This is a genomic window from Erythrobacter sp. SG61-1L, assembly GCF_001305965.1.
In the GTDB taxonomy this organism is placed as follows: domain Bacteria; phylum Pseudomonadota; class Alphaproteobacteria; order Sphingomonadales; family Sphingomonadaceae; genus Andeanibacterium.
Genome location: NZ_JXQC01000003.1, coordinates 3,385,168 through 3,439,645 on the forward strand (window position 1 = coordinate 3,385,168; position 54,478 = coordinate 3,439,645).

The 54,478-nt window shown below is 63.9% G+C and carries 56 protein-coding genes, 1 tRNA gene and 1 other RNA gene (2 of these 58 running past the window's edge); 30 read left to right on the top strand and 28 right to left on the bottom strand.

Annotated features, from left to right (window positions below; all coding sequences use genetic code 11):
- The 3 genes in view from SZ64_RS16560 to SZ64_RS16570 are tightly spaced (at most 20 nt apart) and all read right to left on the bottom strand, a layout consistent with a single transcriptional unit that may run on beyond the window.
- Positions 1–903, bottom strand: partial view of an SPOR domain-containing protein gene (locus SZ64_RS16560; protein WP_162225128.1) — the 5' portion only. Its footprint begins 471 nt before the window's first position; only the first 903 of its 1,374 coding nucleotides appear in the window; its start codon is at positions 901–903; its stop codon lies beyond the left edge, outside the window.
- A 20-nt stretch (positions 904–923) separates the two neighbouring features.
- Positions 924–1,535, bottom strand: a complete 612-nt coding sequence (locus SZ64_RS16565; RefSeq protein ID WP_054531828.1) for a hypothetical protein — start codon at positions 1,533–1,535, stop codon at positions 924–926.
- Positions 1,536–1,546: 11 nt separating this feature from the next.
- A complete protein-coding gene (locus tag SZ64_RS16570) occupies positions 1,547–2,263 on the bottom strand; it encodes a ParA family protein (RefSeq protein WP_082384650.1) in 717 nt (238 codons plus the stop codon).
- A 258-nt stretch (positions 2,264–2,521) separates the two neighbouring features.
- Between SZ64_RS16570 and SZ64_RS16575 the strand changes: the two genes are divergently transcribed.
- The 4 genes from SZ64_RS16575 (at position 2,522) to bfr (ending at position 6,036) form a co-directional block, all read left to right on the top strand.
- Positions 2,522–3,850, top strand: a complete 1,329-nt coding sequence (locus tag SZ64_RS16575; protein ID WP_241773070.1) for an SPOR domain-containing protein — start codon at positions 2,522–2,524, stop codon at positions 3,848–3,850.
- Positions 3,851–3,891: 41 nt separating this feature from the next.
- On the top strand, positions 3,892–5,169 hold the full coding sequence (locus tag SZ64_RS16580) for a DUF418 domain-containing protein (protein WP_054531831.1): 1,278 nt from the start codon (positions 3,892–3,894) through the stop codon (positions 5,167–5,169).
- Positions 5,170–5,216: 47 nt separating this feature from the next.
- On the top strand, positions 5,217–5,423 hold the full coding sequence (locus SZ64_RS16585) for a (2Fe-2S)-binding protein (protein WP_054531832.1): 207 nt from the start codon (positions 5,217–5,219) through the stop codon (positions 5,421–5,423).
- A gap of 136 nt (positions 5,424–5,559) precedes the next feature.
- On the top strand, positions 5,560–6,036 hold the full coding sequence (bfr, locus tag SZ64_RS16590; protein ID WP_054531833.1) for a bacterioferritin: 477 nt from the start codon (positions 5,560–5,562) through the stop codon (positions 6,034–6,036).
- Between the two features lie 12 nt (positions 6,037–6,048).
- Here bfr and SZ64_RS16595 read toward each other — a convergent pair whose 3' ends face one another.
- On the bottom strand, positions 6,049–6,945 hold the full coding sequence (locus SZ64_RS16595) for an AraC family transcriptional regulator (RefSeq protein WP_193391536.1): 897 nt from the start codon (positions 6,943–6,945) through the stop codon (positions 6,049–6,051).
- Positions 6,946–7,039: 94 nt separating this feature from the next.
- Between SZ64_RS16595 and SZ64_RS16600 the strand changes: the two genes are divergently transcribed.
- Positions 7,040–7,798, top strand: coding sequence for an SDR family oxidoreductase (locus SZ64_RS16600; protein WP_054531835.1), 759 nt, complete (start codon positions 7,040–7,042; stop codon positions 7,796–7,798).
- A gap of 90 nt (positions 7,799–7,888) precedes the next feature.
- On the top strand, positions 7,889–8,335 hold the full coding sequence (locus SZ64_RS16605) for a DMT family transporter (RefSeq protein ID WP_054531836.1): 447 nt from the start codon (positions 7,889–7,891) through the stop codon (positions 8,333–8,335).
- A 15-nt stretch (positions 8,336–8,350) separates the two neighbouring features.
- Here the strand turns inward: SZ64_RS16605 and der are convergent, their stop codons facing one another.
- Positions 8,351–9,745 (bottom strand): ribosome biogenesis GTPase Der, encoded by a 1,395-nt coding sequence (gene der / locus SZ64_RS16610; protein WP_054531837.1) that lies wholly within the window; start codon positions 9,743–9,745, stop codon positions 8,351–8,353.
- Between the two features lie 226 nt (positions 9,746–9,971).
- On the opposite strand from der, the gene SZ64_RS16615 reads away from it, so the two are divergent.
- The gene (locus tag SZ64_RS16615) at positions 9,972–10,601 is read left to right on the top strand and encodes a CHAP domain-containing protein (RefSeq protein ID WP_241773071.1); all 630 of its coding nucleotides are present in this window, start codon (positions 9,972–9,974) and stop codon (positions 10,599–10,601) included.
- 14 nt (positions 10,602–10,615) lie between these two features.
- Here SZ64_RS16615 and SZ64_RS16620 read toward each other — a convergent pair whose 3' ends face one another.
- Complete coding sequence (locus SZ64_RS16620; protein ID WP_054531838.1) at positions 10,616–10,912, bottom strand: DUF3297 family protein; 297 nt, start codon at positions 10,910–10,912, stop codon at positions 10,616–10,618.
- A gap of 177 nt (positions 10,913–11,089) precedes the next feature.
- Here SZ64_RS16620 and SZ64_RS16625 point away from each other — a divergent pair.
- Both SZ64_RS16625 and tig read left to right on the top strand, forming a co-directional pair.
- Positions 11,090–11,174, top strand: a tRNA-Leu gene (locus tag SZ64_RS16625).
- 57 nt (positions 11,175–11,231) lie between these two features.
- On the top strand, positions 11,232–12,794 hold the full coding sequence (gene tig, locus SZ64_RS16630; protein WP_054531839.1) for a trigger factor: 1,563 nt from the start codon (positions 11,232–11,234) through the stop codon (positions 12,792–12,794).
- Positions 12,795–12,885: 91 nt separating this feature from the next.
- On the opposite strand, the gene SZ64_RS16635 is transcribed toward tig, so the two are convergent.
- On the bottom strand, positions 12,886–13,863 hold the full coding sequence (locus SZ64_RS16635; protein WP_054531840.1) for a hypothetical protein: 978 nt from the start codon (positions 13,861–13,863) through the stop codon (positions 12,886–12,888).
- 246 nt (positions 13,864–14,109) lie between these two features.
- Here SZ64_RS16635 and SZ64_RS16640 point away from each other — a divergent pair, with 246 nt between their 5' ends.
- The 3 genes from SZ64_RS16640 to SZ64_RS16650 all read left to right on the top strand — a co-directional run bounded on the left by SZ64_RS16640 (position 14,110) and on the right by SZ64_RS16650 (position 16,521).
- Positions 14,110–14,814, top strand: a complete 705-nt coding sequence (locus SZ64_RS16640) for an ATP-dependent Clp protease proteolytic subunit (protein WP_054531841.1) — start codon at positions 14,110–14,112, stop codon at positions 14,812–14,814.
- 192 nt (positions 14,815–15,006) lie between these two features.
- Positions 15,007–16,275 (top strand): ATP-dependent Clp protease ATP-binding subunit ClpX, encoded by a 1,269-nt coding sequence (gene clpX / locus SZ64_RS16645; RefSeq protein ID WP_054531842.1) that lies wholly within the window; start codon positions 15,007–15,009, stop codon positions 16,273–16,275.
- Positions 16,276–16,521, top strand: coding sequence for a hypothetical protein (locus tag SZ64_RS16650; RefSeq protein ID WP_054531843.1), 246 nt, complete (start codon positions 16,276–16,278; stop codon positions 16,519–16,521). It begins immediately after the preceding gene.
- A gap of 12 nt (positions 16,522–16,533) precedes the next feature.
- On the opposite strand, the gene SZ64_RS16655 is transcribed toward SZ64_RS16650, so the two are convergent.
- Genes SZ64_RS16655 through mtgA form a run of 3 tightly spaced genes read right to left on the bottom strand, consistent with a single transcriptional unit; the run spans position 16,534 to position 18,652 of the window.
- On the bottom strand, positions 16,534–16,986 hold the full coding sequence (locus tag SZ64_RS16655) for a GFA family protein (RefSeq protein ID WP_241773072.1): 453 nt from the start codon (positions 16,984–16,986) through the stop codon (positions 16,534–16,536).
- A 32-nt stretch (positions 16,987–17,018) separates the two neighbouring features.
- Positions 17,019–17,975: a cation diffusion facilitator family transporter gene (locus SZ64_RS16660; protein ID WP_054531845.1), complete on the bottom strand. Its 957-nt coding sequence runs from the start codon at positions 17,973–17,975 to the stop codon at positions 17,019–17,021.
- A gap of 5 nt (positions 17,976–17,980) precedes the next feature.
- Positions 17,981–18,652, bottom strand: a complete 672-nt coding sequence (mtgA, locus tag SZ64_RS16665; protein ID WP_082384653.1) for a monofunctional biosynthetic peptidoglycan transglycosylase — start codon at positions 18,650–18,652, stop codon at positions 17,981–17,983.
- A gap of 83 nt (positions 18,653–18,735) precedes the next feature.
- On the opposite strand from mtgA, the gene SZ64_RS16670 reads away from it, so the two are divergent.
- The gene (locus SZ64_RS16670) at positions 18,736–19,182 is read left to right on the top strand and encodes a DUF559 domain-containing protein (protein WP_082384654.1); all 447 of its coding nucleotides are present in this window, start codon (positions 18,736–18,738) and stop codon (positions 19,180–19,182) included.
- 27 nt (positions 19,183–19,209) lie between these two features.
- Here SZ64_RS16670 and rpoH read toward each other — a convergent pair whose 3' ends face one another.
- Entirely contained in the window at positions 19,210–20,127 is a 918-nt protein-coding gene (gene rpoH, locus SZ64_RS16675) for an RNA polymerase sigma factor RpoH (protein WP_082384656.1), read from the bottom strand.
- A 135-nt stretch (positions 20,128–20,262) separates the two neighbouring features.
- On the bottom strand, positions 20,263–21,222 hold the full coding sequence (locus SZ64_RS16680; protein WP_054531846.1) for an RluA family pseudouridine synthase: 960 nt from the start codon (positions 21,220–21,222) through the stop codon (positions 20,263–20,265).
- Positions 21,223–21,310: 88 nt separating this feature from the next.
- Here SZ64_RS16680 and SZ64_RS16685 point away from each other — a divergent pair, with 88 nt between their 5' ends.
- From SZ64_RS16685 to rnpB, 6 genes are all read left to right on the top strand, one after another.
- Positions 21,311–21,538, top strand: coding sequence for a transcriptional regulator (locus SZ64_RS16685; protein WP_054531847.1), 228 nt, complete (start codon positions 21,311–21,313; stop codon positions 21,536–21,538).
- A gap of 5 nt (positions 21,539–21,543) precedes the next feature.
- A complete protein-coding gene (locus SZ64_RS16690) occupies positions 21,544–21,933 on the top strand; it encodes a type II toxin-antitoxin system death-on-curing family toxin (protein ID WP_054531848.1) in 390 nt (129 codons plus the stop codon).
- A complete protein-coding gene (locus tag SZ64_RS16695) occupies positions 21,917–22,348 on the top strand; it encodes a M67 family metallopeptidase (protein ID WP_054531849.1) in 432 nt (143 codons plus the stop codon). The genes SZ64_RS16690 and SZ64_RS16695 overlap by 17 nt, the downstream gene beginning before the upstream one ends.
- Before the next feature lie 155 nt (positions 22,349–22,503).
- Entirely contained in the window at positions 22,504–23,145 is a 642-nt protein-coding gene (locus tag SZ64_RS16700; RefSeq protein WP_054531850.1) for a histidine phosphotransferase family protein, read from the top strand.
- 87 nt (positions 23,146–23,232) lie between these two features.
- On the top strand, positions 23,233–23,868 hold the full coding sequence (locus tag SZ64_RS16705) for an N-acetylmuramoyl-L-alanine amidase (RefSeq protein ID WP_082384758.1): 636 nt from the start codon (positions 23,233–23,235) through the stop codon (positions 23,866–23,868).
- 40 nt (positions 23,869–23,908) lie between these two features.
- Positions 23,909–24,353, top strand: an RNA gene (gene rnpB, locus SZ64_RS18050) — RNase P RNA component class A.
- On the opposite strand, the gene SZ64_RS16710 is transcribed toward rnpB, so the two are convergent.
- The 5 genes from SZ64_RS16710 to SZ64_RS16730 all read right to left on the bottom strand — a co-directional run bounded on the left by SZ64_RS16710 (position 24,353) and on the right by SZ64_RS16730 (position 30,741).
- Complete coding sequence (locus SZ64_RS16710) at positions 24,353–25,183, bottom strand: hypothetical protein (RefSeq protein WP_054531852.1); 831 nt, start codon at positions 25,181–25,183, stop codon at positions 24,353–24,355. The genes rnpB and SZ64_RS16710 overlap by 1 nt on opposite strands.
- On the bottom strand, positions 25,180–26,301 hold the full coding sequence (locus SZ64_RS16715) for a GNAT family N-acetyltransferase (protein ID WP_054531853.1): 1,122 nt from the start codon (positions 26,299–26,301) through the stop codon (positions 25,180–25,182). The genes SZ64_RS16710 and SZ64_RS16715 overlap by 4 nt, the downstream gene beginning before the upstream one ends.
- A 79-nt stretch (positions 26,302–26,380) precedes the next feature.
- A complete protein-coding gene (locus SZ64_RS16720) occupies positions 26,381–28,564 on the bottom strand; it encodes a PQQ-binding-like beta-propeller repeat protein (protein WP_082384658.1) in 2,184 nt (727 codons plus the stop codon).
- A 66-nt stretch (positions 28,565–28,630) separates the two neighbouring features.
- The gene (locus SZ64_RS16725) at positions 28,631–29,935 is read right to left on the bottom strand and encodes a UDP-glucose/GDP-mannose dehydrogenase family protein (RefSeq protein WP_054531855.1); all 1,305 of its coding nucleotides are present in this window, start codon (positions 29,933–29,935) and stop codon (positions 28,631–28,633) included.
- Positions 29,932–30,741 carry a metallophosphoesterase family protein gene (locus SZ64_RS16730; protein ID WP_054531856.1) on the bottom strand — a complete coding sequence of 270 codons (810 nt, stop codon included), beginning with the start codon at positions 30,739–30,741 and terminating at the stop codon, positions 29,932–29,934. Before SZ64_RS16730 ends, SZ64_RS16725 begins: the two co-directional genes overlap by 4 nt.
- 264 nt (positions 30,742–31,005) lie before the next feature.
- On the opposite strand from SZ64_RS16730, the gene SZ64_RS16735 reads away from it, so the two are divergent.
- Positions 31,006–31,764, top strand: a complete 759-nt coding sequence (locus SZ64_RS16735) for a TorF family putative porin (RefSeq protein ID WP_054531857.1) — start codon at positions 31,006–31,008, stop codon at positions 31,762–31,764.
- Between the two features lie 124 nt (positions 31,765–31,888).
- Here SZ64_RS16735 and SZ64_RS16740 read toward each other — a convergent pair whose 3' ends face one another.
- Positions 31,889–32,539 (bottom strand): SIMPL domain-containing protein, encoded by a 651-nt coding sequence (locus tag SZ64_RS16740; protein ID WP_054532331.1) that lies wholly within the window; start codon positions 32,537–32,539, stop codon positions 31,889–31,891.
- Positions 32,540–32,737: 198 nt separating this feature from the next.
- Here SZ64_RS16740 and SZ64_RS16745 point away from each other — a divergent pair, with 198 nt between their 5' ends.
- Positions 32,738–33,166 (top strand): VOC family protein, encoded by a 429-nt coding sequence (locus tag SZ64_RS16745; protein WP_054532332.1) that lies wholly within the window; start codon positions 32,738–32,740, stop codon positions 33,164–33,166.
- A gap of 18 nt (positions 33,167–33,184) precedes the next feature.
- On the opposite strand, the gene nhaA is transcribed toward SZ64_RS16745, so the two are convergent.
- Positions 33,185–34,381 (bottom strand): Na+/H+ antiporter NhaA, encoded by a 1,197-nt coding sequence (gene nhaA, locus SZ64_RS16750; RefSeq protein ID WP_054531858.1) that lies wholly within the window; start codon positions 34,379–34,381, stop codon positions 33,185–33,187.
- 126 nt (positions 34,382–34,507) lie between these two features.
- Here nhaA and SZ64_RS16755 point away from each other — a divergent pair, with 126 nt between their 5' ends.
- The 5 genes from SZ64_RS16755 to SZ64_RS16775 all read left to right on the top strand — a co-directional run bounded on the left by SZ64_RS16755 (position 34,508) and on the right by SZ64_RS16775 (position 40,721).
- Entirely contained in the window at positions 34,508–35,908 is a 1,401-nt protein-coding gene (locus SZ64_RS16755; protein ID WP_241773073.1) for a glycosyl transferase family protein, read from the top strand.
- Positions 35,905–37,074: a hypothetical protein gene (locus tag SZ64_RS16760; RefSeq protein WP_054531859.1), complete on the top strand. Its 1,170-nt coding sequence runs from the start codon at positions 35,905–35,907 to the stop codon at positions 37,072–37,074. The genes SZ64_RS16755 and SZ64_RS16760 overlap by 4 nt, the downstream gene beginning before the upstream one ends.
- 78 nt (positions 37,075–37,152) lie before the next feature.
- Entirely contained in the window at positions 37,153–38,067 is a 915-nt protein-coding gene (locus SZ64_RS16765; protein WP_054531860.1) for a sulfite exporter TauE/SafE family protein, read from the top strand.
- Between the two features lie 23 nt (positions 38,068–38,090).
- On the top strand, positions 38,091–38,831 hold the full coding sequence (locus SZ64_RS16770) for a TIGR02186 family protein (RefSeq protein ID WP_241773074.1): 741 nt from the start codon (positions 38,091–38,093) through the stop codon (positions 38,829–38,831).
- A gap of 117 nt (positions 38,832–38,948) precedes the next feature.
- Positions 38,949–40,721, top strand: a complete 1,773-nt coding sequence (locus tag SZ64_RS16775) for a DUF87 domain-containing protein (protein WP_082384662.1) — start codon at positions 38,949–38,951, stop codon at positions 40,719–40,721.
- A 57-nt stretch (positions 40,722–40,778) separates the two neighbouring features.
- Here SZ64_RS16775 and SZ64_RS16780 read toward each other — a convergent pair whose 3' ends face one another.
- The 3 genes from SZ64_RS16780 to SZ64_RS16790 form a co-directional block, all read right to left on the bottom strand.
- Complete coding sequence (locus SZ64_RS16780; protein ID WP_347230270.1) at positions 40,779–42,290, bottom strand: MATE family efflux transporter; 1,512 nt, start codon at positions 42,288–42,290, stop codon at positions 40,779–40,781.
- Positions 42,287–43,033, bottom strand: coding sequence for a 7-carboxy-7-deazaguanine synthase QueE (locus SZ64_RS16785; protein ID WP_054531862.1), 747 nt, complete (start codon positions 43,031–43,033; stop codon positions 42,287–42,289). Before SZ64_RS16785 ends, SZ64_RS16780 begins: the two co-directional genes overlap by 4 nt.
- Before the next feature lie 162 nt (positions 43,034–43,195).
- Positions 43,196–45,880, bottom strand: coding sequence for a valine--tRNA ligase (locus SZ64_RS16790; RefSeq protein WP_054531863.1), 2,685 nt, complete (start codon positions 45,878–45,880; stop codon positions 43,196–43,198).
- A 120-nt stretch (positions 45,881–46,000) separates the two neighbouring features.
- Between SZ64_RS16790 and SZ64_RS16795 the strand changes: the two genes are divergently transcribed.
- From SZ64_RS16795 to SZ64_RS16810, 4 genes are read left to right on the top strand one after another with little or no spacing between them, the layout of a single operon-like run.
- On the top strand, positions 46,001–47,113 hold the full coding sequence (locus SZ64_RS16795) for an ABC transporter permease (RefSeq protein WP_054531864.1): 1,113 nt from the start codon (positions 46,001–46,003) through the stop codon (positions 47,111–47,113).
- Complete coding sequence (locus SZ64_RS16800) at positions 47,110–48,048, top strand: ATP-binding cassette domain-containing protein (protein ID WP_082384664.1); 939 nt, start codon at positions 47,110–47,112, stop codon at positions 48,046–48,048. Before SZ64_RS16795 ends, SZ64_RS16800 begins: the two co-directional genes overlap by 4 nt.
- A 7-nt stretch (positions 48,049–48,055) precedes the next feature.
- The gene (locus SZ64_RS16805; protein WP_054531865.1) at positions 48,056–49,003 is read left to right on the top strand and encodes an MlaD family protein; all 948 of its coding nucleotides are present in this window, start codon (positions 48,056–48,058) and stop codon (positions 49,001–49,003) included.
- Between the two features lie 11 nt (positions 49,004–49,014).
- Positions 49,015–49,620 carry an ABC-type transport auxiliary lipoprotein family protein gene (locus SZ64_RS16810; RefSeq protein ID WP_241773075.1) on the top strand — a complete coding sequence of 202 codons (606 nt, stop codon included), beginning with the start codon at positions 49,015–49,017 and terminating at the stop codon, positions 49,618–49,620.
- A 105-nt stretch (positions 49,621–49,725) separates the two neighbouring features.
- On the opposite strand, the gene SZ64_RS16815 is transcribed toward SZ64_RS16810, so the two are convergent.
- The 6 genes from SZ64_RS16815 to crcB all read right to left on the bottom strand — a co-directional run.
- Positions 49,726–51,336, bottom strand: coding sequence for a sulfatase-like hydrolase/transferase (locus SZ64_RS16815; protein ID WP_054531866.1), 1,611 nt, complete (start codon positions 51,334–51,336; stop codon positions 49,726–49,728).
- Between the two features lie 140 nt (positions 51,337–51,476).
- Positions 51,477–52,190 (bottom strand): ATP12 family protein, encoded by a 714-nt coding sequence (locus SZ64_RS16820; RefSeq protein WP_347230271.1) that lies wholly within the window; start codon positions 52,188–52,190, stop codon positions 51,477–51,479.
- Positions 52,172–52,381 carry a hypothetical protein gene (locus SZ64_RS16825; protein WP_054531868.1) on the bottom strand — a complete coding sequence of 70 codons (210 nt, stop codon included), beginning with the start codon at positions 52,379–52,381 and terminating at the stop codon, positions 52,172–52,174. The genes SZ64_RS16820 and SZ64_RS16825 overlap by 19 nt, the downstream gene beginning before the upstream one ends.
- Positions 52,378–53,031, bottom strand: coding sequence for an HAD-IA family hydrolase (locus tag SZ64_RS16830; RefSeq protein WP_193391537.1), 654 nt, complete (start codon positions 53,029–53,031; stop codon positions 52,378–52,380). Before SZ64_RS16830 ends, SZ64_RS16825 begins: the two co-directional genes overlap by 4 nt.
- A complete protein-coding gene (locus SZ64_RS16835; protein ID WP_054531869.1) occupies positions 53,028–54,251 on the bottom strand; it encodes an RluA family pseudouridine synthase in 1,224 nt (407 codons plus the stop codon). Before SZ64_RS16835 ends, SZ64_RS16830 begins: the two co-directional genes overlap by 4 nt.
- Positions 54,248–54,478, bottom strand: partial view of a fluoride efflux transporter CrcB gene (gene crcB / locus SZ64_RS16840; RefSeq protein WP_054531870.1) — the 3' portion only. The gene runs 177 nt beyond the window's last position; 231 of the gene's 408 nt are visible here — the last part of the coding sequence; its start codon lies off the right edge, out of view; its stop codon occupies positions 54,248–54,250. Before crcB ends, SZ64_RS16835 begins: the two co-directional genes overlap by 4 nt.

A 54,478-nucleotide genomic window follows, 5' to 3' on the forward strand; every position in this document is an offset into this window, starting at 1 on the left:
CGCCTTGTAGGCAGGGGCAGTGAAGGCCGGTTCCGGTGCATCGCCGATGGGCGGCAATTCGTAATTGCCCTGCACTTCATTGCCCAGCGCAACGGCGGACTGTTCCGGCTCCGCCACAGGGGCAGGCACGGCAATTGCTTCGCTGGCGAGCTGTTCCGTGGTCGGGAAATTGGCGAGGGCAAGCTGGACCGGCTGGCCGGGATCACTCATCGCCGGGGCCACCTGCAGCAGCATGGCGACCCGCTGGCGGTAGGCGTTGGGGTGAACGCTTGCGGCCCATTCGGCCATCCGGTCGCCCACTTTCTCCGTGCCGAGATCCTGCTGTGCCGTCAGGCGGGCCTCGCGCCAACGGCCAGCCAGCGCATAGGAATAGGCCAGGTTCTGGCGCACCTTGGCGGTGTTCTCGCCATTGCGCAGGGCATTGGACAGCACGTGGATGCCGCGTTCGGGCTGGCCGGCAAGCGAATAGGCAAGGCCCAGATCGCCTGCGGCAATATCGCCTTCATAGGATTTGAGCAGCGCGGATGCCTGCGCGCCCTTGCCGTCTGCCGCAAGGGCAAGGGCCAGGCTGAGCGCAGTGCGGGGCGAGTTGTCGCCCAGCTTCATCGCATCGTCGAAAGAGGTCGCTGCCGAAGCGAAGCGGCCGGTTTCGAGATAAGCGGAACCCAGCGTCGAGCGGAACTGCGCGTTGCGCGGTTCGGCCAGCACGGCGGCTTCCGCGTGCTGCACGGCGGTTTCATACTTGCCCTTGGCCAGCGCGGCCTCAGCCTTGGACGCCGAGAGATTGGCTGGCGGTGCGGAAGATGCGCAGCCCGTCAGCGTTACGCCGGCGAGCGCGGTGGTCAGGGCGAGGCCTAGCAGCCTTGCTTCCCTGGGTCCGATCGTCTTGGCGGTGCGGTTCATGGTCACATCCCCTTGGGTAGTCATTTCCGCTTCAACTGGGCGGCAAGCGAATCGAGTTCAGGAATGCCCGAGAGCAGCCGGTCGAGAGCTTCGGTCACGATCTGCTGGGCGCTGAGATTGCGAATGGTGCAGGCCAGACGCAGCTTGAGGTGGCGTTCCGCGTCCACGCGCAGGGTGAAGGCGGCGCGGCGGCCGTCATCCAGTGCACTGCGGCGATCCGCGGCGCTGCGAGCCGAAGTGCGTGCATCCTGTTCGGCAGGAATCTGCGCAGCCGGCTGGGCCACCTTGCGGGCAATTTCTTCCTGCTGGCGCAGCACTTCGGGCATTTGCGGCGTGGATTCCGCGGAATCATCGTCCGCAAGGCCTGCGTCGCTGTCCGATTCGCCGGCAAGCGTGTCTTGGGTGTCGTTTCCTGCCGGTGCGTGCGTCAGTGCTACGACTTCGGCGGGGCGGGGCGATTCGTCTTCGCTTTCATGGCCCATATCGTTCCAGCCGAGATCTTCGATCGGTACGATGCCCTGGCGTTCATAGATACCGAAAGGCTGGAATTGCGCGCGCATCGCCGGGCGCGCGGCACCCTTGCGTGCGAGCAGCGTGGGGCCAAGCGACGCGAATGGCTTGGGCTCGCTCATACCGGCGGGCCTCAATTCTGGGCCACCCGGCGGCCGAACCCGCCAGCAGGACGATACATTCCGGACACCTGAGCCACGCCGGGAGCGGCGAAGACGGTGCGGCGGAAGTTCTTTTCCAGGCGGTCGGAGATGTAATTCCACAGCGCGGCGATCTCGTGGGCGGATTTGCCCGAGGGATCGACTTCCATCACCGTGCGCCCGTCGATCATCGAGGCGGCGAAATCGGTGCGATGGTGCAGGGTGATCGGGGCGACCGTGCCGTGCTGCGACAGGGCAACGGCGGCTTCGGACGTGATCTTGGCCTTGGGCGTCGCGGCATTGACCACGAAGATCAGCGGCTTGCCCGCGCGCTCGCACAAATCCACTGTCGCGCCGACGGCCCGCAGATCGTGCGGGCTGGGGCGGGTGGGAACCACGATCAGTTCGGCGACCGAGATCACTGACTGGATCGCCATGGTGATTGCAGGCGGGGTGTCGATTACGGCCAGCTTGAAGCCCTGCTGGCGCAGAGTCGCCAGATCGTTCGCCAGGCGGGCGACAGTCGTCTGGGCAAAGGCGGGATATTCGGCCTCGCGCTCGTTCCACCAGTCGGCAAGCGAGCCTTGCGGGTCGATGTCGATAAGCACCACGGGGCCTGCGCCGGCACGCTGGGCCTGCACGGCGAGGTGTCCAGACAGGGTGGTCTTGCCAGAACCACCTTTCTGCGATGCCAATGCCAATACGCGCAAGGTCGATCCCCCTGGGTTCACTGGTTTACAAGCCGGACAAGTCCTCGAATTCCGGCATTTCAAGTTCCGGGATCGCAGATCACCCCTAATTTTCAGTTAATGGGGCCGGGAATAGCGGTAGGCCGGTTGCGCCGATTGGCGTTGGGGCCGAACCGGGCCAGTCGAGGTTTGCTAACCGGCTGTTCACCATGTCATTCTATGCGGTGCGGAAATGCCCGGCGGGCAAGGCGGGCGGCACAGCCAAAAGGGGCAAGCAAGGTGAGCGCAGCGACTATGGCGACAATTCGCCCGACAGGATTGATAGCCGGGCTGATCGCGCTGGCATTCGCGGCGCCCGCGCTGGCGGATGTGAAGGCTGGCGTCGATGCCTGGAGCAAGGGTGATTACGCCGCCGCCGTGGCCGAATGGCAGGGGCCTGCCAAAACGGGCGATGCCGATGCGATGTTCAACATGGCGCAGGCCTATCGCCTTGGCCGGGGGGTGGAGGAAGATTCCTCCATGGCGGAATATTACTATGCCCGTGCTGCGGAAAAGGGGCACATCCGCGCCGCCGATGTCTATGGCCTGATCCTGTTCCAGACCGGGCGCCAGCAGCAGGCATTGCCCTATGTGCAGGATGCCGCGCGCCGGGGCGATCCGCGCTCGCAATATTTGCTGGGCATTGCCCATTTCAACGGCGATCTGGTGCCCAAGGACTGGGTGCGGGCCTATGCCCTGCTTACTCTCGCCAATTCGCAAGGCCTGCCTCAGGCGGGGCCGGCACTGGCGGAAATGGACCAGTACGTGCCCTTCGCCCAACGCCAGCAGGCCGCGACCCTGGCAGTGGAAATGCAGCAGCAGGCCGATACCGCGCGCGCCAGTGAACTGGCGGCGTTCGATCTGGCGGCCGTGGATGGCGATCCGGCACTTGCCGCGCGGCCGGTGGTGAATACGGCGCCCAAGGCGGCGGGGGCCACGGCGCCGCTGGCCAGTGCCTCGCCCCGCGTGCCGCAGCCGGTGCAGTCCACTTTCGTGCCGCCTTCCACGGCCTCTGCCGAAGAGGCCGTGCGGCAGGCGATGACGGCCGATGGAACCGAAAGCCCGGCCACGGCCGGGGCAGATTTTGCCCGGCCCAATGCCCCCAAAACCGCGCCAACGCAGCCGCAGCCTTCGGGCGTGGTGCAGCGCCCGCTCAATGGATCGCCTGCCCCGGAGATTGCGATTGCACCCGCGCCGGCCTCGGCGGCACCCAAGGTCGATGCGCCGAGGCCCCCAGCGCCGAGGCCCGTAGCCAAACCTCCTGCTGCCAAACCTCCCGCGCCCAACCCTCCCGCGGCCAAGCCTCCCGCGACCAGGCCCGCACAGGCGGCGGCTCCTGCAAGCGGGCCGTGGAAGCTGCAGCTCGGTGCCTTCGGTGTGAAGGGCAATGCAGAGAAGCTGTGGGCGCAGCTTTCCTCCCGCCCGGAACTTTCCGGCAAGCAGCGGATTCTCGTTCCGTCGGGCAAAGTGACCAAACTGCTAGCAGGCGGCTTTGCCTCGCGCGCGGATGCGGATAGGGCCTGCGCGAAACTGAAGGCGGCCGGGCAGGAGTGCCTCGTTACCCAGTAAACCCGGCGGGCAAGTCTCCCGCCCTTGATTAAGGACGGGACATGCAGTCGATCGCGCGGGGCGTAGAGGGGGCTTCCGGCCCTGTCGCACCGGTTGCGCCGGAGCACAGGCTCGTCTCGCTGGACTTCATTCGCGGCATTGCGGTGCTGGGTATCCTGTTCGCCAATATCGTCGCCTTCGCTCAGCCCTATCTGGCCTATGGCTGGCCGCTGGGCTTCGGCCGCCAGCCTGATGTGGTGGAGACGGGGCTGTGGCTGGCGCAATTCCTGTTGATCGACGGCAAGATGCGCGGGCTGTTCACGCTGCTTTTCGGGGCGGGGATGGCCCTGTTCGCCACGCGGGCGGCCTTGCACGGGGGCGGGATCGGGCTGCAATTGCGGCGGCTGGGCTGGCTGATGCTGTTCGGCATCGCCCATTTCTTCCTGCTGTTCTGGGGCGACATATTGTTCCTCTATGGAATCGCCGGGCTGATCTCCTTGCCCTTTCTGGCCATGCCTGCACGGTTGCTGCTGCGCGTGGGGCTGCTGTGGTACGGTGCGGCGGCGATCTATCTGATCGTCTCCCTCACCGGTACGCTGGTGCTGGAACAGGACGTGCAGGCTCAGCAGGCCAACCCGGCGCTGCACGGCGCGCTTGTGGAGATGGAGAGCGACCGGCTGATCGACGCCGAGGCAGAGCGGGCCGCCTTCACCTCGGGCAGTTATGCGCAGGAATTCGCCTATGTCGTAGAGGCGCGGTCTCACCTGCTGGGCGAATATCCCACCTTTGCCCTGCTGGAGACCGTGCCGCTGATGCTGATCGGCATGGCACTCTATCGGCTGGGTTTCTTTGCCGGGGGGTGTGATCCCGGGCGGATGCGTCGCTGGGGCTGGGCAGGCGTACTGGGCGGCGGTGCGGTTTCATTGCTCATGGGACTGTGGGCAATAGATTGCGGCTTTCCCTATTGGCTCACTCGCTTCGTGTCGGACTTTGCGGGGCAATTGCCGCGCATTGCCATGGTGCTGGGGCTGGCCGCGTTGCTGATCCAATGGGCGCCGCATGCAGTGCAGGGCTGGCTGGGCCAGCGGCTGACGGCGGCCGGGCGCATGGCCTTCACCAACTATATCGCCACTTCGGCGGTGATGATGCTCGCGTTCCGCCACTGGGCGGGCGGGCTTTGGGGAGAACTGGGCCGCGGCGGGCTGTTGCCCTTTGCCATTGCCGGCTGCGCCCTGATCCTTGCCTGGTCTAAACCCTGGCTTGCCCGCTTCCGCTATGGCCCGCTGGAATGGCTGTGGCGCTGCCTGTCGTACTGGAGGCTGTTTCCGCTCCGCCGTTGACGCAGATTCTTCTTGCTACTGCAATCCATTCGCATTAACAGAAGCGCATGTATATCTGCATCTGCAACGCCATCCGTGAGTGCGATCTGCGCGCCGCCGCGCGCTGTCATGCAGGCGATCCCGACACGGTTTACGAAAAACTGGGCAAGCATCCGCAATGCGGCCAGTGCCTGGACGAAGCAGCCGAAATCCTGATCGAGGAACGCGGCGGCACGCCTGAAACCGCCCCCGATTTCACGCTCGTCCGCGCCTGAGGGCGGGCGCTTCCACTATCGCAAATCACTCGCAACACCGCAGAAATGCGGGGTTTTCTTCGCGCGGCCCTTGCCTTCCTTGCAGGTGGGGCGCATTCTGACACAATCCTGACTTCAGCAGCATAAGGGGCCGGCCATGAAGGGCGACGCCAAGGTCATCGAGTTCCTCAACAAGGCGCTCACCAACGAACTCACCGCGATCAACCAGTACTGGCTGCACTACCGCACGCTGAAACACTGGGGCGTTTCCAAGCTCGCCGAGAAGGAACGCGAAGAATCGATCGACGAAATGAAGCATGCCGACGTTCTGGCCGAACGCGTGCTGTTCCTCGACGGGCTGCCCAACTTCCAGGCGATCAACCGGCTCAAGGTGGGTGAGACGGTGGAGGAAATCCTCAAGGCCGATCTCGCGCTGGAGATGGAAGCCATCCCCATGCTGCGCGACGCAATCGAATATTGCGAAACCGTGCGTGACTATGTGAGCCGCGAAATCTTCGAGCGCATCCTCGAAAGCGAGGAAGAGCATGTCGATTTCCTCGAAACCCAGTTCGACATGATCGAACGGATGGGCCTGCAGAACTACGTCCAGTTGAACAGCGAAGCGGCGGAGTAACCGCCCGCCCCGTCAGGCCGCCTCCCTGGCGAAGCGGCCCGGCGGCACACCCGTGTGCCGGGTGAAGGCTGTGCTGAACGCGCTGGGCGAGCCATAGCCGGTTCGCTCGGCGATTTCGGCCAGCGGCACCTGCCGTTCGCGCAGCAGTTCTCTGGCCAGCGCCATGCGCCAGGCCAGCAGATATTCCATCGGCGGCACGCCGACGATTCGGGTGAACCGGTCAAAAAAGGCGGAGCGGGACAGGGCTGCCTCGCCGGCAAGCTCTGCCACCGTCCAGCCGCGCGCCGGATCGCCATGCATCAGCCGCAGCGCATCGGCGAGGCGCGGATCGGCAAGGCCGCGGAGCAGCCCTGCTGGAGTATCCTCGCGAACGGTGCGCAAAGCCTCCACCAGCAGCACTTCCACCAGCCTTGCGAGCACCAGATCCCGGCCGGGACGGCCTTCCAGTGCTTCTTCCCGCACCAGTTGCACTACGCGCCCCAGCCGGTCGGCATCGCGCAACAGCACCATCGGCGGCAACAGCGATACGAGCAGGTTCGCATCCGGCGAATCGAATAGGAAATAACCACCCAGCAAGCGCACATCCGGCGGCCCGTCCTTCCGGCCGTGGCGGACTTCGCCGCTGGCAGCCGCCGCTTCATGCGGGTCGATCGGGGTGGGGCGGGCCGGTTCGAAGCCAGACATGGTGAAGCCGGGTGTGGCCGGCAGCAGCACGAAATCTCCGGGAAGGAGCGTTACGGGATCGAGCCCGCCCACGGCCAGCCTGCAGCCGCCTTCCAGCACGGTGCAGAAACTCGGCTGTCCGAAATCGGAATAGTGCACTGCCCAACGCCCCGCGCCGCTGATCCCCTTGGTGAACACGGTGCGTGGGCGCAGCAGCGCCATGATCTGTGAAAGTGGATCGCTCACTCCTGGACTATAGCGAATAAAATCCAGATTTTGAATTATAGATCGTCCCGATTGTGTCTCCTACCGTCCGGGTAGTGAATTGAAGGAGACGCATATGAAAACCGTTCTGATCACTGGCTGCTCGTCAGGCTATGGGCTGGAGACAGCCCGTCACTTCCACGCAAATGGCTGGAACGTCATCGCCACCATGCGCCACCCGCGCGCGGACATCCTGCCTGCCGACGACCGGATGCGGATCGTGCCGCTGGATGTCACGCGGACAGAGAGCATCGCGGAAGCGATTGAGGCAGCAGGCCCGCTCGACGTTCTGGTCAACAATGCGGGCATCGGCCTTGCCGGCGCGCTGGAGGCGACTCCGCTGGCAAAGATCCGCGATGTTTTCGCAACGAATACACTGGGCACTATCGCCATGTGTCAGGCCGTGATCCCGCAAATGCGCGCGCGCCGTGCTGGACGGATCGTCAATGTCACGTCCAGCGTCACGCTTGCCCCCATGCCGCTGGTCGCCGCCTATACTGCCAGCAAGACGGCTGTGGCGGGGTTCACGGCCTCACTGGCGCTGGAACTGGCGGCATTCGGCATTGGCGCGAAACTGGTGGAGCCGGGCTATGGCCCGACCACGCGCTTTGCCCAGAATACCGACCTGCGGCTGGAAGATACGATCCCCGAGGCCTATGCCGATTTCGCACGGCCCTTCCTCGAAGCCTTTGCGCAGCCTGCGCTCGTCACCACGCCGCAGGATGTGGCGGAAACGGTGTGGCGCGCGGCAACCGATTCGGGCGAGCGACTGCACTATCCTGCCGGGCCGGATGCTGTGGCGCTGGCGGGCCTTGATGGCCGCGTTGCCGCATAAGCAGCTAAGCCATGCCGCCGGATAGTTACGCTTGCTTGTCCGGCGGCAGGTGCGTTCATAGCTAGGCTCTCCCTCCAGTGGGAGATCGCCATGAATGGTGCGAACAGCCTGACTTATGCTTCGATCATGCTGCTTGGCGGCATGGCAATTCCGGTAATGGCCGCAATGTCGGGCGGGATCGGGGTGAGGGTTGGCAACCCTTCCTTTGCGACCGCCACAGTGTTCGCGCTGGCCTTCCTGATTACGGCCATTGCCGCATTCGCAACCGGCATGCCGCGGTTCGCGCAGATCGCTTCTGTACCGCCCTGGCTCTATCTGGGCGGCGTCTGCGTGGCGTTCTACGGCCTGTCGATCACCTTTGTCGGCCCGCGCTTCGGGTTGGCGAATGCGATCTTCTGCGTGCTGGTGGGCCAGATTGTCGCGGCCGCGCTGATCGACCATTTCGGCCTGTTCGGCACCCCGCAGGCCAGCATCGACGGCAAGCGCCTGCTGGGCATGGCAGTGATGGTGCTGGGCCTGTTCCTGGCGAAGAAATAGCGGGCAAGTGCCCGCTCAATCCTTGGCGAAGGGGCTCTTGGAACTGCGCAGGGTCAGTCGCACCGGCACCGATCCGAAGCCCAGTTCGCGGCGGATGCCGTTCACCAGATAGCGGCGATAGCTCTCGGGCAGATTGTCCAGACGCGATCCGAAGATCACGAAGCTGGGCGGGCGCGTCTTGATCTGGGTGATGTAGCGCATCTTGATGCGCTTGCCGCCCGGCGCCGGGGGCGGGTTGGCCTCCAGCGCATCGTCGAACCAGCGGTTGAGCCCGGCAGTGGGCACTCGCTTGGACCATGTCTCGCGCAGTTCGAAGGCTGCGCCGATCAGCGTATCCAGCCCCTTGCCGGTGCGGGCCGAGACGGAGAACAGGGGCACGCCGCGCACCTGCGCCAGCCCTTCGTTCAGTGCCTCGCGAATGCCGTTGTAGAGGGCAGAGGCGTCTTCGGCCACGTCCCACTTGTTGATCGCAATCATCAGGGCGCGGCCTTCCTGCAGCACCATGTCGGCAATCTTGAGGTCCTGATGTTCCAGCCCCTTGGTGGCATCGAGCAGTAGCACGACCACTTCGGCAAAGTCGATTGCGCGGCGGGCATCGGCCACGGAAAGCCGTTCCAGCTTTTCGACCACGCGGGCCTTCTTGCGCATCCCCGCCGTGTCGATCAGCCGCACGTCGCGCGTCTCGCCCGTCTTGGGATCGGTCCACTGCCAGTCCACTGCAATCGAATCGCGGGTGATCCCGGCTTCCGGCCCGGTCAGCAGACGGTCTTCGCCCAGCATGCGGTTGATCAGGGTGGACTTGCCCGCATTGGGACGGCCCACGATGGCGAGCTTGAGCGGCCCGGTGGGCAGTTCGTCGCCATTCTCGTCAAGCTCGGGCCCTTCCGGCTCTTCCGCTTCGGCCCCTTCGAGCAGGGGCAGCAGGGCCTCGAACAGATCGCCCAGGCCTTCGCCATGTTCGGCAGAGAAGGGAATCGGATCGCCCAGCCCCAGCGCATAGCCTTCCATGATGCCCGGCTCGCTCGCGCGGCCTTCCGCCTTGTTGGCGACGACGATCACCGGCACATCCTGTTCCCGCAGCCAGCGGGCAACTTCCTCGTCCAGTGGGGTCACGCCCGCGCGGGCATCGAACACGAACAGCGCGACCGTGGCGCCCTGCACGGAAACCTCGGTCTGCGCGCGCATGCGGCCGGGCAGGCTGTCAGGGTCTTCATCTTCCCACCCGGCGGTATCGACGATTGTGAAGTCCAGCCCCAGCAGATGGGCCTCGCCAAAGCGCCGGTCGCGCGTGACGCCGGGCTGATCGTCCACGAGGGCGAGCTTCTTGCCCACCAGACGGTTGAACAGGGTCGATTTGCCCACATTGGGGCGGCCAATGATGATGACCTGAGGGAGTGCGGTTGATGCCATTGGCCTCGCAGGTGGCCTGTGGCGCGAAGAAACGCAAGGATTTCGGCTCTTGAGCAGCAGGGCGGCTACGGTCCCGAAGGGAGGTTTGCCGCACAGGTCTGTCACCAAGGGGCACAGAGGTGAGACCTGTACGGCAAATCCCGGTCGCCTGACGGCGAATCCCTACTTCACTGTTAACTATACATCGCAGGATCAAAATAACCCACATCAAACATTAACCGTGTTCATGTGGGGACAGATTTCAAAGCTCATGGCCGGTGCGGCGTTGGCTCTGGTGGCCACGCCGGCACTGGCCGAGCCGGCGATCAATCCGGCTGACACATCCGGCATTCAGGCGGGGCCTGTCCTGCCGTATCTGCAATGCGTGCCTTATGCGCGGCGGGTTTCCGGCATCCAGATCTATGGAGACGCCTGGACCTGGTGGGGGCAGGCGGACGGCCGTTACAAGCGCGGCAGCCGCCCGAGAGTGGGGGCTGTCATGGCTTTCCAGCCCCATGGCAACATGACGCTGGGCCATGTCGCGGCGGTGAGCCGGATCGTGGACAGCCGCACCGTGCTGCTGCGCCACGCCAATTGGTCACCCATCGACGGACGGCGCGGCCAGATCGAGGACGATGTCCGCGCAGTGGATGTTTCGGAGAATAATGACTGGAGCGCGGTGCGTGTCTGGTTCGATCCGATCCAGTCGCTCGGCAGCACCGCCTGGCCGGTTTCGGGCTTCATCTATAACGAAAAGCCGGGCGCGAAGGCCAAGGATTCAGTTCTGGCGGCAAAGCCCTCTGCTGCTCCTCGCCGCGACGTGATCGGCGAGATCATCACCGCGAGCGAGAACAGGGGATCGAAAAAGAAGGGCTGATCGGCCCTTCGCGATCAATCCTTCTTGGCGACGGGTGCCTCTTCGCCCAGATCTTCGTACCAGGCTTCAACCGGGCCGTTGAGCTTCACCAGCAGCGGGTTGCCCTTGCGGTCCACCGTGCGGCCAGCCTGCACCTTCACCCAGCCTTCGGAAATGCAATATTCGTCCACATTCGTGCGGACGGTGCCCTTGAAGCGGATGCCAATGCCGCGCTGAAGCTTTTCAGCATCGAAAAAGGGGCTGGTCGGGTTGATCGACAGGTGATCGGGCGGGACGTCGGGGCCCGCGGTGGGGGTGGTTTCTTCGCTCATGTCCGGCCTCCTAATCGCCCGAAACGGTGCGTGCAATGTCCGATTGGGAGACGTTCGGGCGCGATTGCGGGCGACTATGCCTCGCTTCCGCTTGCCCTTTGCATCGCTCCCTTATAAGGGCGCATGCCTGTTTCGCAGGTCCGCAGGCAATGCCGGGCCTGCAGGCTTCGTCGGGCCGCGGGCGTGGCGGAATTGGTAGACGCGCTGGATTTAGGTTCCAGTATCGCAAGATGTGGGGGTTCGAGTCCCTTCGCCCGCACCAGTTTCGCCCGAGCGAATCCCGGTTTGAGAGAGATTTTTTGGAAGGCTACAGTCTGAAATGCAGATCGTTGAAACCAGCAATGAAGGCCTGAAGCGCGCCTATACGCTCACCATCGCGGCGAAGGATATCGAAGCCCGGATCGAGCGCGAGGTGAAGAAGATCGCCCCGCAGGTGCGCATGCCCGGCTTCCGTCCCGGCAAGGTCCCCGCCAACCTCGTGAAGAAGATGCACGGCGAGGCGGTTCACGCCGACGTGCTGAACAACACGATTCGCGAATCGGTCGACGGGCTGATCGCCGACAAGAAGCTGCGCCCCGCGCTGCAGCCCCGCGTCGAGCTGAGCGAAGCCTATGTTCAGGGCAAGGATGCCGAACTGGCCATCGAACTGGAAGTGCTGCCTGAAATCCAGGCTCCTTCGATCGAAGGCCTGAAGCTCGAAAAGCTGGTCGTGCCGGTCACGGACGAGCAGGTTGACGAAGCGGTCGCCAAGATCGCCGAGAACCAGAAGAGCTACAAGGACGCCCCGAAGACAAAGAAGGCCGCCGATGGCGACCAGATCATCATCGACTTCGTTGGCAAGCTCGACGGCGTGGAATTCGATGGCGGCAAGGCCGAAGGCGCGCCGCTGGTGCTCGGTTCGGGCCAGTTCATCCCCGGCTTCGAAGACCAGCTGGTCGGCGTGAAGACCGGCGATGAAAAGACCATCACCGTCACTTTCCCGGAAGATTATCCGGCCGAGAACCTGAAGGGCCAGGAAGCGACCTTCGACATCACCGTGCAGCAGGTGAAGGTTGCCGCCGACACTGTGGTGGACGAAGATTTCGCCAAGTCGCTCGGCCTCGAAAGCCTCGAACAGCTCAAGGGCCTGCTGCGCGGCCAGCTGGAGCAGGAAACTGCCGGCCTGACCCGCACCGCCATGAAGCGCGCCCTGCTGGACGTGCTGGCCAAGGATCACGATTTTGCCGTTCCGCCGACCATGGTGGAAGCTGAATTCCAGCAGATCTGGAACCAGCTGCAGCAGGAAGCTGCTCGCGAAGCGGACCCGGAAGCTGCCCGCGCCGAAATCGAAGCCGAGAAGGAAGATTACCGCCGCATCGCCGAACGCCGCGTGCGTCTGGGCCTGCTGCTGTCGGAAATCGGCCAGGCCAATGGCGTGGAAGTCAGCCAGCAGGAAATGCGCATGCTGATGCAGCAGGCTGCCCAGCAGTATCGCCCGGAAGACCGCCAGCGCTTTGTCGACTATGTCGCAGGCGATGCCATGGCTCAGGCCCAGTTGCGCGCTCCGCTCTATGAAGACAAGGTCGTCGACTTCCTGTTCGACAAGGCCGAAGTCACCGAACGCGAAGTGACCCGCGAACAGCTGGAAGCCGCGATTGAGGCCGAGGAAGGCGAAGAAGCCGCTCCTGCCCCGAAGAAGGCTGCTGCCAAGAAGCCGGCCGCCAAGAAGGAAGCCAAGGCTGACGACGCGGCCGAAGAAGCTCCTGCTGAAAAGGCCCCGGCCAAGAAGGCTCCGGCAAAGAAGGCCGCTGCCAAGGCTGACGCTGCCGAGGAAAAGCCGGCTGCTGAAAAGAAGCCCGCGGCCAAGAAGCCTGCTGCAAAGAAGGCTCCGGCCAAGAAGTAATCGCCTTCACGGCGTAACGAAAAGGCCGCGGGGAGCAATCCTCGCGGCCTTTTTCGTCTTGGGTGCCGCATCACGGCCGCCTTCGTGCCGATCAGGGCGCGTCGCTGGCGGGCGCCTGATCCTCCGACGAATCCGCCGAGGCGAGCATTTGCTTCATCTTGCCCTGCACCGTGCCGAACTTGGAAACGGCCGCGATATTGGCCGGGCGGCTGTACAGCGCCTCCAGATAGGCGAGATCGAAATTGGTCAGTTCCAGCGGATGGCTCGCATCGGGATCGAACAGGTTCAGGATCGTGCCATAGGCGGCCTCTCCGCTCACCGGGCGGGTCTTGGCCAGGCCGCGCATCGTGGCGTAATCGGCCAGCTGGTTCACGGTCATCCCGTCAATCGTCAGCACGTCGATCAGCACCACCGACATTTCGATGTCCACCCGCGTGGGCAACAGGAACAGCGAATTGGCCGATTGCGTGTTGATCGTGGGGGTCAGGCCGTATTTCTGATCGCCCAGGATCGGCATGCCGTCGCGCGTGCGCTGCATCGTCACGGCAATGGCGCGCACGGGGCCGGTTTCCTTCAGCAATTCGCGCCGCTCGTCAGGCTTGATTTGCGACAGGAGCGAACCCTTCTGCCTGTTCATCTTCTCGATGTCGGCCTTGCCGCTGCCCACGAAGCCGAGAATGAAATTGGGCCGGCACGATCCGCCTTCGGCCATGGTCAGGCCCAGCCGCTCGGCATTGTAGCGCAGCCGGTCAACAATGCGTTCCGCCACTTCCAGCGGCAGGCCCATCACGCCCGGGCACATGCGCGCCTGAAAGCGGGCCAGCGGTTCGTTATAGACGCTGCCGGTGGATGTGCTGGTGATGGAGCGCACCTGCTGGCGCACATCTTCCTGCTCCGGTTCCGGGTCCAGCTTGTGGGCTACGACGATCTCGTTCTCGGGCGTGTCTTCCAGCCCGATCAGGTCATCAATGGTGAAATCCTGCGCCTGTGCAGATGCGGCCCCGAAAGAGGCAATCGCCGATCCCGCCAGCACGGCTGCGCAAAGAAGCCTGACGCGCTTCGTCTTCACCCGGTTACTCCCCCTGTATCGGCCCGCTTGCGCGCGATGCGGGGGCCATTTTTCCTGCCATAGAGACTTGCCGGGATTTTCTGCCCGCGCAAGCCCGGCTTTGTCGCGCTGCGTCGCAACAGGATTGTTCCGTAACCCGGATAACCCCACTGGACAGGGGCGATTGTGGGTTTAGGGGCTATGGCACTTGAACATCTTGCCGCCAGTCGCGACATAGGCGTTCAGTCACAGCTTGCGAGGCAATTCATGATCGACCTGTTCGGCAATATCGGCGAAACCTACGGCACCCAGGGCCAGTTCACCCGCGATCCGTTTACCGGCGCGCTGGTTCCCGTCGTCGTCGAACAGACGAGCCGTGGCGAACGCAGCTTTGACATCTTCAGCCGCCTGCTGCGCGAACGCATCGTGTTCGTGACCGGCCAGGTGGAAGACAACATGGCCTCGCTGATCGTGGCCCAGTTGCTGTTCCTTGAGAGCGAAAACCCCTCCAAGCCGATCAGCATGTATATCAACTCGCCCGGCGGCGTGGTGACGGCCGGCATGGCGATCCACGATACGATGCAGTACATCAAGCCGCGCGTCAGCACGGTCTGCATCGGTCAGGCCGCATCCATGGGCAGCTTCCTGCTCTGCGCTGGCGAACCGGGCATGCGCATCGCGCTTCCCAATGCGCGGATCATGATCCACCAGCCTTCGGGCGGTGCGCGCGGCATGGCTTCGGATATCGAAATCCAGGCCAAGGAAATCCTGCGCATCCGTTCGCGGATGAACGATCTCTATGTGAAGTATACCGGCCAGCCGCTCGATGCGATCGAGAAGGCGCTGGATCGCGATACCTTCCTTGAGGCGGACGAGGCCCTGAAGTTCGGTCTGGTGGACAAGGTCTTCGAAACCCGTCCCGACACCGAAGCGACCGGCGACGAAAGCGGTTCGGGCGGAGCGCCGGAATAAGGCGCGCGCGTTAAGGCCTGCGGCTGGAGCTGTAGCATTTTGGCAACCCTCTCACTTCAGCAGCCCGCAAGGCGGTGCGGAGTAGAGGGTTGCATTGATTATCAAGACTTCCGGGTTACACTCGGAAGCGAATCCCCCTTGGCTTTGCCTGCTTTTCAGGGCTAGCTGAAGCGGGGGATCGGGAAAGAAAGAATGACCAAGTTGAGCGGTTCCGATTCTAAAAGCACCCTTTACTGCAGCTTTTGCGGTAAGTCGCAGCACGAGGTACGCAAGCTCATTGCCGGTCCCACCGTGTTCATCTGCGATGAGTGCGTGGAACTGTGCAACGACATCATCCGCGAAGAAACCAAGGCGGGCATTGCCGGCAAGAAGGACGGCGGCGTTCCCACGCCGAAGGAAATCTTCGCCACGCTGAACGACTATGTGATCGGGCAGGATCGCGCCAAGCGCGTGCTCTCCGTGGCGGTGCACAACCACTACAAGCGCCTGAAGCACAGCGGAAAATCGGGCGATGTGGAACTGGCGAAGTCGAACATCCTGCTCGTCGGCCCCACCGGCTCGGGCAAGACCCTGCTGGCCCAGACGCTGGCCCGCACCTTCGACGTGCCCTTCACCATGGCCGACGCCACCACGCTGACCGAAGCCGGCTACGTGGGCGAGGACGTGGAGAACATCATCCTCAAGCTGCTGCAGGCCAGCGACTATAACGTCGAAAAGGCGCAGCAGGGCATCGTCTATATCGACGAGATCGACAAGATCACCCGCAAGGCGGAAAACCCCTCCATCACGCGCGACGTGTCGGGCGAAGGCGTGCAGCAGGCGCTGCTCAAGTTGATGGAAGGCACCACGGCCAGTGTGCCGCCGCAGGGCGGGCGCAAGCATCCGCAGCAGGAATTCCTGCAGGTGGACACCACCAATATCCTGTTCATCTGCGGTGGCGCTTTCGCCGGGCTGGACAAGATCATTGCCGACCGCCTGCAGAAGCGTTCGATCGGTTTCGGCGCGCATGTCGCCGATCCGGAAAAGCGCAAGGTGGGCGAACTGCTCCAGATGAGCGAGCCGGAAGATCTGCTGAAGTTCGGCCTGATCCCCGAATTCGTCGGTCGTCTGCCGGTGATCGCCACGCTGAACGATCTTGATGTCGAGGCACTGGTTCAGATTCTCAAGGAACCCAAGAACGCGCTGGTCAAGCAGTACCAGAAGCTGTTCGAGCTTGAGGATGTGAAGCTGACCTTCACCGACGACGCGCTGATTGCGGTCGCCGAAAAGGCCATCAAGCGCAAGACGGGCGCACGCGGCCTGCGTTCCATCGTGGAAGGCATCCTGCTGGATACCATGTTCGATCTTCCGGGCATGGAAGGCGGGGTGACCGAAGTGGTGGTCGACAAGGACGTGGTCGAAGGCCGCAAGGAACCGATCCGCGTGATCGGCCCCGAAAAGAAGGAAGAAGAGGCGGCATAAGTGCCGCCCTTCAAACTCACCAGCGTCAGCCGGGTAGAATTCTACAAGCGCCACGAACGTCGGCGGGATGTGATGTGTTGCGACATCACGACGCGCGACGGCGTGATTTCTGCCCATGAGCGCCTGTCCCATTGGGACGAGCTGATCCGCAAGCTGGAGTTCCTGGGCGGCTTCGACGTGGAGTGGTATCTCCAGCTATCCAGCCCCGAAGTCGAACGATACGTTGCGTTCGAGCGGAAGGGCTGAGGCAGCGGGGTTTTATCCCTCGCCAGCTTTCCGACGTTCCACCATCGTCATCAGCCGTTCAAGCCGTTCGGGCGGGAGGAGTTCTGCCGGAACGTAGGTCTGTTCGAAAGTGGGGATGCCTTCGGGAAAGCTCACCCAGGGCATGGCGCTGGCGGTGAAGATCACTGCGTCGGGCCGCAGGGCACCGGGATCGTCCAGCGTGCCCACGCGCAGGCCCGCGCCCAGCCGGCCGAGGCGGGGGTAATAGCTCAGGATTGCGGTGCCGCATTGGGCGCAGCGGCAGATCGTGTGCGGGCCGCCGCTGCCGGATGGCACGACATGCTCGGTCATCTCGCCCTGCGTCACGGTAATCCGCTCGTTCTCGTAGAACGCGTTGACTACGGAAGTGGAGCCGGTCTGCCGCTGGCACAGGGCGCAGTGGCAATTGTTGACGAAGATCGGATCGCCTTCAACGCGGTAACGCACGGCCCCGCAGGCGCAGCCGCCCTCCCGCCCGCTCATATCGAGCCTGCGTGAAGTGTGCAGTTCTCGCCGGTTTCCACCTGCACCGTGGCGTGGTGGATGTGCCAGCGTTCGTCCAGTTCATGGGCAATATCGTGCAGGAAGGCGTCGCCCGGATGGCCGGCGGGCATCACCAGATGGGCCGTGAAGGCGGTTTCCGTGGTGCTCATCGGCCAGATGTGGAGATCGTGCACTGCGCTCACCCCCGGCAGGCTGCCAAGCCAGTTCTGCACTTCGGTCTCGTCGATCCGGTCGGGCACTGCCAGCAGGCCCATCTTCACGCTGTCTTTCAGCAGGCCCCAGGTGCCCCAGGCAATCACGGCCACGATCACCAGGCTGGTGACGGGATCGATCCAGCTCTTGCCGGTCAGCAGGATCAATATGCCCGCGATCACCACGCCCACGGAAACGAGCGCGTCGGCCGCCATGTGCAGGAAGGCGCCGCGAATGTTGATGTCATGCTTGCGCCCGCTCATGAACAGCAGGGCGGTTGCGGTGTTGATGACCACGCCGATGCCCGCCACCACGATCATGGTGGTGCCTTCCACCTCGGCCGGGACGACGAAGCGGCGCAGGGTTTCGATCATGATGGCGCCCACGGCGACCAGCAGCAGCCCGGCATTGGCGAGGGCAGCAAGGATCGAACTGGACTTGAAGCCCCATGTATAGCGCGCGGAGGCAGGGCGGGCGGCCATGATGCTGGCGCCCCAGGCGATCAGCAGGCTCAGCACGTCGGACAGATTGTGCCCGGCATCGGCCACCAGCGCCATGGAGCCGGAGAAGAAGCCGTAGATCGCCTCCACCGCCACGAAGGCGCTGTTCAGCACCACCCCGATGGCGAAGGCCCGGCCGAAATTGGCCGGTGCATGGCTGTGCCCGTGCCCGTGATCATGGCTGTGCCCCTGATCGTGCCCGTGACTATGCGAATGATTATGCGAGTGATTTGCGCCCATGGCGCTCACTCGTACACGCAGGCATCGAAGCCGTCACGCTTCACCGTGCCGATCCGGGCGGCGATGGTATTGCCATAGCGGCGCGTGAAGCCGGTGGGGTTCACGACCGGCCGTTCTTTCGGCAGGGGCAGGGCCGCTGCCATGCGCGCCGCCTCGGTGCGGGTCAGATGTGCTGCCGAGTGGTTGAAATAGCGCTGGCTGCCCGCTTCCACGCCATAAGTGCCGATCCCGGTTTCCGCGACGTTGAGGTACACTTCCATGATCCGGCGCTTGCCCCACACGCTCTCGATCAGCACGGTGAACCAGGCTTCCAGCCCTTTGCGGAAATAACCGCCGCCCTGCCACAGGAACACGTTCTTGGCGGTCTGCTGGCTGATGGTGGAGCCGCCCCTGATGCGGCCGCCCTTGGCGTTGCGCTGGATGGCCTTTTCGATCGCTTCCGTATCGAAGCCGTTATGCTGGCAGAACTTGCCGTCTTCCGCGGCGATCACGGCGGCCACCATGTTGCGGTCAATGCGGGAGAGCGGTTCCCAATCCTTGGTGATGCCGTTGCCATCCATGATCATGGTCGCGGTCACCGGCGGCGGGACCACGCGATAAACCAGCACCAGCCCCACGCTGATCACGAGGAACCAGATGAAAGCCATGACGAGGAAGCGCATGATCCGAACGGCCATGCGCTTCGTTTAGCGATGTTGGGGCCGGGTGGGAATAATGGATGCAGTTGCCGTTGCGATGATCCTCCCTGTGAGTGAAACTCATGGGGAGGTGGCAGCCCGAAGGGCTGACGGAGGGGCATGAAGTGGCGCGACAGACAAGCAAGCGGATGGTCGTCCAAGCCAGACAACTCAGGAAGGAGATGTCGCTGCCAGAGGTGCTGCTGTGGCGCGAATTGCGGCGCTCCGGTTTGCGTTTCAGGCGCCAGCATCCTTCCGGGCCTTTTGTCCTCGACTTCTATTGCCCATCGGCCAGGCTTGCCATCGAGGTGGACGGCATCGCCCATGATATGGGAAACCGTTCTGTGCGTGATGAAGAACGGACCGCATTCCTCAAAGTGCGAGGCATCGATGTGATGCGTGTCGCGGCGGTCGAAATACTCAATGCGCCTGCTACCGTGGCAGAGGCTCTCGTCATGGCCTGCCGCGAGCGCTGCGGCCAAGCCCCTCCACCATCCCTGCTTCCGCAGGGACGGTCCCCCTCCCCATGAGCTTTGCTCACGGGGAGGATCGGGAACTTACGCAGCCGCCAGCAGCCGTTCGCCGGCGATGCGCTGCATGGCCTTCTGGAGCTTCTCGAAGGCGCGCACCTCGATCTGGCGGATGCGTTCGCGGCTCACGTCATATTCCTGGCTGAGCTCTTCCAGCGTGCGGGGATTTTCCACCAGCCGTCGCTCGGTCAGGATATGCTTCTCGCGCTCGTTCAGGCTGTCCATGGCTTCCGCCAGCATTTCGTGGCGCAACTGGGCCTCTTCGGCATCGGCCACCTGCTCGTCCTGCAGCGGAGTGTCGTCAGCCAGGAAGTCCTGCCACTGGCCGGAACCTTCCTCGTCATTGCGCATGGAGACGTTGAGCGAGGCATCGCCGCCCATCATCATGCGCCGGTTCATGTTGATCACTTCCTGCTCCGGCACGCCGAGATCATGGGCGATCTTGGCGACGTCTTCCGGGCGCAGATCCGCATCCTCGTAAGCGTCGAGGTTGCGCTTCATGCGGCGCAGGTTGAAGAACAGCTTCTTCTGGGCGGCAGTGGTGCCGATCTTCACCAGGCTCCAGCTGCGCAGGATGAATTCCTGCATGCTGGCCTTGATCCACCACATCGCATAGGTCGCCAGGCGGAAGCCGCGGTCGGCTTCGAACTTCTTGACGCCCTGCATCAGCCCGACATTGCCTTCGCTGATGAGGTCGGACAGCGGCAGGCCATATCCGCGATAGCCCATGGCGATCTTCGCCACGAGACGCAGATGGCTCGTCACCAGCTGTGCGGCTGCTTCCGGATCTTCATGTTCCTGATAACGCTTGGCGAGCATATATTCCTGCTCGGGCGTCAGCACCGGGAACTTCTTGATCTCGGCTAAATAGCGGTTGAGGCTCTGTTCCCCGCTCAGGGCGGGAACGGCAAGTGCCCTCGTTTTGCCGGTCTTCTGATTGCTCACAATCCCATACCTTTCAAAGTGTCGACCGATATTGTTGCGGACCCCTTCTGGGCATCCAAGGGAGGCACGGCCACTTGCCTCCCGGTTTCCCCTATATAGAGGATGAAAGCAGGAAACCCCTGCATTTCGTCGATATCAACGAGTGGTTTCGTCGATCAGTTCCCTCATATCTGCAGGCAAATCGCTTTCGAACCGTAAAGTTTTTCTGGTCACCGGATGCTCGAAGCCGAGCACGGCGGCATGCAGCGCCTGACGCTCGAAACCGAGCCGCTTGAGAAGGGGGCGGAGAGTCGCAGGTGTTCGGCCATAGACAGGGTCTCCCAATAGGGCATGGCCGATTGACGCCATGTGAACGCGCACCTGATGGGTGCGGCCCGTTTCCAGCCGGCATTCCACGAGCGCGGAATTATCCAGTTCTTTCAGTACCTTGTAGTGGGTGATGGCATGTTTGCCCCGGCTGGCCTCGTCAGCCAGCACGGCCATCTTCTTGCGGTTCGAATCGGAACGGCCGATCCGCGCATTCACTGTGCCGGACAGGGGGCGGGGATGGCCCGCCACCACCGCCAGATAGGCGCGTTCGATCGAGTGATCGGCGAATTGTTCCGCCAGTCCGATATGGGCCGCATCGCTCTTGGCCACCACCAGCAGGCCCGACGTATCCTTGTCGATCCGATGGACGATTCCCGGCCGGGCGACGCCGCCAATGCCGGAAAGCTGGCCGCCCCCCTTATTGGCGCAGTGATGGAGCAGGGCGTTGACCAGCGTACCGTCAGGGTTGCCCGCCGCGGGGTGGACGACCAGCCCGGCGGGCTTGTCGATCACGATCAGATGCTCGTCTTCATAGACGACGGTCAGCGGAATATCCTGCGGCCGCGCTTCGGCCTCGGCAGCGGGGGGAACGTCGATCGACCAGTGGGTTCCGGCGGCCGGTTTGGCGGAGGCGCTGGCAGCCAGCTTGCCGCCCAGGCTCACGCGGCCTTCGGCGATCAGGGCCTTCACCCGCTCGCGCGAAAGCCCGCTGGCCGCGCTCAGCGCCTTGTCCAGCCGCTCGCCGCCCGTTTCCAGCACGCCGGTGATGATGTTCTCGGCCCCCATGAAGGCACTATGTGGGGATTGGGGCGGGGAGTGCCAAGGGCTGCGCAGCAATCTTGCCCCGGAGAAGGCGAGACGTTATAACGCACGTATGAACACATCGCTCAAGATCAAGAAGATCGGCAACTCGGCCGGGATCATCCTGCCCAAGGAGGTGCTCGCGCACCTCAATGCGGAAGTGGGCGAGACTCTGTCGCTCGTCACAACGCCGCGCGGGATCGAACTGTCAGGGGAAGAACCCGATTTTGAGGTGCAGATGGCTGCCGCGCGCGAAGTGATGGCGCGGCGCAAGCGTGCATTGCGCGAACTGGCCAAATAGGTCCGATGCGACCCGGATGGATTTGGATCGCCACGGAAGTGGCGCTGGCCGCGCATGCAGAGCAACTGGCCGAGCATGGCGGCGCTGATGGAGTGCGCGATTCCGGAGCGCTGGAGAGCGCCATGGCGCGGCCGCAAAATCTCGTCGCCTATGGCGAGCCTGACGTGGCCGCGCTGGCGGCCGCCTATGCCTTCGGCATCGCTCGGAACCACCCTTTCGCTGATGGGAATAAACGGACCGCAGCTGTGGTCAGCGAAACATTCCTGATGCTCAACGGCTACGCTCTTGCCGCAAGCGATGCCGAACTTGTCGTGACAATCCTCGCCCTCGCTGCCGGCGAATTGAGCGAAGAGGAGCTGGCGGACTGGTTTCGGGACCATGTCGAATCCGTCTGAGCGCTCGTTTGATGCGAGGGTTCCCCTCGAAGTCGCCCATCAGGCCCTTGAAGCCATTGTGGCAGAGGCCGCCCGCGCCGTGCCGGAGGAGGCTTGCGGCCTTCTGCTGGGCGCCGGTGGCCGCATCACTGAAGCGCGCGCCGCCACCAATGTCGCGCTGGACAAGGCCCGCCATTTCGAGATCGACCCGGCCGCGCTGATCGATGCCCACCGGGCGGAGCGGGGCGGCGGGCCGGAGCTTGTCGGCTATTACCATTCCCACCCATCCGGCCTGCCGGAGCCATCCGTAACGGATCGCGAACAGGCCGCGGGCGACGGCAAGGTCTGGGCGATTGCCGCGCAGGGCATGGTGCGTTTCTGGCGTGACGATCCAGATGGCTTCGAACCGCTTTCCTACATGCTCGCGGAAGCGTAATCCCGGGCCATGCACTGCCTGCCCTCCTTTCTTTCCACCGGGGATTCCTCCCGCCTCTCGCGCCTGCTAGGGCATGGTTAAGCGGTGACGGGTTTTTTGCCCTGCACTCTGTCAACATTGTCAACTTCGTCAGCAAACCGGGCCTTTACCTGAACATGACCATTTCTCCCGTCGATCTTGCCAGCCTGCTCTGTTCGCGCCTGTGCCACGACATGCTCAGCCCGGTGGGCGCGCTGTCGAACGGGCTGGAACTGCTGGCCGAAGAGAAAGACCCGGAAATGCGGGCGCGCTGTTTCGAACTGCTGGAGCAGAGCGCGAAGATCAGCGCAGACAAGCTGCGGTTCTTCCGCCTCGCCTTCGGGGCTGCGGGCGGCTTTGGCGAACAGGTGGACGTGGGCGAAGCGCGGCAGGTGATTGCCGCGCTGGTGGGCGATAGCGGCCGCATCACGCTCAACTGGGCCGTGCGGGAGCCGACCCTGCCCAAGCCTGCGGTGAAGCTGCTGCTGAACCTTGCCTCCATCGGCATGGATGCGCTGGTGCGCGGCGGCACGCTGGACATCGGCGCGGAAATGAATGGCGGCGCGGCAGAGATAGCCGTGCGCGCGGCTGGCCCGCGCATCGCCTTCGATGAAAGCATCGGCCGCGCGCTGCACGGCACGCTGCCGCCGGAAGGGCTTTCCAGCCGCACGGCGCCTGCCCATATGATGCATCTGCTGGCCACCGGTGCCGGTGGCGGCGTGCAATATGCGCGGGGCGAGGACGCGCTGGTGCTCGGCGCGGTACTGCCGCACGGATAAGCCGGAGGTTCAGGGGTGACCGAAAACGAATTTGTCGATCGCGAAGCACCCTCTCCCAACTGGAACGAGCGCAAGCTGCCCATCTCCATGGTGGTGCTCCATTACACAGGCATGCGCACCGGGGCCGAGGCTCTGGAGCGGATGTGCGATCCGGCGGCCGAAGTCAGCGCCCATTACATGATCGAGGAAGACGGCACCGTCTTCCGCCTCGTCGACGAGGAAAAGCGCGCCTGGCACGCCGGGCGCAGCATGTGGCGCGGGATCACCGATGTGAATTCGGCCAGTATCGGGATCGAACTGGTCAATCCCGGCCATGAATGGGGCTATCGTCCCTTCACCGAAGAACAGATGAGCGCGCTGATCCCGCTGCTGGCGGATATCAAGGTGCGGCACGATATTCCGCGCGCCAATATTGTGGGCCATTCCGATATCGCGCCTGCCCGCAAGGACGATCCGGGCGAGTTGTTCGACTGGGAAACGCTGGCCGGGCTGCATCTTGTGCTCAGGACGCCAAAGGTCAGCCTTGGATCGCCTTTCGAGAATGACGGGGCCTTCATGCTGGGGCTGGAACGCTTCGGTTATGACATTTCCGATGGCCGCGCGGCAGTGCGCGCCTTCCAGCGCCGCTGGCGCCCGCGCAGGATCGATGGAGAGATCGATGGAGAATTGGGCGCGATCCTGTTCGCTTTGCTTTTGGATCGTGACCGCGGCTTGACCAGATAGGCGTTCCATTTTCTGGATTGGCCATGCTATGCATGGCGGGCCAGGGGGCCGGGCAGCCGCGTCGTTCGACAAGCTCTGCATGAGCGGGTCGGATGCCGAGGAAAGTCCGGGCTCCACGAAACAAGGGTGGCGGGTAACGCCCGCCGGGCGAAGGGCTTCGGCCCCCAAGCTCAGGGAAAGTGCCACAGAGAGTATACCGCCGATGGAGGGAAACCTCACAGGCAAGGGTGAAAGGGTGCGGTAAAAGCGCACCGGGGTGCTGGTAACAGTGTCCGCATGGTAAACCCCACCCGGAGCAAAACCGAATAGGGGCAACGCGCCCCGGATTCGTCCGGGGCAGGCTGGTTTCGAGCCGAGTTGCCCGGGTTGGTTGCTCGAGCCGCGGAGCAATCCGTGGCCTAGATGAATGGCTGCCATCGGGGATACGGTCCGATAATCGGATACCGTCCGCGATACAGAACCCGGCTTACAGGCCCCCTGGCAATTACTTCAGGCCTAGCCAGTCCTTCGCGGCCCACAGGGGCAGGTATGGGCGTGCGAGCGCGCTGTTGAGGGCATAGGGCCACCAGCCGGGGCCGAAGGGCAGATAGAGGCGCACCGGCACGCCCAGCCTGCGGGCGATGGCCGTGGTGCGGCGGCGGGGCAGGCCGCGCAATTGTTCCAGCTCGCATGGCGTGCCCGCATTGCGCAGGGCCTTAAGCGCGGCCTCTGCCAGAGCCGGGTCATGCGTGGCGATGGCAACGGGTGCGGTGCGCCCGGCAAGGCTGCGGGCAAGGGCGAGGTAACTTGCGGCAATGTCGGGCACGTCGCCGGCCGGATCGGGCCATTCGCCTTTCACGATGCGGATGCGTGACGGCGTATCGCGCAGGCAGGCGGCGTCGGCTGGGCTGCGCTGCCAGCGGGCGGGCAGGGCAATGCCCATGCCGGGGAATGCGGCGGTGAGGCCTAGCGTCGCCTCCGCGTCCTTGGGGGCATGAGCATCGAGCAGCAGGCCGATCCCGGCGGCCTGTGCCGCTTCGGCGATTGCTCCGATCAATGCCGCATCGAAATTGAGCGGTGGGGCTTTCACCGAGAGATAGAAATCGCTGCCCCGCATGCCGGGTAGCAGGGCCAGCGCCCTGTTCGCCTCCGCGATGGCTTCGGGCGCGGCATCGTCTGCCTGAAAATAGCCGGCTGTTGCGGCCAGGCCGTTGCGCGCCAGGCTCGCGCAATGCCGGGTAATGGCGTTCGCGTCAGGCGCGGGCAGAAGGCGGCCGAGATTTCGGGGAAGGGCGTAACGGATGCTCCGTGCAATCCCCCAAGGGGAAAGGCTCATCCAAAGCCCCGCAGCAGCCGCCTGCGCATCAGGCCGAGCGCTTCGGCGGCCAATGCGCCAAGCCCCGCGATACTGAAAGGATAGGCGCGCACTTGCACCGTATCGCGATGGTCCCGGGTCCAGAAATCGGCGATCCACGATTCCACGCCGCCCATCAGCTCATAGGCTTCCAGCCCCTCGCGCGCGGCCCAGCCGAGCGTGTGGAGCATCAGCAGAGTGCCGGGCGAGCATTTGCAGTAAGCTTCGTCAAAGCCGATCTTGAACAGCCAGTACCGCCCGCCGCGCACCACGGCCATCTGCATCGCGGCGGCCTGCCCGTCGATACGCAGGAAGGCGATCCGGAATTCGCCGCTGGCGCAGGCCGCGCGGAAATAGGTGCGGAAGAAATCTTCCTTGATCCGGTCGGAAGCGATGGCCGTGCCTGTCTCGCGCTTCCAACTGCGCAGTTCGACCGCGACAGCCTCGTCGAACAGGGCGTCGAATTCCTCCGGCGAGGGGGCGAGTATCTGATAGGCCACCGTGCCCAGTTCATCCGCCTTGCGCGCGGCGCGGCGGAAATCGGACCGGCGGCCGGAATTGAAGCGGGCTTCGGGCGCCTGCCAGCTCTCGTCCAGCGCAATGGTAGGGCAGGGCACGGTCGGGCGGACCGAGATCACGCCCCGGCCCTTCATCGCCTGTTTCAGCGCCGGGAGCAGCAGGGAGCCAGCCGGAACCCGCTCGAACCAGAAGGGGCGCGGCTGGTGTGCCAGAACCTCCGCAAGGCGGCCAGCGGCGGCAGGGCTTTCATACAAGGCATCGATCGGTTCGAACACTTCGCGCGCACCGGCCATGCGCCAGGGTGTGAAACTGCCGGGCGCCCGACAAAGCGGAAGCAGAGCGCCGATGCCCTCGGTCCCGCCGGCAGTGAATATTTCGATCGACGTGCCCGCCAGCATAGTGACGGCGAGCGCCGCGACAAAGGCCTGCGTCTGCGTCGGCAAGGGCGAAGCGCCGTCCAGCCTCTGCCATGCGCGCAGCAGGGCGGGATCGTCCTGCGATCGGGCAAAGGGGATCGGGCCGGAGCCGCGTCCGGCAGAAGGCTGCGAAGGCTGTGCCGAACGGGCCACTTGCGCGTGCATCACGGGCTTTTCCTCATCCGAGGAGGCAATGCTTAATCCCGCGTCAGTAAATTTTCTCCCTACACCGCCACACCGGGCCTTACCCGCCAAAGCCGATGGCCTGCATCAGCCCGCTATCGGCGGGCAGAGGCTCACCCGGCTTGTAGCCGTTCGCTTCGAGAATAAAGGCCAGTGCCGCACGATATTCCGCATCGGAGAGCGATCCGGCCGCGCCCGGCGGCATGGTCTTCACCTTGGCATAAAGATCGCCCAGCGTCCGGCCCTTCCAGTTGGCGAGGAAGGCGGCGCCCTTCACCGGCGGCGCGCCGGGGGCGGGGTTGAAATCCGCCCCGTGGCAGGCCGCGCAGTGATCGGCATAAAGCGCCTTGCCCTGTGCCGCTTCCGCCGCGCCGAAGATGCCGTCCGCCACTGTGCGTTCGGCAGGCGGGCGGCCATTGTTCTGGGCCGGATCGTTGGCCGTATAGATACCGCCCGCCAAATTCACCGGCGCGCGATAGGGGCCTTTCGCGCCGATCCCGGCATCGGGCAGGGCAAAGACGAACAAGGTGTTCTGCGCGCCATGCTTCAGTTCGGGCGTGAAATTGTCATTCAGCCAGCGGCCGGTGGAAACGGCGACATATTGGTGCCCGCCCACTTCGAACGTCACCGGATAGCCGGTGACCGAGGAGCCTAGATTGATCTGCCACAGCACATCGCCGCTCTTCTGGTCCAGCGCGCTGAACCTTCCGCCCGCATCGCCCGCGAACAGCAGCCCGCCGCCCGTGGTGAGCAGCGACTGCATGCCTGCCCGGATGGACCAGCTCCATTCGCTTTTGCCCGTCACGGCGTTCACGGCGTGGATCACGCCGACATTGTCGCCCGCGCCGGGCGCGATGAACTGGCGCGAGGCAATGGAATAGCCGGGATTGCTCCAGTCCGGCTCCACCGCCGTCACATTGGCGCAGGTGTTCTGCATCGGCAGATAGAGCGTGGAAGTCAGCGGGCTGTAGGCGCCGGTCATGTAATTGGCCCCGCCCGATGCCGCCGGGCAGGACAGCACCGTCTTGCCCAGTTCGTCGGGGATCGCATCGGGGTTCAGCGTGACCTTGCCGGTCTTGCCGTCAATCGCCTGGACCACGTTCTGGAAGATCGTGGGCCGCGCCCACAGGAATTCGCCCGTCTGCCGGTCCAGCGTATAGACGATGCCCGTTTTGCCCGGCACGCCGGTCAGCACCTTGTAGGTCTTCTTCCGGTCGATCTTCGGGTTGATCCAGGCGACTTCCTTCGGATCGGGCGCCACCTGTTCGTCCACCAGCATGCGGGCGAAGGTGTGATCCAGATCCCAGTGATCGACGATGTGCTGGTAATGCCACACGATCTTGCCGGTGCGCACGTCCAGCGCCAGCGTGGAATTGTGGTAGAGGTAATCGTGATCGTTGCCTGACAGCAGGAACTTGGGCGCGGGCGTGGTGACCGAAGTGCCCATATAGAGCAGGCCCAGTTCCGGATCGAAGCTGGGCACCATCCATGCGCCCACCTGCATCCGCTTTTCCAGCGGCAGCCCGCCCCAGGTGGCATCGTTGGGATCGCTGCCGCGCGCGATGGTGCTGGTGCGCCACACTTCCTTGCCGGTCTTCGCATCATGGGCGGTAATCACGCAGGCATCCGGCCCGCCTTCCGGCTCGCAGGAACGGCCGGTGATGGCCAGACCATTGGCGATTATCGGGCCGGAAGATTGCTTGGCGCCATGCGTGTAATCGAGGATCTTCGTTTCCCACACCTGATCGCCTGTGCGGGCATCCAGTGCGTAGATGTAATCGTCCGCCCCATTGGCGATGATCAGATCGCCATAGATCGCAAGGTTGCGGTTCGTGTCCCACACGGGGAGGTATTTGCCGATGTCTTCCGGCATCTTGCGGCGGTGCTGCCACAGCAGCTCGCCCGATGCGGCATCGATTGCCTCGATCACGTCGCCGGGGGCGGGGAAATACATCACGCCATCATGGACCAGCGGCGTGCCTTCCTGCGATCCGTCATTGAGCGGCCGCGCCCAGACGAGGCGCAACTGGCTGACATTGGAACGGTCGATCCGGGCAAGCGGGCTGTAGCCCAGGCTGTCCAGCGTGCGGCGCCAGCTCAGCCAGTCCTTCGGATCGGGGTTCTGGATCATCGCATCGGTTACCGGCTCGAAAGCCGGTGCCGTGTCGTTCCCCGCCTGCGCGGCGACTGTGATCGCCAAGGCTGCCCCGATGGCCGCAAGTCCGGCCACGCCCATTCTTGTCATTCGCGCCCCTCTCCCAAGGATGCTGGATATGCCCGGCGGCTTTGCGCCGTCCGGGCCTTGCGCGGCTTATGTCCTGCCGACGCTCACATAAGTAAAGCCCGCCGCGCGGATTTCCGACGGTTCATAGACATTGCGCAGGTCCACCAGCACCGGGGCCTTGGCGATCTGCTTCACGCGGGCAAGGTCCAGTGCGCGGAAGGCATCCCATTCAGTGACGATCACGATGGCATCGGCGCCTTCGATCGCTTCATAGGGGCTGGCGGTCATTTCGACTTCGGTCATCAGCGGGGCGGCCAGTTCCATGCCTTCGGGATCATAGGCAGCCACATGCACGCCGGCATCGGTGAGCGCCTGCGCGATGGCGATGGACGGGCTGTCACGCATGTCGTCCGTATTGGGCTTGAAGGTCAGGCCCAGCATGGCCACGCGCTTGCCGCGGGCTTCCTTGCCCAGCGCTTCCAGCACCTTGCGGCCCATGGCGCGCTTGCGGCTGTCGTTCACCTTCACCACGGCTTCCACGATGCGGGTGGGGCTGTCGTAATCCTCGGCGGTCTTGAGCAGGGCCAGCGTGTCCTTGGGGAAGCACGACCCGCCATAGCCCGGCCCGGCATGCAGGAACTTGGCCCCGATGCGGTTATCCAGCCCGATGCCGCGCGACACGTCCTGCACGTCGGCGCCCACCTTCTCGCACAGATCGGCCATTTCGTTGATGAAGGTGATCTTGGTCGCCAGGAAAGCGTTGGCGGCATATTTGATCAGTTCCGCCGAACGGCGGCTGGTGAACAGGATCGGCGCCTTGTTCAGGAACAGCGGGCGATAGACTTCGCTCATCACCTGACGGCCGAATTCGTCCTCTGCGCCGATCACGATGCGGTCCGGCCGTTTGAAATCGCCGATGGCCGCGCCTTCGCGCAGGAATTCGGGGTTGGAAACCACGGCGAATTGCACACCGGTGCCGGATTCGCGAATGATGCGCTCCACCTCGTCGCCCGTCCCGACGGGGACAGTGGACTTGGTGACGATGGTGGCAGGCGTCTTCAGATTGGCGCCCACTTCGCGCGCCACTTCATAGACGAAGGTCAGGTCCGCATGGCCATCGCCCCGGCGCGACGGGGTGCCCACCGCGATGAAGATCGCGCTGGCGCCGTCCATGGCTTCGGCCAGATCGGTAGTGAAGGACAGGCGGCCCGCCTTCACATTGGTGCCGACCAGTTCAGCCAGGCCCGGCTCGTAAATCGGCATCACGCCGTTCAGCAGAGCGTCGATCTTGCCCTGATCCTTGTCGACACAGACCACGTCGTGGCCGAAATCGGCAAGGCAGGCGCCCGAGACGAGGCCGACATAGCCTGCCCCAACCATTGCAATCTTCATTCTGCTTCAGCCTTCCTGTCGAGCGTTACAACGCCCTTCTTCTTCTTGACCTTCGTCTCGATGAACCGTCGCCCGGTGCCTTCCAGCACGAGCGCGGTCAAGCGTCCCGTGTTGAAAGCGCCCGTATCGATGCCGATGCGATTGGGGCGGATCACGGCCCGTTCGGTGATCGTATGGCCGTGGACCACGATATGCGAATGCGGGTCCAGATGCGAAAGGAACGGCTCGCGAATCCAGCGCATGTCCTGTGCCTGCTGCTGCTTCAGCGCCACGCCCGGCGCGATGCCCGCGTGGACGAAGGCATAATCGCCGAACACGATCAGTTCTTCGAAAGAGCGGAGGAATTCGACATCCTCGGCCGGAATGTGGTCGGCCATCAATTGCTGCAGCGCGGCCATGTCCGCCTTGGTCCGCACCCGCGGCTGGATGCCGTAGCTCAGCAGCGTCTCGCGCCCGCCGAAGCGCAGGAAATGGCGCAGCACTTCCATGCGCTTGAAACTTTCGAGGAACATCTCCTCGTGATTGCCGGCCAGGATTCGCACGTCGCGCGTCTTCTGCCACTCACGCGCGCGCGCCAGCACGCCAGCGCTGTCCGGCCCGCGATCCACCAGATCGCCCAGCAGGATAACGGTGCTGCGCAGCGGGCGGCCATGCGCTGAATCGCGCTCGATCGCCTCGATCATCGCATTGAACAGATCCAGCCGGCCATGGATGTCGCCAATGGCATAAATGCGCCGCCCCACCGGGACTGACGGCTCCCTGCTCCCCATCGGGAGGGTGAAGAACTTGCGGAGGGATTCGATCATGGCGTTTCCGACGATCTAGAACTCCCGGCAGGGGCTGCAAGATGCGCTGCGCCCGAACGTCCGAATCGGGCGTCCGTGTGGAGCATGTGATGCTGAAAATCCACAGTAGTGCGAATTGTATGTGACACTTGGCAATAAGTCTTGTGCGCTGCAGCACCGCTGGGCAAGTTCATTGCGCAAATGGCAAGGCTGCACGCCAAATGATGCAGCCGCTGTTTACGCAGGTGGGACGAGGCTGACTAACCAAGTTATAAGGAACTTGCCATGCTTACGTCCGTTCGCAGCCTTCTGGCTGCTACCGTTCTCGCCGGTGCCGCGCTCGCCGCCACTCCCGCCATGGCGCAGGACGAAGAAACCCCGATCGTGACCGTTTCGGGCAACGTCGCTCTCGTCACCGACTATCGCTTCCGCGGCGTCGGCCTGTCGGGCGGCGATCCGGCCATCCAGGGCGGTATCACGCTGAACACCGCTCCGGGCTTCTATGTGGGCACCTGGGCTTCCTCGCTGGAAGATACCGCTTCCTACGGCGAAATGGAACTCGACGTGTTCGCTGGCTGGGCCGGTGACATCACCGACGGCGTCGGCATCGACGTTGGCGCGACCTACTACCTCTACCCGACCAACGACGTTGATCCGGCTGACGTTTTCGAACTCTATGCCAAGATCAAGCCTTCGGTCGGCCCGGTCGATCTCGCATTCGGCATCGCCTACGCTCCGAGCCAGGACTCGCTGGACTTCGGCGCTGGCCTGCCCGACGACAACATCTACCTGTCGGCTGATGCTTCGGTCGCCATCCCGTCGACCCCGCTGACCCTGACCGGTCACGTCGGTTACACCGATGGCGCCCTGACCTACACCGACAACAGCAAGGCATGGGACTACTCGATCGGCGCTTCGCTGACCGTGCTGGGCAATGTCTCGCTGGGCGTGAGCTATGTCGGCGTCGAAGCTGACGGCCTTGCCAAGGACGTCTCGGGCTTCACCGACGACACCGTGGTCGGCTCGCTGAGCGTCAGCTTCTAAGCTACGCTACTTCCGAGACGGAAAAGATTGGGGCCCGCGCCGGGATCGGCGCGGGCCCTTTTCTATGTCCCGAGGTGTGCTCCAGGCGCCCTTGTGGCGCCTGTCGGTGCCTTTGAGCGCGCCGTCAGCGCAGATAGAAATCCACGGTCGTCACGACGCGGACCTTCTTGAACGGCGTGTCAGAAACGCCCCAGCCTCCCTGGTCGCCATCACGGGCCTCGATCGAGAAATAGCCCTGAGTGGCGCTCTTGATCCCGCCCACGCCGGTGCCGCTGTCCTTGGCGAATTGTTCCGCAGCCGAACGGGCATCTTTCGTGGCTTCGGCCACCATTTCCGGCTTGATCGCGTTCAGCTTGGTGAAGGTGTAGGCCATGCCCGATCCTTCCTCCAGCATCACGCCCCGCCGAACGAGGTCGAACTGGCGCCGCACGGCATCCTGCGCCCGCTTGATGTCATGGCTGCGCAGGCTCATGCGTTGGCGCACCGTGAATTGCGGAATGCCGTTGTTGCTGTAGCTGGAAACGTTGACTGCAGTAGGTTCCAGCGCGTTCTGCGGGAAGCCCAGTTCCTTGAAAAAGGCCTTGATCTGCGACGTGTCGCGATCGACCTCTGCCTGCGCTTCGGCAAGGTTTCCGGCTGTGGAGGAATAGGAGATCGTCCAGGTGGCAAGGTCTGCCGTCACGTCGCGTTCCGCCAGCCCGCGGACCGTGACCGAGCGATCCGCCGCCTTGGCGCGGGTAAGGCCGTCGCCAAGCAGGTAGCCGCCTGCAATCATGCCGACAGCAAGGATTGTGGCGCTGCCCAACAAGAGGCGCGTATCGGCCCTGTGCCAGAAAGCGGTGGCGGGGGCGGGGGTTTCTTCTGTAATGTCGTCTCTCATGGCTGGCATCCTCCTCGAGTCCGGGGAGCGGACGCTGAACCGATGCCAATCTGCCGATGAACCGTGTTTGAATAGCGACGAATGGAGTTAAGCGTGGTCAAATACCTCCACAGCATGATCCGGGTAACCGATCCCGATGCGAGCGTGGATTTCTTCAAGCTGCTGGGGCTGGAAGAAACCCGCCGTATGGAAAATGAGAAGGGTCGCTTCACCCTGATCTTCCTGTCCGCACCGGGACAGGACGCCGAAGTCGAGTTGACCTACAACTGGCCGGCCGAAGGCGAAGAGGGCGAGAAGTATTCGGGCGGCCGCAATTTCGGCCACCTCGCCTATCAGGTGGATGACATCTACGCGACCTGCCAGCGCTTGATGGATGCGGGCATCACGATCAACCGTCCCCCGCGGGACGGGCACATGGCCTTCATCAAGACGCCGGACGGCATTTCGATCGAATTGCTGCAGGACGGCCATCTTGAACCGCAGGAGCCGTGGGCCAGCATGGAAAACACGGGCAGCTGGTAACAGCCGCCCGTTGCCGGGTTACGCGTCTTCTGCAGAGACTTTCGTGGTCATCCGCAGGATCGCGTAACCCAGCAAGGCCGAGACGAGAGATCCGGCCAGAATGCCGATTTTCGCTTCCTCGATCAGCAGGCGATTGGACGGGAATGCCAGTTCGGCGATGAACAGGCTCATGGTGAAGCCAATCCCGCACAGCACTGTCGTGCCCCAGATCTGCGGCCAGGTGGAATTGTCCGGCCGCTTGGCGATTCCCAGTTTGTCTGCCGCTACGATGCACAGGAAGATGCCGACCTGCTTGCCCAGCACGAGGCCGGCACCCACGGCCAGCGGCAGCGGAGCGAGCGCTTCCTTTAGGCCAATCCCGGCCAGCGCCACGCCGGCATTGGCAAAGCCGAACAGCGGCACCACCAGATAGGCATTCCAGCTGACCAGCGCGTGCTCCATCGTCTCGAGCATGTTCGAGCCGTTGTGATCGCGCATCGGGATGGTCAGCGCCGCGACAACGCCGGCAATCGTGGCGTGAATGCCCGAATTGAGCACACAGAACCACAGCACGATCGCGCCCAGAATATAGGGTGCAATGTGGTTTACCTTCAGGCGATTGAGGCCGTAAAGCGCTGCGAAGACCACCAGCGAGGCAATCAGCCAGGCGAATTTCAGATTGGCGGTATAGAACACCGCGATCACCAGCACCGCGCCAATATCGTCCACGATGGCGACGGTAAGCAGGAACAGGCGCAGGGATGCCGGCACCCGGCTGCCCAGCAGGCCGATCACGCCCATGGCGAAGGCAATGTCCGTCGCCGCAGGGATCGCCCAGCCATTCTGCAGGCGGACATCGCCGCCCGCGATCAGCATGTAGACGGCTGCCGGTGCGGCCATGCCCGCGATTGCTGCCATAACCGGCAGGCGGCGCTGGCGGGCATCGGCAAGATTGCCGGCCACGATCTCGCGCTTAACTTCCAGCCCGACCACGAAGAAGAATACCGCCATCAGGGCATCGTTGATCCACAGATGGACCGAGTTGAGCTTGGCGATCGGCGTCCAGGCCAGCGGTTCGTGGAAGAAATCGTGATAGAGATGCGAAAGCGGGGAGTTGGCGGCGATGATCGCCAGGGCCGCAATGGCAATCAGCAGGATGCCTTCGAAGGCATCGCTGACGAACAGGGCGCGCAAGGGGCGAACGGCCGAGCGGAGAAGGGAACGTTGCTGTTGCATCCCTCCTCCATTTCCGATGGGGCGGCCCGATGCAAGAAAATGCGGACAAATTTGGATGCTTCTCGCATTGCGGCACAAGCTTGGCCCCTCTAGCGTCGCAAGAACGGTAGTCGGGGGCCGCATTTTGTGATTCTGGGGGGTAGTTCGCTGCTGCAGTGGCTCGCGCTTGCCGAGCATGAGTTGCTGCTTTTCGCAGGATGTTTTTTTCTTCTTGGTGCGCTGGATGAAATCGGAATCGACGCCGCATGGCTATGGTTCCGGCTGACCGGTCGCGCCCGGACGGAGCGGATTGATCGCCAGCGTGAAACTGGCAGGCCGCTTGCCGGCCCGGTGGCCGTGCTGATTCCCACCTGGCGCGAGGCGGAAGTGATCGGGGCAACCATCTCCCATGCGCTGGCTGTATGGCCGCAGGAAGAACTGACGCTCTATGTCGGTTGCTATCGGAATGACCGGGCAACAGCAGAAGCCGTCACCAAGGCTGCTTCAGGTGATCCCAGGCTGCGGCTCGTGCTGCATGACCGGGACGGGCCGACGACCAAGGCGGATTGCCTCAACCGCCTGTATCGCGCCCTGTCCGACGATGAACGGCGGCGCGGAATGCAGTATCGCATGGCCTTGCTCCACGATGCAGAGGACATGGTCGATCCGGCCGCGCTTTCCCTGCTCGATCGGGAAATAGAGCATGCGGATTTCGTCCAGATCCCTGTTCGGCCTGAGCCGCAATTCGGCTCGCGCTGGATTGCCGGACATTATTGCGAGGAATTCGCCGAGGCCCATGGAAAGGCAATGGTGGTGCGCGATGCTCTGTCTGCCGGGCTTCCTGCCGCCGGGGTAGGCTGCGCCTTTTCACGTTCGATCCTGGATCGGCTCACGCAGATGCGGCCCGGACAGGGCGGCCCCTTCTCGGTCGACAGCCTGACGGAGGATTACGAGCTTGGGATCCGCATCAAGGTGCTGGGTGGCAAGGCCCGGTTCCTGAGGACGCGCGGCGATGACGGGCAGCTTGTCGCCACGCGCGCCTGTTTTCCGGCAAAATTGGTCCCTGCGGTGCGGCAGAAGACGCGTTGGGTCCACGGGATCGCCTTTCAGGGCTGGGACCGCCTGGGATGGAACTTCCACCCGGTGGAATTGTGGATGCGCATGCGTGACCGGCGCGGCCCGCTCACGGCCATTGTATTGGCTGCGGCCTATCTGCTGCTGGCAATCGCATGCGTGCTGTGGACAGCCGAATGGCTTGGCTATGGCCGCAACTGGATCGACGATCCGCTGCTGGAACTGCTCGTGCTGGTGAATTTTGCCAGCTTTGCCTGGCGCGCGGCAATGCGCTTTGCCTTTACTGCCCGCGAATATGGGGTCGGTGAAGGGCTGCGGGCCGTGGCGCGTATTCCTGTGGCCAATTTCATTGCGATCCTTGCGGGAAGGCGGGCGCTATTCGCTTATATCGCCGGTCTCGCGGGCGCCGCGCCGCGTTGGGACAAGACGGAACACCATGTCCATCCCGCGCAATTGAGCGGGAGGACGGCATGAATACCTATGGCCATACCCGCGGGCATCCGGTGATTGTGCTGGTGCTGGTAATCGGTGGCTGGATCGGTTTTCGCGGCGCCTTGTGGGATGCGCCTCGCCTGGAAGCTGCCCGTCCTGACACCTCGCAGCCATTCGGCTCATGGCCTGTTGCTCCGGGTGCGCAGTCCGCCATGGGTAGTTACTTCGTCGGACCACCGGCAGCCCTTGTCCAATCGACTGTTCAAGCGGCGCCATCGCCGCAGTTCGTCTATCTGGTGGCGCAGCCCGAGCCGGGACTGTTCGAACGGATTGCGTTGCAACTCGGCTTCGTTCGCCCTGAAGCGAACCTGTACGGGCAGGCGGGTGGCACGGTTTCAGCGGGTCCGGCACCGGTGTTTGCCTCCGGGCCGCAATCCATCGCCCCCTGGTCCTATGTGCTGACCGGCGGCACTGGCCTTGCAGAGCCTGCGCCCGCTTCTGCAGCACCGCAAGCCGCTCCGTTCCAGCCTCCAGTTCAGGCGGCGCAGGCCGCGCCCTTGCGCCGCTGGTCCGCAGACGGCTGGGCAATGTGGCGGCAGGACACCACTCCATCGCTTGCCTCCGGCAATGGCAGCTATGGCCAGAGCCAGGCGGGCATGGTGATGCGTTATCGCGTGATCCCTTCCAGCGGCCACAGGCCGGAACTTTATGGCAGGCTAAGTCAGGCCATGACGGGTGCGCAGGAAGTGGAAGGCGCACTGGGCGCTTCGGTTCGCCCTGTTCCGGGTTTGCCCGTTTCCCTTGCGGCGGAAGGGCGCATCACGCAGGTCAATGGGGGCACCTCCATCCGGCCGGCGGCCTTCGCCGTGGCGCAGATGCCCCGTGTGGGCCTGCCGCTGGGTGTGGAGGCAGATGCCTATGTGCAGGGCGGCTATGTCTGGGGCGATTATTCCAGCGCCTTTGTAGATGGTCAGGCCCGTGCGGAGCGGCCGGTAGTGAAGATCGGCCAATATGAGGTGAATGCCGGCGCGGGCATCTGGGGCGGCGCGCAGAAGGGCGCGGCGCGGCTCGACGTGGGGCCGACGGCCTCGGTCTATGTGCCGGTGGGCAAGCTTGGCTCGCGGGTTTCGGTTGACTGGCGATTCAGGGTGGCGGGCGATGCGGAACCGTCGGATGGGCCGGCCGTCACGGTCTCCACCGGGTTCTGAGCGTCTCTTCCACCTGATTTTGGCGGAATTTCGGGCGCCACGCCTTTAATCCGCCGCAACGCTGCGTTACGCGGGGACATGGATGTCTATCTCCCTATCGCGAACCTCGCGGTCAATGGTCTGGTGATCGTTGGCCTGGGGGCGCTGACGGGCATTCTCTCAGGTATTTTCGGGGTTGGCGGGGGCTTCCTGACTACCCCGCTGCTGATCTTTTACGGTGTGCCACCCACAGTCGCGGCAGCCAGTGCCGCCAGCCAGGTAACCGGCGCCAGCGTGTCGGGCGTGCTGGCTCACACGCGGCGGGGCGGGGTGGATTACCGGATCGGCGCGGTGCTTGTGGCGGGCGGGGCAATCGGCACCGGCATCGGGGCAGTACTGTTCCGCGTGCTGGAGGCAATCGGCCAGATCGATACGGTCATCAACATCCTCTATGTCGTATTGCTGGGTACGATCGGATCGCTGATGATGCGGGAGAGCATCCAGACTATCCGCGCAATGCGCAGCGGCAGTGCGCCGCCTGCGCGCAAGAGGCGCCACCATCCGCTGGTCGCCAGCCTGCCGCTGCGCTGGCGCTTCTACCGCTCCGGCCTCTACATCTCGCCGCTGGCACCGCTTATCCTTGGGATCGTGACCGGCATCATGACCATGCTGATGGGTGTGGGCGGCGGCTTCATCCTCGTGCCTGCTATGCTCTACATTCTGGGCATGAGCGCCAATGTCGTGGTCGGAACTTCGCTGTTCCAGATCCTGTTCGTCACCATGGTCACCACGATGATGCATGCGCTCACCACCAAGGCGGTGGACATGGTACTGGCCGGGCTGCTGCTGGTCGGATCGGTCACAGGCGCGCAACTGGGCGTGAAATTCGCGCAGAAGGCCAAGCCGGTCTATCTGCGTTTCGCGCTGGCCGCCATCGTGCTGGCCATTGCCCTGCGCATGGCTTTCGGCCTGGGGGTGAGGCCTGACGAGATATACACGGTGGTGCCGTTGTGACCGGCCGCCTCCCGTCCATTCTGTTGGCACTGGCTGCCTTCTTCGCACTTTCCGGCCAGCGAGACCCGATTCTGGTGCCGGAAGTCTCCCAGCACGAGATTCAGGTGCGGCAGGGCTTCACTGGCACCGAATTGCTGCTTTACGGCGCCATCCTCGATCCAAGCGGCATCCGCGCGGGCCGCGATTATGACATTGTGGTGGTGCTGAAGGGGCCGACCCAGTCGATCCGCCTGCGCGAGAAGCAGAAGATCGCGGGCATGTGGGTGAATGTGGACAGCAGCGATTTCCGTTCCGCGCCGTCCTTCTTCGCCGTGGCCAGTTCCCGCCCGATCCGGGAGATCGTGGATGAACGCACGGCCGCGATCTATGAACTTGGCCTGCCATGGCTGCAATTGTCTCCCATCGGCGCCATCGACCCGGAAGAGCAGGCGCGCTTTGCTTCCGGCCTTGTCGATCTGCGCCAGCGCGAAGGGCTGTACAATCAGGATGAGAAGGGCGTCAGCGTCAGCGAGCAGGTGCTCTATCAGGCGCGCATCGCCTTGCCCTCCAGCGTGCTGACCGGCACTTATACGGCGGAAACCTTTGCCATCACGCGCGGGCGCGTGGTCGCCTCTGCAGTGTCGCGGGTGGAAGTGCGCAAGCAGGGTTTCGAACGATTCATTGCGCAGTTCGCGGAGGATCAGCCCTTCTTCTACGGCATGATCGCCTGTGCGCTTTCCGTGCTGATGGGCTGGATCGCCGGGCGTCTGTTCGCTCTGGTCTGACGGGTCCGGAGGCAGCGGGCCAGCGCCATGCGGCCGAGCGTTCATTGACGCGATCTTAACGTCATTTTCCTATGCGGTGTGCTTGCAGAACAACTGAAACGCCACCGCGGGGGGCAAATGAACGATCTGGGCAAGCAATTCTTCCGACCCTTGCAGTCTGCCGAACTGCCGCAGGAAGCCGGGGCCGCCGCCGGCCATGCCGCACAGCCACCTGCCGCAGCTGCCGGCGCAGTGCAGACGCCAGCCCATGCGGCGCCGCAGCGCCCTGTTGCCCAACCCAGCGAGAATGCCAGTCAGCCGATCGGCGTGGTGCTGGAAATCGCCGGGTCCAGTTCTCAGATCGCCCTCGATCTGGAACGGCTGAATGAATGTGCTGCCGATGCCGACCCTTCCATCGCGCTTGCCGGGCAGGTGGGTAGCCAGATCAAGATCCGCGTTCCCGGCGGCTGGCTGCTGGCCAGTGTGCGCAATCAGCGGCAGGACCGGCGCGGCGGCACTGCCAGCATCGTCGCCAATATCGACTTTCTGGGCGAGGGCGAGGAAGAGCGGCTGACGGGCCGCATTCATGGCTTCCGCCGCGGCGTTACGCGCTATCCCATTCCGGGCGCGCTGATCTATCCTGCCTCCAATGCCGACCTTCGCCAGATCTATGCGTCCGATGGCCGCTCGGCGATTCAGGTCGGGACTGTCTATCCGACCACCGATATTCGCGCGGGCATCTACGTCGATGCCATGTTGGGCAAGCATTTCGCCCTTCTGGGTTCCACCGGTACCGGTAAGTCCACCAGCGCCGCGTTGATCCTGCACCGTATTTGCGAAGCTGCGCCGCAGGGCCATATCGTGATGATCGACCCGCACGGCGAATATTCGGCCGCTTTCCGCAGCACCGGCGTGATCTATGACGTGTCGAACCTGCAGATGCCCTATTGGCTGATGAACTTCGAGGAACATTGCGAAGTGTTCCTCAAGACGACCGGCAATGCCCTGCAGGAAGATGCGGACATTCTGGCCAAGTGTCTGCTCGAAGCGCGCAGCAAGAACCGCCTGGCCGAGAATATGGGCAAGATCACGGTGGATTCGCCGATCCCCTATCTCCTGTCTGACCTGACCAACATCCTGCAGAACGAGATGGGCAAGCTCGACAAGGCGAGTTCATCCGCGCCCTATATGCGCATCAAGACCAAGGTCGACGAGTTGAAGGCCGATCCGCGTTACCAGTTCATGTTCTCCGGCATGCTGGTGGGCGATACGATGTCGGAATTCATTTCCAAGATCTTCCGCATGCCTCCTTCCGGCCGACCGATCTCGATCATCGACGTATCGGGCGTGCCGTCGGACATTACCTCCACAGTGGTGGCCGTGCTCAGCCGGCTGGTGTTCGATTTCGCGATCTGGGGCCGTGAGGAAAAGCAGCGCCCGATCCTGCTCGTCTGCGAAGAAGCGCACCGTTATGTGCCGAACGAGAAGAACGCCGATGGCTCTTCGGTGGGCCGCATCCTTTCGCGTATCGCAAAGGAAGGCCGTAAATACGGTGTCTCGCTGGGCCTCATCACGCAGCGCCCCTCGGACCTTGCCGAAGGCGTGCTTTCCCAGTGCGGTACGATCCTGTCCATGCGCCTCAACAACGAACGCGACCAGAGCTTCGTTAAGGCGGCCATGCCTGAAGGTGCGCGCGGTTTCCTCGATTCCATTCCCGCCCTGCGCAACCGCGAATGCATCATCGTGGGCGAAGGTGTCTCGATCCCGATCCGCGTGTCGTTCGACAATCTGGAAGAGTCCAAGCGCCCCGCTTCGGAAGATCCGAGCTTTGTCGACCTGTGGCGCCAGTCCGGCGGCGAAGAGGACATGGTCCAGCGCGTGGTCCAGCGCTGGCGTTCACAGGGCAGGTAAGGGCGAGAGCAGGCAAAGGCGGCGCTCCTCCCCGCAAGAGGAGGGGCGCGCACCTGCTTACACGGAAGGCTTGAAACGGCCGGCAGGTTCGCTTTCGGCCTGTGCCTGTTCCATCGCCTCTTCCTCGCTCTCGGGCTTCGCGATCTCGCGCCACGAGGAATAGTGGTAGAACCACCAGCCCAGCACCAGCCCGGAAAACGCGGCCACGGGGAAGCTGTACCAGATGGCATCCGAACCCAGCCAGTCATAGGTCAGCCAGTAGAAGCCCAGACGCACCGGATAGAGCGCAATGGCGATGATGATCAGCGGCACCATCACCGCACCGCCGGCGCGCATGGTGGCGGAATAGACCATGGTCACGCCGAAGAAGATGAAGTTCCAGCTGGCCAGAAGCTGGATGTGGCGGCCCAGCGGAACGGCCGGGCTGTCCGGCCCAAGGAACAGGCCCAGCGCGGGCCGGTCGAACAGCAGCAGCAGCACGGTGAGCACGCCGGTCATGATGAAGTTCACCAGCACGCCCGCGCGGGTGACATGGTCCAGCCGATCCCACTTGCGGGCGCCGATGAACTGGGCGGCCATCGCGCTGACCGCGCCGCCAATCGCCATGGCGGGCATCTGGATATAGGTGAAAAGCTGCATGGCCGCGCCATAGGCAGCGGTCATCAGCAGGCCTTCGCGGTTCACCAGCCCGACCACGATGATGCCCGCCGCGCTCATCACCAGCATCTGGGCGCCCATCGGCAGGCCCTTGGTGATGATATAGCCCAGCTCCTCGCGCTGGGGGCGCAGATAGGCAAGTTCGGCTGCGCGCAGGCGCAGCGGCAGATCCTTGCCATAGACATAGCCGATCATCCCCAGGAAGGAGACGAGGCTGGCCAGCATGGTGGATAGGGCGGAACCGGCGATACCCAATGCGGGAATCGGGCCGAAGCCCGCGATCAGCAGCGGGTTGAACACCGCATCGATCGCCACAGTGACCAGCATGAAGATCAGCGGCGTACGTGCATCGCCCGTACCGCGCAGCCCCATGGTGAGGATGATGGAGACCATCATGAACGGCATGGAGAGGAAGATGATCCGCAGATAGGTGAGCGCCAGTTCATAGGCGCCTTCCGGCGTTTCCAGCACGGTCAGCAGGCCCGGAGCGATATACCAGCCGAGGATCGCGATACCGATCATCAGCAGGCTGCAGAAGCCCACTGCTGTGCCGAAAGTGCGCCGGGCGCCGTCCACATCGCGCGCACCGAAGCGCTGCCCGATCTTCACTGTGCCGGCCATGCCGAAGCCAAAGGCGGCGCTGGAGACGAGGAACATCACGATATTGGCATTGGCGGTTGCCGCCAGCGCTTCTTCGCCCAGCAGGCGTCCGACCCAGATCGAATTCACCGTGCCCGAGAGCGACTGGAGGATATTGGCCATCAGCGTGGGGATGCTGAACATGATCAGCGTGCGCAGGATCGGACCCTGCGTCAGGTCGCCGCGCATCATCGCGCCGGGGCCGCCTTTGGGCGGGCCGGGTTGCGCTGCGGTATCGCCCTGCGGGGCGGCTGATTCAGTTGGGCCGTTCATGTGCCCCTACTGTCTCCAAAAAGCTGGATGTGCAACCTTTTGGACAGAGTCAAAGACTCGTGAATGCAGACATCCGCCAGCCATGCCTCGCGCGCTTCCAGCGTCTGCTGATCGGTCCCTTCGCCCATCACCATGATGCGATCGCGCGGAATTGCGTGGAGTTCCGCCAGTGCCAGCACTTCGGCAACATCCTCAAGACTGGCCACCACGAATTTGAAGGTGGCCTTGGGCCTCGCCACCCAGTCCGCAAGACGTTCGGGGATAAGCGCCAGTTCAGCCGGATTGCCGCTGTGCGAAAGCTTGGGGCTGACATTGTACTGGGCTACGAATCGGTCGACCGCATCGGTCGGGCGGACCGTGCCGTTGGTTTCCACTTCCACGATCATGCCGGGCACCAGTTCCTCCAGCGCGGCCAGCATGCGGGCAAGGGCGGGGGCTTGCAGCAGCGGCTCGCCGCCGGTCACGACCAGCCGCTTCATCCCCGATGCGGCGATGCGCTCGGCGACATCCTCCTCGGACAGAGTCACCTGATTTTCCGCGCGTTCGAAGGTAATTCCGTCGCGGTGCGGGCGGTTATCGCCAGTGAAGCGCCATGTGTAGGCCGTGTCGCACCACACGCAGGCAAGGTTGCAGCGAGACAGGCGCACGAAGGCGCAGGGTTTGCCCATGGAAGGGCCTTCGCCCTGGATCGAGGCGAAGATCTCCGGCTCGCCGGGTGTGGTGGTGGCGAGGACCAGGGGCATCCTAAATCCTCCCCGAAACGGGGAGGGGGACCGGCCTCCGGCCGGTGGAGGGGCACGCGCGAGTGCGCGGAACCACTAAGATTGCATGGCTGGGCGACTGCCCCTCCACCATGCTTCGCATGGTCCCCCTCCCCGTTTCGGGGAGGATCAGGAGAGCCGGCCTCACCCCAACCGTTCCAGTGCTGCGGAAAGCCTCTCGGCCTCGGCAGCATGGTGCGCGTGGTCGGCGCGGGCCTTTTCGACCGCTTCGGGCTTTGCCTTTTCGACAAAGGCCGGGTTGGACAGGCGGCCCTGCAGCGATTTGGCTTCCTTCTGCGAAGCCTCCAGCGCCTTGGCGAGACGGGCCTTCTCGGCCTCGATGTCGATAATGCCTTCCAGCGGGATGACGAACACGTCGCCGCCCGCCACGATCTGCATGGCCGCCCCTGCCGGTGCCGCTTCGAAGCGGATGGCGGAGAGGCGAGCAAGGCGGTCGATGGCGGCTGCACTTGCCTCGATCACGCCCTTGCCCAGCGGGCTGGGCGTTTCGAGATAGGCTTCCAGCCGGGCGCCGGGCGCGATGCCCAACTCGTTCTTGGCAGTGCGAATGTTGGAGGTGAGGGCGATCAGCCACTCCACTTCCGCCTTTGCCGCCGGATCGATGGCCGCATTGGGTGCGGGCCATTTGGCAAGGATCAGTTCGTAAGGCCGATCCCCCTGCGCGTTCCACAGCTCTTCAGTGATGAAGGGCATGAAGGGGTGCAGCATCACCAGAATCTGGTCGAGCACCCAGCCTGCGACTGCCTTGGTTTCCGCGTCAAAGTTGCCTTTGATGAGTTCGATATACCAGTCGCAGAAAGTGTCCCACACGAAGTGGTAGATGGCATTGGCCGCCGCATCAAAGCGGAGTTCGGCCATCGCCTTGTCCAGCTCGGCCACGGTTTCCACGACTTCGCCGATGATCCACTTGTTCACTGCGCTGGTGGCAGCGGGTGCTTCGATGGAGGCGGAGGCGCCGATACCGTTCGCCTGGCAGAAGCGCGTGGCGTTCCACAGCTTGGTTGCGAAGTTGCGATAACCTTCGACCCGCTTCTCATCCATCTTGATGTCGCGGCCCTGGCTTTCCATCGCCGCCATGAAGAAGCGCAGCGCATCCGCGCCATATTTGTCGATCAGGCCCAGCGGATCGACCACATTGCCCTTGGACTTGGACATCTTTGCCCCATCAGGCGCGCGGACGAGGCCATGGAGATAGAGCCGCTTCCACGGCACTTCCTTCATGAAATGGATGCCCTGCATCGCCATGCGCGCATCCCAGAAGAACAGGATGTCGAAGCCGGAAATCAGCAGATCGTTGGGATAGTGCTTGGCCAGCAGCTCGGTATCGTCCGGCCAGCCCAGCGTGGCGAAGGGCCACAGGGCGCTGGAGAACCAGGTATCGAGCACGTCGGAATCGCGGGTCAACGGCTTGTTGCCAGCCTGCGCCTGCGCCTCTTCTTCCGTCTCGGCCACGAAGACATTGCCGTCCTCGTCATACCAAGCCGGAATCCGGTGGCCCCACCACAGCTGGCGGGAAACGCACCAGGGCTGGATGTTTTCCATCCAGTTGAAATAGGTCTTTTCCCAGCTCTTCGGGACAATCTCGATGGCGCCCGAACGCACTGCTTCCATCGCGGGCTGCGCCAGCGTTGCTGCATCGACATACCACTGGTCGGTCAGCCAGGGTTCGATCACCACGCCGCCACGGTCGCCGAAGGGCGTCTGGATGGTGCGCGGTTCGGCATCGTGCAGAACCTCGTTGCCTTCCTTGTCCTTCGTCACATGCGGGATGAGGAAGCCGAGTTCCTTCATCCGCTCGACCACCAGCGCGCGCGCGTCGAAGCGGTCCAGCCCGAGGAATTCATCCGGCACCAGCCCGTCCGCCGTCTGCACCACGCAGGCATTCTCATCGAGCATGTTGAGCATGTCGGCAGGGGCGATCCCGGCGCGCTTGCCCACTTCGAAGTCGTTGAAGTCATGCCCCGGCGTGATCTTCACCGCGCCGCTGCCCAGTTCCGGGTCGGCGTGTTCGTCGGCGACGATACGGAAGCGGCGGCCGGTGATCGGCTGGAGGATTTCCTTGCCGATGACCGACTTGTACCGCTCGTCCTCCGCATTCACGGCCACGGCCATATCGGCCAGCATCGTTTCCGGGCGCGTGGTGGCGACTTCGATATAGTCCTGTCCGTTGCTCAGCGTGACGCCGTCGGCCAGCGGATATTTGAAGTGCCAGAAGCCGCCCTTTACCTCGCGCGTTTCCACTTCGAGGTCGGAAATGGCGGTCTTCAGCTTGGGATCCCAGTTCACCAGGCGCTTGTCGCGGTAGATCAGGCCCTGATTATAGAGGTCCACGAACACCTTCAGCACCGCGCGGGTGAAGTGCGGGTCCATGGTGAACTGTTCGCGGCTCCAGTCCATCGAGCAGCCAAGGCGGCGCAGCTGGCCGGTGATGGCGCCGCCGCTCTCGGCCTTCCATTCCCACACCTTCTCGACGAATTGCTCGCGCGAATAGTTGGTGCGCTTGTCCTGCCGCGCCTCCATCTGGCGTTCGACGACCATCTGCGTGGCGATGCCGGCATGGTCCATGCCCACCACCCACAGCGCATCCTTGCCGCGCAGACGCTCGTACCGCACGACCACGTCCTGCAAGGTATTGTCCAGCGCGTGGCCGATATGCAGGCTGCCCGTCACATTGGGCGGCGGGTTTACGATAGTGAAGGGCTGCGCGTCGGGCCGTTCGGGCCGGAACAGCCCGTTCGCTTCCCAATGGGAATACCACTTCGCCTCGATGGAGGCGGGATCGAAAGTCTTGTCGAGAGTGTCGCTCATACTGGTCTGGGCCTTTGCCAGCCGCAATTGTGCGGTGCAATGCCCAATGATTTGACAGGCTGTCCCGATCCGACGCCTCGGCCTTGTCGCGGCCCCATTTTGCCCGCATAGCTCAACCCCATGAGGGAATGGGCGGATTTCACGGTCGAGACCGACGAAAAGGACGGCACCAGTCTGGTGCTGTCCGGCCCCTTGCTGATTTCTTCCATCGGTGTGCTCGACCGCAGGCTGCGCGAATGGCCCGGCCCGGTGGACCGGATCGACCTTTCGCAGGTCGGTGCGGTCGATACGGTGGGCGCCTGGATCGTCTGGCGCTTCGCGCGCGACAGCGGCGGGCAGATCACCGGCGCCAGCGAGGATGCGCGCCGCCTGATCGATGCCGTGCAAGGCTCTCAGAGCGAGGCGGAGATCGAGGCGCCGCGCCTGCCGCTGCTCACCCGCGTGCCCGCCGCAATCGGCACGCGCGTGTTCGACTGGGGCGTTGGCGTGATCCGCCTGCTGGGTTTCCTCGGCGCGATCCTTACCGCGCTCGGCTCGCTCGCCGTCAATCCCCGGCGGTTGCGCATTGCCTCCATCACTCGCCAGTTCGAACTGGTGGGCATTTCCGCCCTCGGCATCATCGGGTTGATGAGCTTCCTCATCGGCATCGTGATCGCGCAGCAGGGCGCGGTGCAGCTGCGCCAGTTCGGGGCGGAAATCTACACGGTGAACCTCACCGGCCGGCTCGCCGTGCGCGAACTGGGCGTGCTGATGACGGCGATCATGGTCGCGGGCCGTTCCGGCTCTGCCTTCGCGGCACAGATCGGCACGATGAAGCTGACCGAGGAAGTGGACGCGATGCGCACCATCGGCGTTTCTCCGATGGAGGCGCTGATCGTGCCGCGCCTGCTGGCGGCGGTGTTCATGATGCCGCTGCTGGGCTTCTTCTCCGCCGGTATCGCGATTGTCGGCGGTGCGGTGATTTCTGATGTCAGCCTTGGCATTCCCTTCTTCAGCTTCCTCAGCCGCATTCAGGAAGTGGTGCCGCTGCGCGATGTGTGGGTGTGTCTGGTCAAGGCACCGGTCTTCGGGATGATCGTGGCCCTGGCGGGTTGCTATCAGGGCATGCAGGTGCAGGGCAATTCCGAGGAAGTGGGCCTGCGCACTACCAAGGCCGTGGTGCAGGGCATCTTTATGGTGATCGTGCTTGATGCGTTCTTTGCCGTCTTCTTCACCGAAGTGGGTTGGGGATGAGCGAGGAAAAGATCGTCACCGCTGTGGAGCGTCAGGCAAGGCGCTTCGACCCGGAGCCGTTCCGGGGCGACTATCCCGTGGTGGTGGAAGGGCTGGTCAACCGGTTTGACGGGCACACCGTGCACGAAGGGCTGGACCTCAAGGTCCGGCGCGGGGAAGTGCTGGGGGTGGTCGGCGGATCGGGCACGGGCAAATCCGTGCTGATGCGCTCCATCATCGGGCTGCAGGTGCCGCAGGAAGGGCATATCGAAGTTCTGGGCCACACGGTGACCGACCTGTGGGAAGGCAGCCAGATCGACATTCGCTCCCGCTGGGGGGTGCTGTTTCAGGGCGGCGCACTGTTTTCCACGCTGACCGTGGGCGAAAATGTCGAAGTGCCCCTGCGCGAATTCTATCCCGAGCTGGAGCCGGAGCTTCGGCACGAAATCGCCCGCTACAAGGTGCGCCTTTCCGGCCTGCCGGGCGAGGCGGCGAGCAAGTTTCCGTCCGAGCTTTCCGGCGGCATGCGCAAGCGCGCCGGCCTTGCCCGCGCGCTTGCGCTCGATCCGGAACTGCTGTTCCTTGACGAGCCGACCGCCGGGCTTGACCCGGTGGGCGCCGCCGCATTCGACCGGCTGACCCGCGAACTGGCGGATGTGCTGGACCTTACCGTGTTCCTCATCACGCACGATCTGGATACGCTGTACGAAATCTGCGACCGGGTGGCCGTGCTGGCGGACAAGAAAGTGATCGCGGTGGGCACGATCCCGGAACTGCTGGCGCTCGACCATCCGTGGATTCAGGAATATTTCAACGGCCCGCGCGGGCGGGCGGCAAAGGCCAGCCAGGATCGGGCGGACCTTGCGGGGATCGCTGCCCGGGAGCAGGGCGGCCGGGAACGGACTGACCAAAAACAGTCCGGGGCCATGGACAAGCCTGCGGGCAGAGGGGCATAGACGGCCGATGGAAACGCGCGCGAACCATGTCTGGGTGGGTGCTGTCACCCTGTTCCTGCTGGCGGCGCTGGCGGCCTTCATCATGTGGATCGCCGGGCTGAGCGGTGTGCAGAAGAAGGAATATGACATCTTCTTCAAGCAATCGGTGGATGGCCTTGCCAAAGGCTCCAACGTCACCTTCTCCGGCGTGCCGGTGGGCGAGATTTCGGAAATCGAGCTGTGGCCGAAGAACCCGGAATATGTCCGTGTGCGCGTGCGGGTGGGCAAGGATGTGCCGATCCTGCTCGGCACCGTGGCTACGGTGCAGTCCAGCTTTACCGGTTCTTCCAAGATCCAGCTCGATGGCGCGCGCGACGGGGCGCCTGAGATTACCTGCGAGAACACCAGCTGCCTTGAAGGCAAGCCCACCATTGCCGCCAAGCCCGGCGGCCTTGGCGAAATCCTTTCCAACGCGCCACTGCTGCTGGAACGCCTCGCGACGCTGACTGACCGGCTGACCCAGTTGATGTCGGATGACAATCAGGCATCCATCGCCGGCATTCTCAAGAATACCGAGAGGCTGACCGATCATGTGGCCGATGCCTCGCCCCAGATCGAGGCGACGCTGACCGAATTGCAGGCCACCTTGCGGCAGGCGAACAAGAGCCTCGCCGCGTTCGAGGGCACGATGGGCACTGCCGATGGCCTGCTGAAGAAGGATGGCGAGGCGCTGGCCAACCAGCTGCGCGACACGCTGAAATCCGCGAAGCTGGCGGCGGAATCGCTCGATGAAACGCTGAAGAGCGCGCAGCCCGCCACGCGCCAGCTTTCCGAAAATACCTTGCCCGCAGCCGAGGCGACCCTGCGTGACCTGCGCGAGGCGAGCCAGGCCCTGCGCAAGATCACCGAGAAGATCGACAATCAGGGCGCGGGCGCGCTGATCAAGGGCAATGACCTGCCGGACTACAAGCCATGAAGAGTTTGGCCATGAGGGATTTCGCGATGAAGGGTACGCACAAGGCCGGGCTTGCGGCCATCGCAATGGCGCTGACCCTGTCCGGCTGTGTCAGCCTGGGCAAGGAACCCCCGCCGACCCTGTTCACCCTCACGCCCACCGCGCTTGCCCCGGCAGGCCTTTCGGCCAGCGGCACCTCCGCGCAGGCACTGGCAGTGATCGAACCGGATGCGCCCCAGCGGCTCGACGTGGCACGCGTGCCGGTGCAGGTGGATGCGGCAACCGTCGCCTATCTGAAAGATGCGGTATGGGTTGAAAAGCCCGCCCGCCTGTTTGGCCGCCTGCTGGCCGAAACGATCCGTTCGAAGCAGACCCGGCTGGTGGTGGAAGGCAGCGACACGGCCTATGCCGCAGCCACCAAGCTTTCCGGCCACCTTCTGGAAATGGGCTACGATGCCGGTTCCAGTTCGGTAGTGGTGCGTTTCGATGCAGTGTTGCGCCAGCCAGACGGCCAGATCCTCACCCGCCGCTTCGAAGCGAAGGTCAGCGGCGTGGCGCCCGACGCCGCAAGCGTCGCCCCGGCGCTGAACGAGGCGGCAAACACGGTCGCCGCCGAAGTGGCGGAGTGGATCGGGTAAGGGGCAAGCGCCAGACGGCTCTTCCCGGTCAACTCACTCTGCCCTTCCTGAGATTGTCGAAGGACGCGCCTTGCCGATTGGCCAGGCGCGCCCTCGTCCGGCCGTTCAGAGCTTCTTCTCGGCCTCCAGCTTCTCGTGGAGGAAGCAGTAATTGGCGTCCGGGTCGTTCGGCACCACGGCGGCCTGTGCGGCGCAGCTTGCCGGGGGCGTCAGCGGGAATTCTTCCAGCGGGTCTTTCGCCAGATTGAAGAATTCGCAGCTTTCCACGCCTTCGCGGTCTTTGCACAGCACCTTGTAGGTCGCGTTGCGCACGCCGATCTGGTGCTCGTTCTTGCTGAGCGGGATGACCGTTTCGCCCACGATATAGCCAAGGTTCGGATCGCGGATCGCGGCCTTGTGATCGAACAATACGGGCGAGAGCGATATGGCATCCAGCGCTACCGTGCCGCTGCCATCCTTGTTGGGCACGCGCTCGGGCGTCTCGGCCCCGGCGAAATCGTGAATGGTGGCAAACAGGTCAACCACGTGGGTCACCGCATCGCTGCTGCCCGGCTGGATGCCCGGCCCGACAATGGCCAGAGGAATGCGCATCCCGCTTTCATAGGCAGTGCCCTTCGCCCGGCCATCGCGCGTGATATACATGTTGTCGATGAAATTGGTGCCGGGCTGGCCGTACATCGGGGTGCCATTGTCACCCAGCACGATGATATAGGTATTGGGGTCCATCTTCCCGACAGCATCGAGCAGCTTGCCCACCACTGTGTCGATCGAATTGGTCATCGCCCGGTTGAGGGCGCCTGCTTTGCAATCGCCGATCTTCGTCGTGCCGAACTGGCCGCCGCAGGCCGCCATCTCGTCGCGAGAGATCTGGTCCAGCGTATCCGCATTGGGAACCATGGTGGGGTTGGGGAACCGGCCTGCTGTGATGTGGGAGAGGTTGAAGGCCAGCCATGCAAACCACGGCTTGTCCGGATGGGCCTGTTCCTGCCCGGCGATCCAGTCGATCGTGTCGGCCACTTTCACGACCGGGGCGTAAGTGGTGGGCGCAATGCCGGGCAGGGATTTTACAGGCGGTTTGGTTTGCACCCATTCGCTGTCAGGCGTGCTGCCGTCCTGCACCTGATAATCGTAATCCCAGTAATCGTAGATTGCGCCGTTGAGATTGCCCTTGAACAGGTCAAATCCGGCCTCGCGCGGCTTCATGCCCGGATATTCGTTCAGCCCGGCCATGTGCCACTTGCCGAAGATCGCGGTGGCATAGCCAGCCTGCTTCAGGTCCATCCCCAGCGAGCGATGGTTCTGCGAAAGCCAGTTGGTATAATCGCGCATCCCGGTCTTGGCGGCGTTCAGGCCGGTCAGCATCGAGGCGCGGGTGGGTGAACAGAAAGGCTGCGCCCAGGCATTGGTGAAGATCACGCCCCTCTGCGACAGCGCGTCTATCACCGGTGTGGAAGCCGGGCCGCCCTTGATCCGGGCATAGTCGGGATGGTTCAGGCCCTGCGGCCCATATTGCTGCACCAGCCCGTCGATCAGGCCGGGATACATGTTCGACATGGTGTCGATGCCCACATCGTCGAGAATCACGAGCAGGATGTTGGGCTTGCCGGTGCTCTCGGCCTCTTCGGCGGATGCCTGCGGCGCAAGGGCGCAGCTTGCCATGGCCAGAATGCTGGCAGCGGCGAATTTCCGGAATCGCGATGCGACACGCTTTGTCATTGTCTCTCTCCCCCGGCCCGGTTGTTTCGCTGGTGCGAAGTGCGGGCTCGTCCGGGGCGAGGGAATTCGGCAGCGCGCGTGCGATTGCAACGCAGCACCCACTTATGAGGGATATAGGCGGATGCTTATAAGTGCGGTGGTCAGCCCATCCGGGCCAGCCGGGCAAAGTCCAGCGCGGCAGCGAATTCGCCAAGGCGTTTCGCCCGCTTTTCTTCCGCTGTCCATTCCCAGCCCCATTGTTCCGCCTGCCAGTCTTCCTCGGCATTGGCGATGGCCCACAGGGCTTCCGCATTCGCCCCATCGTCCAGCGCCGCAAGTGCGACGGCGAGAGAGGCGGAGAGAGACGCCATGGTCTTCAGCGCGGCCAGCGCAAAGGGATCGAGCGTTTCAAGATGAGCGTTGAGCGCGGCCAGTGTTTCGGCAGGCTGGGGCCGGTGCATGATGCCGCTCACGCGCTCAAAGCGCACCTTGTGGCGCTCCTCTAGCGCTTTCAGTACCGGTTCCCACAGCTGCTGCTGGCGGGGGAAAAGCGGTTCGTCCGGATCGGCCCGGTAACAGAGCGTATCCGTTTCGGCATAGCGCAGGATGGACGGGATTTCCGCCGCCGGATCGGGTGAAACCACGTCGATCGCATAGTCGGCCAAATCGCGATAGCGGAAGGCAGCAGCGTCGATTTCCTCGCCCTGATCCGCCCATTCCTGTGCCATCGCCTCGGCCAGCGCGCGGCTGGGCACGATCTGTGCGGCGCCCCTCTGGGACTTGATTCCGCGCCCGTCCAGCGTCACCCGCCAGCCACCTTCGACCGGTTCCACCGCGACATTCTTGTAGAAGCGCTTCATTTCGGCGTCCGCCATTTGCGAGCCAGAATCTGGGGCACCAGATAGACATCGATCAGGCCCACCACGATCAGCGCGTAGCCGGCTTCCTTGGGCCATTCGATGATCTGGCGTACCACCAGCGCGCCAGCCAGAACCATGGCAACGCCGACCAGGCGGACAATGGAAATGGTCGCCCAGCGATCCCGCGCCCGCTTGTCATCGCTCATCGCAGCAAGTCCCGCAATTCGGCGGCATTGGCGGCCACGGCCTCGGCCCCGGCGTCCATCAGTTCCTCAACGGCGTGATAGCCCCAGGCCACACCGATGGGTCTTGCGCCCGCGGCCTTTGCCATTTCGATATCATAGGCCGTGTCGCCGATCATTACCGTGGCCGAAGGCGCGGCAAAGGCATCGGCCATGGCCTGTTCCAGCATGGCGGGGTACGGCTTGGAGGGGTGCCGGTCCGCCGTTTGCAGTGTGGCGAACAGGTCAAGCAATCCGTGATTGGCAAGGCAGCCCTTCAGCCCGCGATCCGACTTGCCGGTCGCAACGCCCAGCACCCAGCCGCAGCGGTGCAGATCGTCCAGCAATTCGCGAATACCGTCATAAAGCGGCTCGGCCACCTGCCCGCTGGTACGCGCGGCGAAGAAGGCGGCGCGATAGGCCTCGACCAGATGGGTGTGCTGCTCCGCCTCGGCATCGGGCGCGAGGTTGCGGATGGCGACTGGCAGGCTCAGCCCCACGATCCGGCGGACGGAGGAGTTGGGCGGGGCGGGCAGGCCCACCGTCTCGAAGGCTGTGCGCATGGCGTTGCACACGGCCGCCTGCCCATCGACCAGAGTTCCATCGCAATCGAACACGGCAAGGCGAATGCTCACTTCCGGGTCCTCGGCCCCGGCTTTCCGGCAGGCTTCGCACCGGGTTTTGCGCCCGGTCGACGGGCGGGCTTGGCTCCAGGTTTTCCGCCAGCCTTCGCCCCGGCTGCGGGCTTGCCCCGGCGCGGTGTTTCTTCGCCTGATGGACCACGCTTGCGCCGTTCGCCGCGCCGTTCCTTGCGGTATTGCTTGGCATGGGCCTTGGCCGCTTGCTTCTTCTCGGTGCGAGAGGGCGGGGGCGCGCTTTCTTCCGGCAGGGCATCGCTCATCGAAATGTCGAAGCCCAGCTGTTCCATGCTGGTGGCGAAATGGCTGGGCAGTTCAGCCGTCGCGTCCAGCTTGCCGCCATCGGGATGGTCGATAATCAGGCGCCGGGCATGCAGGTGCATCTTGCGGCTGATGCTGCCGGTCAGGAAGGCTTCCGGGCCGCCATATTTGCCGTCGCCCACGATGGGATGGCCGATGGCGGCCATGTGGACGCGCAGCTGGTGCGTGCGGCCCGTCAGCGGTTGCAGCTCCACCCAGGCGGCGCGCTTGGCCGCGCGGTCGATCACACGGTAACGGGTGCGCGCAGGCTGGCCGTTTTCCTCGTCCACATGCATCTTTTCGCCGCCGGTGCCCGGCTGCTTGGCGATGGGCGCGTCGATCGTGCCTTCCAGCACATCGGGCACGCCCACGATCAATGCCCAATAGACCTTTTTGGCGGAACGGCCGGAAAAGCGTTTGGAAAAGAACGCGGCGCTGCCCGGCGTGCGGGCCACCAGCAGCACGCCGCTGGTATCCTTGTCGAGCCGGTGGACAAGGCGCGGACGGGCTTCGTCGCCGCGCACGAAGGCGTCCAGCAAGCCGTCCACATGGTCTTTCATCTTGGTGCCGCCCTGCGTGGCGAGACCCGGTGGCTTGTTGAGTACGATGGCAGAGCGATCCTGCGTGATTACCATCGCTTCTGCGCGTGAGACGTCTTCCTCGCTCAGTTCTCGGCGCGGGCGCGGTTCCTTGGCGGAACTGTCGCCGCCTGGCGGCACGCGCAGCACCTGCCCGACCTCCAGCCGGTCTTCCGGCTTGGCCCGCTTGCCGTCCACGCGAATCTGCCCGGTGCGCGCCCAGCGCGATACGGTGGCAAAACCCACTTGCGGCAGATGGCGCTTGAACCAGCGGTCCAGCCGGATGCCGTCATCGTCGGTGCCGACGGTGAACTGGCGTACTTCCTCTGCCGGCTTCATCCTGCCACCCGCATGGCGATAAGGCCTATATAAAGGCCCGTCAGCCCCGCCAGCATCGAAACGGCTACATAGGTCAGGGCCAGCGTGGGCTGGCCGCGTTCGATCAGCAGCATCATCTCCAGGCTGAAGCTGGAAAAGGTGGTGAACCCGCCCAGCAGGCCCACGCCGATCAGCAGGCGCCAGAAATCGCCGCCGGTGCCATGGCGGGCAAGGAAGCCGGCCAGCAC

What these genes read in the sequence shown, in the direction of transcription:
- SZ64_RS16565 (WP_054531828.1), bottom strand. Translation starts at nt 1,535, where the DNA reads ATGAGCGAGCCCAAGCCATTCGCGTCGCTTGGCCCCACGCTGCTCGCA.
- SZ64_RS16580 (WP_054531831.1), top strand. Translation starts at nt 3,892, where the DNA reads ATGCAGTCGATCGCGCGGGGCGTAGAGGGGGCTTCCGGCCCTGTCGCA.
- SZ64_RS16585 (WP_054531832.1), top strand. Translation starts at nt 5,217, where the DNA reads ATGTATATCTGCATCTGCAACGCCATCCGTGAGTGCGATCTGCGCGCC.
- bfr (WP_054531833.1), top strand. Translation starts at nt 5,560, where the DNA reads ATGAAGGGCGACGCCAAGGTCATCGAGTTCCTCAACAAGGCGCTCACC.
- SZ64_RS16600 (WP_054531835.1), top strand. Translation starts at nt 7,040, where the DNA reads ATGAAAACCGTTCTGATCACTGGCTGCTCGTCAGGCTATGGGCTGGAG.
- SZ64_RS16605 (WP_054531836.1), top strand. Translation starts at nt 7,889, where the DNA reads ATGAATGGTGCGAACAGCCTGACTTATGCTTCGATCATGCTGCTTGGC.
- der (WP_054531837.1), bottom strand. Translation starts at nt 9,745, where the DNA reads ATGGCATCAACCGCACTCCCTCAGGTCATCATCATTGGCCGCCCCAAT.
- SZ64_RS16615 (WP_241773071.1), top strand. Translation starts at nt 9,972, where the DNA reads ATGTGGGGACAGATTTCAAAGCTCATGGCCGGTGCGGCGTTGGCTCTG.
- SZ64_RS16620 (WP_054531838.1), bottom strand. Translation starts at nt 10,912, where the DNA reads ATGAGCGAAGAAACCACCCCCACCGCGGGCCCCGACGTCCCGCCCGAT.
- tig (WP_054531839.1), top strand. Translation starts at nt 11,232, where the DNA reads ATGCAGATCGTTGAAACCAGCAATGAAGGCCTGAAGCGCGCCTATACG.
- SZ64_RS16640 (WP_054531841.1), top strand. Translation starts at nt 14,110, where the DNA reads ATGATCGACCTGTTCGGCAATATCGGCGAAACCTACGGCACCCAGGGC.
- clpX (WP_054531842.1), top strand. Translation starts at nt 15,007, where the DNA reads ATGACCAAGTTGAGCGGTTCCGATTCTAAAAGCACCCTTTACTGCAGC.
- SZ64_RS16660 (WP_054531845.1), bottom strand. Translation starts at nt 17,975, where the DNA reads ATGGGCGCAAATCACTCGCATAATCATTCGCATAGTCACGGGCACGAT.
- mtgA (WP_082384653.1), bottom strand. Translation starts at nt 18,652, where the DNA reads ATGGCCGTTCGGATCATGCGCTTCCTCGTCATGGCTTTCATCTGGTTC.
- SZ64_RS16670 (WP_082384654.1), top strand. Translation starts at nt 18,736, where the DNA reads ATGGGGAGGTGGCAGCCCGAAGGGCTGACGGAGGGGCATGAAGTGGCG.
- SZ64_RS16680 (WP_054531846.1), bottom strand. Translation starts at nt 21,222, where the DNA reads ATGGGGGCCGAGAACATCATCACCGGCGTGCTGGAAACGGGCGGCGAG.
- SZ64_RS16685 (WP_054531847.1), top strand. Translation starts at nt 21,311, where the DNA reads ATGAACACATCGCTCAAGATCAAGAAGATCGGCAACTCGGCCGGGATC.
- SZ64_RS16690 (WP_054531848.1), top strand. Translation starts at nt 21,544, where the DNA reads ATGCGACCCGGATGGATTTGGATCGCCACGGAAGTGGCGCTGGCCGCG.
- SZ64_RS16695 (WP_054531849.1), top strand. Translation starts at nt 21,917, where the DNA reads ATGTCGAATCCGTCTGAGCGCTCGTTTGATGCGAGGGTTCCCCTCGAA.
- SZ64_RS16700 (WP_054531850.1), top strand. Translation starts at nt 22,504, where the DNA reads ATGACCATTTCTCCCGTCGATCTTGCCAGCCTGCTCTGTTCGCGCCTG.
- SZ64_RS16705 (WP_082384758.1), top strand. Translation starts at nt 23,233, where the DNA reads ATGGTGGTGCTCCATTACACAGGCATGCGCACCGGGGCCGAGGCTCTG.
- SZ64_RS16710 (WP_054531852.1), bottom strand. Translation starts at nt 25,183, where the DNA reads ATGAGCCTTTCCCCTTGGGGGATTGCACGGAGCATCCGTTACGCCCTT.
- SZ64_RS16715 (WP_054531853.1), bottom strand. Translation starts at nt 26,301, where the DNA reads ATGCACGCGCAAGTGGCCCGTTCGGCACAGCCTTCGCAGCCTTCTGCC.
- SZ64_RS16720 (WP_082384658.1), bottom strand. Translation starts at nt 28,564, where the DNA reads ATGACAAGAATGGGCGTGGCCGGACTTGCGGCCATCGGGGCAGCCTTG.
- SZ64_RS16725 (WP_054531855.1), bottom strand. Translation starts at nt 29,935, where the DNA reads ATGAAGATTGCAATGGTTGGGGCAGGCTATGTCGGCCTCGTCTCGGGC.
- SZ64_RS16730 (WP_054531856.1), bottom strand. Translation starts at nt 30,741, where the DNA reads ATGATCGAATCCCTCCGCAAGTTCTTCACCCTCCCGATGGGGAGCAGG.
- SZ64_RS16735 (WP_054531857.1), top strand. Translation starts at nt 31,006, where the DNA reads ATGCTTACGTCCGTTCGCAGCCTTCTGGCTGCTACCGTTCTCGCCGGT.
- SZ64_RS16740 (WP_054532331.1), bottom strand. Translation starts at nt 32,539, where the DNA reads ATGATTGCAGGCGGCTACCTGCTTGGCGACGGCCTTACCCGCGCCAAG.
- nhaA (WP_054531858.1), bottom strand. Translation starts at nt 34,381, where the DNA reads ATGCAACAGCAACGTTCCCTTCTCCGCTCGGCCGTTCGCCCCTTGCGC.
- SZ64_RS16760 (WP_054531859.1), top strand. Translation starts at nt 35,905, where the DNA reads ATGAATACCTATGGCCATACCCGCGGGCATCCGGTGATTGTGCTGGTG.
- SZ64_RS16765 (WP_054531860.1), top strand. Translation starts at nt 37,153, where the DNA reads ATGGATGTCTATCTCCCTATCGCGAACCTCGCGGTCAATGGTCTGGTG.
- SZ64_RS16775 (WP_082384662.1), top strand. Translation starts at nt 38,949, where the DNA reads ATGAACGATCTGGGCAAGCAATTCTTCCGACCCTTGCAGTCTGCCGAA.
- SZ64_RS16780 (WP_347230270.1), bottom strand. Translation starts at nt 42,290, where the DNA reads ATGAACGGCCCAACTGAATCAGCCGCCCCGCAGGGCGATACCGCAGCG.
- SZ64_RS16785 (WP_054531862.1), bottom strand. Translation starts at nt 43,033, where the DNA reads ATGCCCCTGGTCCTCGCCACCACCACACCCGGCGAGCCGGAGATCTTC.
- SZ64_RS16790 (WP_054531863.1), bottom strand. Translation starts at nt 45,880, where the DNA reads ATGAGCGACACTCTCGACAAGACTTTCGATCCCGCCTCCATCGAGGCG.
- SZ64_RS16795 (WP_054531864.1), top strand. Translation starts at nt 46,001, where the DNA reads ATGAGGGAATGGGCGGATTTCACGGTCGAGACCGACGAAAAGGACGGC.
- SZ64_RS16800 (WP_082384664.1), top strand. Translation starts at nt 47,110, where the DNA reads ATGAGCGAGGAAAAGATCGTCACCGCTGTGGAGCGTCAGGCAAGGCGC.
- SZ64_RS16805 (WP_054531865.1), top strand. Translation starts at nt 48,056, where the DNA reads ATGGAAACGCGCGCGAACCATGTCTGGGTGGGTGCTGTCACCCTGTTC.
- SZ64_RS16810 (WP_241773075.1), top strand. Translation starts at nt 49,015, where the DNA reads ATGAGGGATTTCGCGATGAAGGGTACGCACAAGGCCGGGCTTGCGGCC.
- SZ64_RS16815 (WP_054531866.1), bottom strand. Translation starts at nt 51,336, where the DNA reads ATGACAAAGCGTGTCGCATCGCGATTCCGGAAATTCGCCGCTGCCAGC.
- SZ64_RS16820 (WP_347230271.1), bottom strand. Translation starts at nt 52,190, where the DNA reads ATGGCGGACGCCGAAATGAAGCGCTTCTACAAGAATGTCGCGGTGGAA.
- SZ64_RS16825 (WP_054531868.1), bottom strand. Translation starts at nt 52,381, where the DNA reads ATGAGCGATGACAAGCGGGCGCGGGATCGCTGGGCGACCATTTCCATT.
- SZ64_RS16835 (WP_054531869.1), bottom strand. Translation starts at nt 54,251, where the DNA reads ATGAAGCCGGCAGAGGAAGTACGCCAGTTCACCGTCGGCACCGACGAT.